This window comes from Kiritimatiellia bacterium (genome assembly GCA_026417735.1).
Taxonomy (GTDB): Bacteria; Verrucomicrobiota; Kiritimatiellia; order PWTM01; family PWTM01; genus CAACVY01.
The window spans coordinates 57,672-115,342 of record JAOACR010000018.1 but is presented as its reverse complement, the minus strand read 5'-3'; the positions used below and the strand labels follow the sequence as shown (position 1 = coordinate 115,342).

General features: G+C 68.9%; 44 protein-coding genes and 1 pseudogene (2 of these 45 cut by a window edge). 23 read left to right on the top strand and 22 right to left on the bottom strand.

Annotated elements, in window-relative coordinates; genetic code table 11:
• A protein-coding gene (locus tag N2652_09610; GenBank protein ID MCX7819444.1) for a TIGR03663 family protein crosses the window boundary here: on the top strand, positions 1–961 show its 3' portion. The gene continues 596 nt to the left of window position 1, outside the view; only the last 961 of its 1,557 coding nucleotides appear in the window; the start codon falls outside the window, past its left edge; it ends in the stop codon at positions 959–961.
• Positions 958–1,863, top strand: a complete 906-nt coding sequence (locus tag N2652_09605; GenBank protein ID MCX7819443.1) for an FAD:protein FMN transferase — start codon at positions 958–960, stop codon at positions 1,861–1,863. Before N2652_09610 ends, N2652_09605 begins: the two co-directional genes overlap by 4 nt.
• Here N2652_09605 and N2652_09600 read toward each other — a convergent pair.
• The 6 genes from N2652_09600 to pyrH form a co-directional block, all read right to left on the bottom strand.
• Positions 1,840–3,285 (bottom strand): hypothetical protein, encoded by a 1,446-nt coding sequence (locus N2652_09600; protein MCX7819442.1) that lies wholly within the window; start codon positions 3,283–3,285, stop codon positions 1,840–1,842. The genes N2652_09605 and N2652_09600 overlap by 24 nt on opposite strands.
• Positions 3,286–3,325: 40 nt before the next feature.
• Positions 3,326–3,973: a hypothetical protein gene (locus N2652_09595; protein MCX7819441.1), complete on the bottom strand. Its 648-nt coding sequence runs from the start codon at positions 3,971–3,973 to the stop codon at positions 3,326–3,328.
• An 86-nt stretch (positions 3,974–4,059) separates the two neighbouring features.
• Positions 4,060–4,770 (bottom strand): hypothetical protein, encoded by a 711-nt coding sequence (locus tag N2652_09590; GenBank protein ID MCX7819440.1) that lies wholly within the window; start codon positions 4,768–4,770, stop codon positions 4,060–4,062.
• Positions 4,767–5,576, bottom strand: a complete 810-nt coding sequence (locus N2652_09585; GenBank protein ID MCX7819439.1) for an AAA family ATPase — start codon at positions 5,574–5,576, stop codon at positions 4,767–4,769. The genes N2652_09590 and N2652_09585 overlap by 4 nt, the downstream gene beginning before the upstream one ends.
• Positions 5,577–5,604: 28 nt before the next feature.
• Entirely contained in the window at positions 5,605–6,159 is a 555-nt protein-coding gene (gene frr / locus N2652_09580) for a ribosome recycling factor (GenBank protein MCX7819438.1), read from the bottom strand.
• A gap of 51 nt (positions 6,160–6,210) precedes the next feature.
• Positions 6,211–6,948: a UMP kinase gene (gene pyrH, locus N2652_09575; GenBank protein ID MCX7819437.1), complete on the bottom strand. Its 738-nt coding sequence runs from the start codon at positions 6,946–6,948 to the stop codon at positions 6,211–6,213.
• Between the two features lie 162 nt (positions 6,949–7,110).
• On the opposite strand from pyrH, the pseudogene N2652_09570 reads away from it, so the two are divergent.
• Positions 7,111–7,254, top strand: a pseudogene (locus N2652_09570) (zinc ribbon domain-containing protein).
• A gap of 41 nt (positions 7,255–7,295) precedes the next feature.
• Here the strand turns inward: N2652_09570 and N2652_09565 are convergent.
• On the bottom strand, positions 7,296–7,427 hold the full coding sequence (locus tag N2652_09565) for a hypothetical protein (GenBank protein MCX7819436.1): 132 nt from the start codon (positions 7,425–7,427) through the stop codon (positions 7,296–7,298).
• Positions 7,428–7,506: 79 nt separating this feature from the next.
• On the opposite strand from N2652_09565, the gene N2652_09560 reads away from it, so the two are divergent.
• From N2652_09560 to N2652_09530, 7 genes are all read left to right on the top strand, one after another.
• On the top strand, positions 7,507–8,130 hold the full coding sequence (locus tag N2652_09560; GenBank protein ID MCX7819435.1) for a hypothetical protein: 624 nt from the start codon (positions 7,507–7,509) through the stop codon (positions 8,128–8,130).
• A 31-nt stretch (positions 8,131–8,161) separates the two neighbouring features.
• Positions 8,162–9,847 carry an ABC-ATPase domain-containing protein gene (locus N2652_09555; protein MCX7819434.1) on the top strand — a complete coding sequence of 562 codons (1,686 nt, stop codon included), beginning with the start codon at positions 8,162–8,164 and terminating at the stop codon, positions 9,845–9,847.
• Positions 9,847–10,296: a D-aminoacyl-tRNA deacylase gene (dtd, locus tag N2652_09550; GenBank protein ID MCX7819433.1), complete on the top strand. Its 450-nt coding sequence runs from the start codon at positions 9,847–9,849 to the stop codon at positions 10,294–10,296. Before N2652_09555 ends, dtd begins: the two co-directional genes overlap by 1 nt.
• Positions 10,253–11,545: a hypothetical protein gene (locus tag N2652_09545; GenBank protein ID MCX7819432.1), complete on the top strand. Its 1,293-nt coding sequence runs from the start codon at positions 10,253–10,255 to the stop codon at positions 11,543–11,545. Before dtd ends, N2652_09545 begins: the two co-directional genes overlap by 44 nt.
• A 225-nt stretch (positions 11,546–11,770) precedes the next feature.
• Positions 11,771–13,132: a DegT/DnrJ/EryC1/StrS family aminotransferase gene (locus tag N2652_09540; protein ID MCX7819431.1), complete on the top strand. Its 1,362-nt coding sequence runs from the start codon at positions 11,771–11,773 to the stop codon at positions 13,130–13,132.
• Complete coding sequence (locus N2652_09535) at positions 13,129–14,466, top strand: hypothetical protein (protein ID MCX7819430.1); 1,338 nt, start codon at positions 13,129–13,131, stop codon at positions 14,464–14,466. The genes N2652_09540 and N2652_09535 overlap by 4 nt, the downstream gene beginning before the upstream one ends.
• 52 nt (positions 14,467–14,518) lie before the next feature.
• Positions 14,519–15,889, top strand: coding sequence for a hypothetical protein (locus N2652_09530; GenBank protein MCX7819429.1), 1,371 nt, complete (start codon positions 14,519–14,521; stop codon positions 15,887–15,889).
• On the opposite strand, the gene N2652_09525 is transcribed toward N2652_09530, so the two are convergent.
• A complete protein-coding gene (locus tag N2652_09525) occupies positions 15,886–17,229 on the bottom strand; it encodes a CCA tRNA nucleotidyltransferase (GenBank protein MCX7819428.1) in 1,344 nt (447 codons plus the stop codon). The genes N2652_09530 and N2652_09525 overlap by 4 nt on opposite strands.
• A gap of 29 nt (positions 17,230–17,258) precedes the next feature.
• Here N2652_09525 and N2652_09520 point away from each other — a divergent pair, with 29 nt between their 5' ends.
• From N2652_09520 to N2652_09495, 6 genes are all read left to right on the top strand, one after another.
• On the top strand, positions 17,259–18,851 hold the full coding sequence (locus tag N2652_09520) for a thioredoxin family protein (GenBank protein ID MCX7819427.1): 1,593 nt from the start codon (positions 17,259–17,261) through the stop codon (positions 18,849–18,851).
• A gap of 58 nt (positions 18,852–18,909) precedes the next feature.
• Positions 18,910–20,037, top strand: a complete 1,128-nt coding sequence (locus tag N2652_09515) for a hypothetical protein (GenBank protein ID MCX7819426.1) — start codon at positions 18,910–18,912, stop codon at positions 20,035–20,037.
• 29 nt (positions 20,038–20,066) lie between these two features.
• Positions 20,067–22,007: a metallophosphoesterase gene (locus N2652_09510; protein ID MCX7819425.1), complete on the top strand. Its 1,941-nt coding sequence runs from the start codon at positions 20,067–20,069 to the stop codon at positions 22,005–22,007.
• Positions 22,008–22,086: 79 nt separating this feature from the next.
• Positions 22,087–23,451 carry a saccharopine dehydrogenase NADP-binding domain-containing protein gene (locus N2652_09505; protein MCX7819424.1) on the top strand — a complete coding sequence of 455 codons (1,365 nt, stop codon included), beginning with the start codon at positions 22,087–22,089 and terminating at the stop codon, positions 23,449–23,451.
• Positions 23,432–24,115 carry a hypothetical protein gene (locus N2652_09500; GenBank protein ID MCX7819423.1) on the top strand — a complete coding sequence of 228 codons (684 nt, stop codon included), beginning with the start codon at positions 23,432–23,434 and terminating at the stop codon, positions 24,113–24,115. The genes N2652_09505 and N2652_09500 overlap by 20 nt, the downstream gene beginning before the upstream one ends.
• A gap of 19 nt (positions 24,116–24,134) precedes the next feature.
• Positions 24,135–25,664 (top strand): DUF4159 domain-containing protein, encoded by a 1,530-nt coding sequence (locus N2652_09495; protein ID MCX7819422.1) that lies wholly within the window; start codon positions 24,135–24,137, stop codon positions 25,662–25,664.
• Positions 25,665–25,680: 16 nt separating this feature from the next.
• Here N2652_09495 and N2652_09490 read toward each other — a convergent pair whose 3' ends face one another.
• From N2652_09490 to N2652_09445, 10 genes are all read right to left on the bottom strand, one after another.
• Positions 25,681–26,931 carry a type II secretion system F family protein gene (locus tag N2652_09490; protein ID MCX7819421.1) on the bottom strand — a complete coding sequence of 417 codons (1,251 nt, stop codon included), beginning with the start codon at positions 26,929–26,931 and terminating at the stop codon, positions 25,681–25,683.
• 1 nt (position 26,932) lies between these two features.
• Positions 26,933–28,681, bottom strand: coding sequence for a GspE/PulE family protein (locus N2652_09485; GenBank protein MCX7819420.1), 1,749 nt, complete (start codon positions 28,679–28,681; stop codon positions 26,933–26,935).
• A 28-nt stretch (positions 28,682–28,709) separates the two neighbouring features.
• Positions 28,710–30,188 (bottom strand): secretin and TonB N-terminal domain-containing protein, encoded by a 1,479-nt coding sequence (locus N2652_09480; GenBank protein ID MCX7819419.1) that lies wholly within the window; start codon positions 30,186–30,188, stop codon positions 28,710–28,712.
• Positions 30,185–31,279 carry a PilT/PilU family type 4a pilus ATPase gene (locus N2652_09475; GenBank protein ID MCX7819418.1) on the bottom strand — a complete coding sequence of 365 codons (1,095 nt, stop codon included), beginning with the start codon at positions 31,277–31,279 and terminating at the stop codon, positions 30,185–30,187. The genes N2652_09480 and N2652_09475 overlap by 4 nt, the downstream gene beginning before the upstream one ends.
• A gap of 92 nt (positions 31,280–31,371) precedes the next feature.
• A complete protein-coding gene (locus tag N2652_09470) occupies positions 31,372–33,249 on the bottom strand; it encodes a heparinase II/III-family protein (GenBank protein ID MCX7819417.1) in 1,878 nt (625 codons plus the stop codon).
• Positions 33,246–36,020, bottom strand: coding sequence for a CehA/McbA family metallohydrolase (locus tag N2652_09465; GenBank protein ID MCX7819416.1), 2,775 nt, complete (start codon positions 36,018–36,020; stop codon positions 33,246–33,248). Before N2652_09465 ends, N2652_09470 begins: the two co-directional genes overlap by 4 nt.
• A gap of 108 nt (positions 36,021–36,128) precedes the next feature.
• On the bottom strand, positions 36,129–37,562 hold the full coding sequence (locus N2652_09460; GenBank protein ID MCX7819415.1) for a Gfo/Idh/MocA family oxidoreductase: 1,434 nt from the start codon (positions 37,560–37,562) through the stop codon (positions 36,129–36,131).
• 101 nt (positions 37,563–37,663) lie between these two features.
• Positions 37,664–38,716 carry a glycoside hydrolase family 99-like domain-containing protein gene (locus tag N2652_09455; protein ID MCX7819414.1) on the bottom strand — a complete coding sequence of 351 codons (1,053 nt, stop codon included), beginning with the start codon at positions 38,714–38,716 and terminating at the stop codon, positions 37,664–37,666.
• Positions 38,717–40,261 carry a hypothetical protein gene (locus tag N2652_09450; GenBank protein MCX7819413.1) on the bottom strand — a complete coding sequence of 515 codons (1,545 nt, stop codon included), beginning with the start codon at positions 40,259–40,261 and terminating at the stop codon, positions 38,717–38,719. It abuts the gene before it with no gap.
• A gap of 26 nt (positions 40,262–40,287) precedes the next feature.
• On the bottom strand, positions 40,288–41,751 hold the full coding sequence (locus N2652_09445; GenBank protein ID MCX7819412.1) for a sulfatase: 1,464 nt from the start codon (positions 41,749–41,751) through the stop codon (positions 40,288–40,290).
• Between the two features lie 484 nt (positions 41,752–42,235).
• Here N2652_09445 and N2652_09440 point away from each other — a divergent pair, with 484 nt between their 5' ends.
• Positions 42,236–42,406, top strand: a complete 171-nt coding sequence (locus tag N2652_09440) for a hypothetical protein (GenBank protein ID MCX7819411.1) — start codon at positions 42,236–42,238, stop codon at positions 42,404–42,406.
• A gap of 26 nt (positions 42,407–42,432) precedes the next feature.
• On the opposite strand, the gene N2652_09435 is transcribed toward N2652_09440, so the two are convergent.
• The 3 genes from N2652_09435 to N2652_09425 are packed head-to-tail and all read right to left on the bottom strand — an operon-like array spanning position 42,433 to position 52,154.
• A complete protein-coding gene (locus N2652_09435) occupies positions 42,433–44,766 on the bottom strand; it encodes a DPP IV N-terminal domain-containing protein (protein ID MCX7819410.1) in 2,334 nt (777 codons plus the stop codon).
• A gap of 53 nt (positions 44,767–44,819) precedes the next feature.
• On the bottom strand, positions 44,820–47,729 hold the full coding sequence (locus tag N2652_09430; GenBank protein MCX7819409.1) for a discoidin domain-containing protein: 2,910 nt from the start codon (positions 47,727–47,729) through the stop codon (positions 44,820–44,822).
• Between the two features lie 54 nt (positions 47,730–47,783).
• Positions 47,784–52,154, bottom strand: coding sequence for a hypothetical protein (locus tag N2652_09425; protein ID MCX7819408.1), 4,371 nt, complete (start codon positions 52,152–52,154; stop codon positions 47,784–47,786).
• Positions 52,155–52,243: 89 nt separating this feature from the next.
• Between N2652_09425 and N2652_09420 the strand changes: the two genes are divergently transcribed.
• A complete protein-coding gene (locus N2652_09420) occupies positions 52,244–53,332 on the top strand; it encodes a cytochrome c biogenesis protein ResB (GenBank protein ID MCX7819407.1) in 1,089 nt (362 codons plus the stop codon).
• Positions 53,329–55,023, top strand: coding sequence for a cytochrome c biogenesis protein CcsA (gene ccsA / locus N2652_09415; GenBank protein MCX7819406.1), 1,695 nt, complete (start codon positions 53,329–53,331; stop codon positions 55,021–55,023). The genes N2652_09420 and ccsA overlap by 4 nt, the downstream gene beginning before the upstream one ends.
• 144 nt (positions 55,024–55,167) lie before the next feature.
• Here the strand turns inward: ccsA and N2652_09410 are convergent, their stop codons facing one another.
• Positions 55,168–55,320: a hypothetical protein gene (locus N2652_09410; GenBank protein MCX7819405.1), complete on the bottom strand. Its 153-nt coding sequence runs from the start codon at positions 55,318–55,320 to the stop codon at positions 55,168–55,170.
• A gap of 17 nt (positions 55,321–55,337) precedes the next feature.
• On the opposite strand from N2652_09410, the gene N2652_09405 reads away from it, so the two are divergent.
• From N2652_09405 to N2652_09390, 4 genes are all read left to right on the top strand, one after another.
• Positions 55,338–55,787 carry a hypothetical protein gene (locus N2652_09405; protein MCX7819404.1) on the top strand — a complete coding sequence of 150 codons (450 nt, stop codon included), beginning with the start codon at positions 55,338–55,340 and terminating at the stop codon, positions 55,785–55,787.
• A complete protein-coding gene (locus N2652_09400) occupies positions 55,784–56,188 on the top strand; it encodes a response regulator (protein MCX7819403.1) in 405 nt (134 codons plus the stop codon). The genes N2652_09405 and N2652_09400 overlap by 4 nt, the downstream gene beginning before the upstream one ends.
• 194 nt (positions 56,189–56,382) lie before the next feature.
• Positions 56,383–57,069 carry a 6-phosphogluconolactonase gene (locus N2652_09395; GenBank protein ID MCX7819402.1) on the top strand — a complete coding sequence of 229 codons (687 nt, stop codon included), beginning with the start codon at positions 56,383–56,385 and terminating at the stop codon, positions 57,067–57,069.
• Positions 57,070–57,190: 121 nt separating this feature from the next.
• On the top strand, positions 57,191–57,671 hold the beginning of the coding sequence (locus tag N2652_09390; GenBank protein MCX7819401.1) for an FAD-dependent oxidoreductase. The gene runs 887 nt beyond the window's last position; only the first 481 of its 1,368 coding nucleotides appear in the window; the start codon lies at positions 57,191–57,193; its stop codon lies beyond the right edge, outside the window.

Genomic DNA, 57,671 nt, shown 5'->3' with positions numbered 1-57,671 from the left:
TCTGCCGGGCGGGACAGAGCCTCGCGCGGTGGCCCGCCACGCGGCGGTCGCCGCCGCAGTGGCGCTGGCCGTCGCGGCGGCGTGGTTCTCTTCGTGGTTCACGCATCCGGCCGGCGTCGCGGACGCGGTGCGCGCGTTCGCGCACTTCGCGGAACGCGCGGGCGGCCAGGGTCACGAGAAGCCGTGGTGGTATCACCTGCGGCTGCTGTTCGCGCATCGGGCGGGTCCGCTCGGCATCTGGAGCCAGTGGCCGCCCGTCGTGCTCGCGGTGGCCGGTGGTCTGCTTGCGCTGCGGCCGCGGTTTCGTGCGGAGCCGGTGCGTCCGTTCCTGGTCTTTGGGACGGTGTTCAACGCGTCACTGCTGGGCATCTACTCCGCGATCCCCTACAAGACGCCGTGGTTGACGCTGACCGCGGTGTGGGGGCTCTGCGTGCTGGGTGGCGCCGCCGCTCAGCTGATCTGGAATCTCGGCGTGACACGGCGCTGGCCCCGCTGGACAGTGGCGCTGCTACTGGCGGCCGGCCTCGCCGACGCGGGGCGTCAGCTGCGCTGGATGAAGACGACGCTCGCCGCCGATCCGCGGAATCCGTGCGTGTACGAACACACCTCGACCGACCTCCTCAACGGCGTGCGGCTCGTGCACGAGGCCGCGGAAGTGGTGCCGGCCGGCCACGACTTGCTCATCGCGGTGGTCGCGGAGGAGTACTGGCCGCTGCCGTGGTATCTGCGCCGGTTCCCGAATGTCGGCTACTGGTCCGCGCCGCCGGCCGACCTGCCCCGCCCGCCCGACGTGGTGATCGCGACCCCGGCGACCGCCGCTGCGGTGGATGCCTGGCTCGACGGTCCTCAGGTCAAGTCCACGTTCGGCCTCCGGCCGACGACCGCAATTCTGATCTATCTGCCCCAACCGATCTGGACCGCAGTGCTCGAGCGCCGGAACGCCGCAGCGGCCCCGCGATGACCCCGAGCCCCGCCGACCTCGATCGCCTTCGCCGGCGCCGCCACGCGACGCAAGCGATGGCGACGCACTGGACGATCTGGTTCGATCCGGGGATCCCCGATTCGGTCGCGGCCGGCGCCGCGGAGGACGCGTTCCGACTGCTCGAACGGCTCGAGGCGTTGTGGTCCCGTTTCCGCGGCTCGAGCGATATCGCGCGGCTCAACGCCGCAGCCGGCCAGATGGTGGTGATTGCGCCGGAAACCCGCGCGCTGCTCGAGTTCGCCGAACGGATGCGCGCCCAGACCGGTGGCGCGTTCGACATCGCATGGTCGGCTCCGCCGGAGGTCCCGCGCGGCATCGAGTTCGACCCGCAGCTGCCCCGTGCGCGCCTTCGCGACGCGCGATTGCGCCTTGATCTGGGGGGCATCGGGAAGGGCGCTGCACTGGATGTGCTCGCGGACCATCTCCATCGCAACTGGGCGCTGGACTCCGCGCTGCTCGAGGCGGGGGGCAGTACCGCGCTGGCGCTGAAGCCGCCGCGCGACACGCCAGGGTGGCCGGTCTCGATGACCACAGCGCAGCAGGTGGAGGTGATCTGGCTCGGCGAACGTGCGCTCAGCGCCAGCGGGCCGGAAGTGCGCGGCGCGCATATTGTGGACCCGCGCACCGGACGCCCGCGGACCGGCTACCGACGGGTGTGGGCGCTGGCGCCTACCGCCGCAGAGGCGGACGCGCTCTCCACTGCCTTTGCCGCGATGGCACCGGAGGAGGTCAGCCACTGGTTTCGCACCGCCCGCCCCGGCCGCGCGGCGCGACTCTGGCTGGAGGGTCCGGGCGGCGGAGAGCTCCGCTCGTTCGGCCAGTGGCCGCCGGCCACGCCGGCGCCCATCCCGGAAGGGTCAGCCGCTTCCCGGCCGGACTGATCCGGACGCGGTGCACCCCCGTCGAAGCCACGCCGCGGCGCGCGGCACTATCCAGCACACCGCCAGACCAAGCGGAAAGAGGTAGATCTCGTTGCACACACGGCCGGCGCGAAACGCCACACCCAGCGCAACGCTGACGATCGCCGACGCTCCCCACCACCCCACCGAAATTGCCCGCCGAGACATCGCGTGGATGAACAACGCGAGCAGCGGCCCGCCGAACAGACCAGTGAACGTCAGATACGCGCGCACCAATCCGCCGAGTCGACCCACTGCCAGCGCGGCCGCGGTCGCGCACAGCCCCAGTCCGATCGTCGCTGCGCGCGCGATCCGCAACCACTGCAGCTCACTACACCGCCAGTGCGGTCGCAGGAAATCGTGGATCAGCACCGTCACCACCGAGTTCAGCCCCGAGTCCATGCTCGACATCGCCGCCGCGAAGATCGCCGCCAGCAGCACGCCGCCGGCCAGCGGCGGCAGCGCGCGGACCGCGAACGCGGCCAGGCGCGCGTCGGCCGGGACCGTCTCGGCACCCGGCCACGGCAGACGGCCCAGCCCCACGCCCACCGCCAGCAGCAACGTCACGAGCACCGTGTCGGCCACCGCGTTCCAAAAAATCGCGCGCCGCACGCCGCGCGCCTCCGGCACCGCCAGCAGACGCTGCGCGGTGACCTGGTCGGCGCCGTACTCATGCAACAGCAGCCACGGATAGGTCAGCACCACCGCCAGCGCGTTCAGCCGCACCGGGTCGGGCCGCCAGTCCGCCACCGATAGCGGCAGCGCGCGCGCGAACTCGCCGGCCAGCGTCGCGAGGCCGCCGGGCAGCCGCGCGGCCACCGCCGCAGCCACCCACACCAACCCGCCGACCATCACCAAAAACTGCACGACATCCGTCCACACCACCGCCGCAAGCCCGCCCATCGCGGTATAGGCGGTCGCAATCGCCCCCATCCCCGCGACGGCCCACCACAGCGGAATGCCCGCGGCGCTGGCCACCGCCAGCGCCGGCGCGTACACCACCAGCCCCAGCCAGCCCACCCGCGCGGCCAGAAACATCGCCGCCGCGCCGCGCCGAGCCGAGCGCCCCAGCCGCCGCTCGAGAAACTCGTACGTCGTCGTCACGCCCGCCTCGCAGTAGAGCGGATACCACCGCAGAGCCAGCCAGGGCGCGACCAGCAGACTCACTGGGCCGACCATCACAAACGCGAGATCCCCCGTCGCCCCCAGCGCCGGCACGCCCATGAACGTCACCGCGCTGGTGACGGAGGCATACATGCTCATCGCGACCGCGGGCCACGCCAGACGGCGCCCGGCCAGGAAGAACTCGTGCGTGTCCCGCTGCCGCCCCGCCAGCCGTAGCCCGATCGCCAGCAGCAGCAGCAGATAGCCCGCGACCGCACCCCAGTGCGCGGGCGTCAGCATCGTGTCGGCCTCCGGCCCGCCCCCACCGCGGCCGGCATCATCAGAACGCGAGCTGCAGACCCAGCGAGAAGAAAAACGACTGCAGATCCGCATCCATCAGCGGACCCGCGGCCGTCGACGCGTCGGACTTCACGATCGGAAACTGGTGGCCCGCACCGAAGGAGATGGACAGGTCGGGCGTCAGCGGCACCGCGAGCTCCAGCCCCAGCCTCAGGTCCCACGGGTTGTCAATGTCCACATCCTGGACGACCCCGTCGGTCTCGATCGTCACGTCCGAATTGACGAACCCATACTCCACCGCGATGAACCCGATCAGCTCGGCCCACCGGAAGTTCACCGCGCGCACATAACCGCCCAGGCTCAACGGCACCACCTGCAGATCGCCATCCGCGCGGCCGGGCCAGTTGCGGCTGGTACCGTCCGCGGACCATCTCTCGAAACCGACGCCAATCCCCGCGCCCAGCACATCCGTGAACCAGTACCGATAGCCGAGCTCGACGCCGTAAGCGATCTCGAAAACATCGAAATCGCCCCCGCCCGGCGCGTGCAGCACGAGGTCGCTGGTGAGCTCATGCGTGCGCATCCACACCGGCCGGTCGTTCAAGCGCCCCTGTCCCATCGCCGCGACCCCTGTGACGGCGACGATCACTGCCGCTACTCCGATTCGCCATGCGTTCCTGCTCATCATCGGCTAGCTCCTCGTGTTGATACTGCTCCGGTCTTCTACACCGTTCCGCCACGCGCCGCCAGGCGCGTTCGCACCACCCGCCGCCGCTACGGCGAACCGGTGCCGATCCGGAACCGGCGTTCCTCGCCCTGAAACTCCATCACCGCGATTTCCCCCTCAACGCGCACCACCCGCACCCCGTCGAGGGTGGTCTGGCCGACCTCCACGATCCCGCGATCCAAAATCACGCTGCCGGCACCCGCTCGGCCGACCACGACACCTTTCACCTGGAACTTTGGCCAGGCCGGCGGGGGCGGAACCATCGCCTCCGCCTTCTCCACGGCCGCCGTCGTCGCCTCGCCCTCCGCCGTTGCGCTGGCCGCGGTTGGGGCGGCGGCGGCGACCGCAGTGGTCACGACGGACGTCGGCGACGGGGACGAAGGGCTGCCGATCGCCGCCCCAGACGGCTCGGCCGGCCGCGGCCCGGCGACAGCGGCCGCAGCTTGGGTGCCTGCGGCCGCCATCGCTCGCGTCGCCAAAGGATCCCTGCCGGCCGGCTCACCGGTGCCGGATTCGAGCTCGCCGAACCGGGCAGGCGCGGCCGACAGCGCCGCATCGCGCGCGACCGTGGCCGCCGGGCGCCGCAGTCGCGGGTACCAGAAGGCGCCCCCCAACAGGAGCACCACCACCATCACCACCAGCAGCGCGGGCGAAACCGCCCGCTTTTTCTGCGTCTGCGCGTCCGCAGGCGCGGCGGCCTGCGAGGCAGCGCGCAACTCTTCCTCCCGGCGCCGCAACGCGTCCTGTATGATGCTCACAGCACCGACTCCAGCTCCGTCACCGCCCCCCGCACGTCCCTGTCGGACACCGTGCGGCTGCCGCGCGAATATGCCGCCAGCATCGCGCGGTCGCAAATCTTGTTGATCAGGCGCGGAATTCCGCCCGAGCGCTCGTGCACCACCGCCGCCGCGGCCGGCTCGAAGCCCACCCCGGGCGGCGCGCCAGCGACGGCCAGCCGATGCGCGATGTACGCGGCGGTGTCCGCGGCGGCCAGCGGCCGCAGCTCCGCCTTCACCATGATCCGCTGTCGCAGCTGGCGCAGTGGCGCCTCCGCGAGCCGCCGATCCAGCTCCGGCTGCCCGACCAGCACGATCTGCATCAGCTTGCGCTCGTCCGTCTCGAGGTTCGAGAGCAGCCGCACCTGTTCCATCACCTCCGGCGCCAGCGTCTGCGCCTCGTCAATCACAATCGCAACGTTCACATTGCGCGACGCCCGGTCGAGCAGAAACGCGTTGAGCTGCTCGATCAGGTCCAGCCGTCGCTGCGCGGCCGGCGTCACGCCGAGATCGGTCAGGATCGCCCGAATGAGCTGCGTCGCGGAGATGGAAGGGTTCAGCACCATCGCGGTCTGCGTCGGCGGGCCGAGCCGTCGCAACGCGGCGCGGCACAGCGTCGTCTTGCCGCAGCCGACCTCGCCGATCACTTCGATGAAGCCCTTCCGCTCGCTGACGCCGTAGAGCATCGCGTCCATCGCCTCGCGGTGGCTGGGCGAGAGAAACAAAAACCGCGGATCCGGGGTGATGTTGAACGGCGGTTCGCAGAGGCCGAAATGCTCGAGGTACATGTGGCGTCCGCGCTCCCGGCGCGGCGGCCTAGACGGCCATGATCTCCTGCTCCTTCGCGGCCACCATGCGGTCGACCTTCTCGATGTGCGCGTCGGTGAACTTCTGGATCTCCTCGAGCGCCGCGTCGCGGTCATCCTCGGCGACCTGGCTGGTCTTCGCGAGCTGCTTCACCGCCTCGTTCGCGTCGCGCCGAACGTTGCGAATCGCGATTCGCGCGTCCTCCGCCAGCTTCCGGGCCACCTTCACCAGCTCGCGGCGCCGCTCCTCGCTGAGCTCCGGAATCGGAATCCGCACGATGCGGCCGTCGCTGACCGGCGTGATGCCGATGTTGGCGGCGAGGATCGCCTTCTCGATCGCGCCCAGCGAGGTCGGATCGTAGGGGTTGATCACCAGCAACCGCGGCTCGGGCGCGGTGATGTTCGCGATCTCGCGCAGCCGGGTTTGTGCGCCGTAGTAGTCAACCTGGATGTTCTCCACCATCGCGGGGGAGGCCTTCCCGCTGCGCAGTCCCGCCAGCTCACGCTGAAGGAACTCCACGGCCTTCGTCATCTTGTCGTCCGCCTCCAACAGGATGTCGTCCAGACTGGTCGCGTCCATCGTCCTTGCTCCTTGCGGCTCGGATCCGGCGGCACGTTACTCCGTGACCAGCGTGCCGACGCGCTCACCGCGCAGCACGCGGAGGATCTCGTTCCGCCGGAAAAAATCAAACACGATGATCGGGATTCGGTTTTCCTGACACAACGAGAACGCCGCCGAGTCCATCACCGCCAGCCGTCGCTCGATCGCTTCGCGGTACGTCAGCCGGTCATAGCGCCGTGCCCGCGGGTCCTTCGCCGGATCCGCACTGTAGATCCCGTCCACCTTCGTCGCCTTCAGCAGCACGTCGGCCTGGATCTCGCTGGCGCGCAACGCCGCGGCGGTGTCGGTGGTGAAAAACGGATGACCGGTGCCGGCGCCGAAGATCACGATGCGCCCCTTCTCCAGATGCCGCACCGCGCGACGGCGGATGAACGGTTCAGCGACTGCCGGCATCTGAATCGCCGACATCACCCGCGTCGGAATGCCCTCCCGCTCCAGCGCCGACTGCAGCGCGAGGCTGTTGATCACCGTCGCCAGCATGCCCATCGCGTCGCCGGTGGCCCGGTCAATGCCGCAACCTTCCCCCGGCAGCCCTCGAAAGATGTTGCCGCCGCCCACCACCACCGCGATCTGCACGCCGAGCCGGTGGACCTGCTTCAGGCGCTTCGCCATGTCGGTGAACACGTCGAAATCCAGACTGCTACCATCCCGGCGGTTCTGAAACGCCTCGCCGCTCAGCTTGAGCAGAACCCGCCGGTACTTCAACCGACCCACCCGCGCTCGTGATTTCATGCCGCGCTCCAGCCTATCGCCGCTGGCTGCCCCTGACAACCCGCCGTCCCCCCCACGCCGTCGGCATACCAGCGCGGCGGCCGCATTTGACAGCCGCCCCCCGCGAAGTAACATCTGTGAGGTCTTTGCATCGCATTGCGTTGAAAGCAACCAGTGGATCAAATGCCAACGTACGAGTATCTTTGTGACGACTGTGGGCGTGCAACGGAAGTGTTTCAACGCATTTCCGAGCGGCCCAAACGCAAGTGCCCCGACTGCGGGGGGCGCCTGCGACGGCTCATCAGCGGTGGCGCCGGCCTGCTGTTCAAGGGGTCTGGTTTCTACATTACCGATTACCGGAGCGAAAGCTACAAGAAGGCGGCGAAGGCGGAATCGTCCGGCGCGACCACCTCCGGCGGCGGCGATGGCGCCACGAAGAAGACCGCTGGGGCGACGACCTCCGGCGGATCGAGCACTTCCGGCGGGAACGACTGATCCATGCCAACCTCCCTCGTTTGCCCGCAGTGCGGCCATGAGAACCCGACCGTCGGGATGTTCTGCGTACGGTGTGGAGCGCGAATGGTCACCCCCGAGGTCCGGCGCCGGCGGGAGCCCCTGCCGATCGGCCGCTGGCTGATGGCGCTGCTGCGCGCCGCGGTAATCGTCGCCATTTTCGGCGCGATCGGCCTGATCTGCTGGCCCCTTCCCGTCCCCGAGGTGCCCGTGAACGCCGCGCACGCGGAAAAGTTCGGGGAGCGCGTGATCGAAGTCGAACGCACGCTGCGACAGCGCGGCACAGTGGTCGAAACCATCGCGGACGAGGCGCTGAACAACTATCTGGCATGGAGAATCCGCGAGTCGGCCAGCGCCGCGGGTGGCGGCTTTGTGATCTCGCTGAAGTCGCTGGTGGTGGAGACCCGGCCGGAAAGGATGCGGGCGGTGCTGGCCGGCAACTGGGGACCGATCCGCCTGACGTTTGAAGTGAAGGGCATACCGTCCGCGGACGAGTCGGGCGCCAGCTTCGGGCTCTATTACGCGCGCCTCGGGCACCTCACGTTGCCGACGGCGGGTGCGCGCAACTGGGCGGCGGAGAAGTTCCGGCAGGTGCTGAGCGGACTGGAGCGCGAGATGGGGCTGCTGCGCGCGGTCCGGCGGCTGGATTTGGGTGAGGGCAAAGTTCGGGTCGCACTTTCGGCCCGTTGAGCAATCCGCGAGGAGGGCACATCGCACCGTCATGAAGGACAAACGCGAGTTTTTGAGCGTGTTGCGCGCGATTCATGGGCTGCCGGCCGCCGAGTACGGACGGCTCGTCGGGGACTACGATTTCGCCCGCTTTGTGATCCACCTCCGGCGGGCGCCGACGGTGCTGCGCGGCGAGGTGGAGGGCGTAGTCGTCGTCCATGTGCCCCAGATCATTGCCGGTTTCCCCCCGCACCTGATTTCCACGCCAATGCGGCGGACCGCGCTGGAGGACTACCTCGGACGGCGGCTCGGCGACGCGGTCGCGCGGCGCCGGCTGTCGGGGGCCGGCTCTGCGGTGCCGGAGATCCGGCTGCCCGCGATGGGCTGTCAGGTGCTGCCGCGCTCGTTGATCGTCGCGGCGGCAGACTTCGTCGAGGCACGGCTCACCGTCCGGCTGCCGCTGCGCGACGGCATGGTCGACTCCGACGTCGCCGAGCGGGTGTTTTTCCACGACTTGCCGCAGATCGTGAACGACGCGCTGATCCACTGCTACCTGGACGGCGACGACCTGGACGCGTTCGTGAACCTCATGGAGGACGCGGAGCAAGCCCGACGGCAACTCACCCGCCGCGGCCTCGTCGCGCTGATCGGCGAGGGCGCGCGCCCCGATTCCGCCGCGCCGCCGCTGGTGCTGCCGGAGACCGGCCTGACCGAGCTGGATGTCCCCAACGCCGGCACGCTGCGCGGGCTCGGCGTGCCGACCGGCATCACGCTGATCATCGGCGATCCGCATTCCGGCCGGCAGGCGCTGATCGCCGCCATCGCGCAGGGCGCCTACAACCACATCCCCGGCGACGGTCGCGAACGCATCATCGCGATCCCGGACATCGTGCGGGTGGATGCCGATCCCGGCCGGCCGGTGCGCGACGTGGACCTCTCCGCGTTCGGCACCGCCGGCGGTGCGCCGGCACGCCCGTTCAGCTCCAACCATGCGCCGCCGGCGGAGTCCCAGATGGCAGGCGTGATCGAGGCGATCCTCGCCGGTGCGCAGGCGTTGGTGGTGGACGAAGCCACCAGCGACCCGGCGTTCCTCGCCGGCGACGTGCGGCTCGGCGGGCTGCGGCCGGCCGCCGCGCCCACCTTCCTCTCCCTGGCCAACCGCGCACGAGAGATCGCAAACGACTTGAGGGTGTCGCTGGTGATCGGTGCGTTCGCCCACGCGCGGGAGTTCCTCGGCATTGCGGACACCGTGCTGTTCATCGAACAGGGCGCCATTCGCGACGTCACCGCGGACGCGCGCGCGCTCGCCCGCGACAACGCGATGGCCGGTCCGCTGCCGCCGCTGCCGTCGGTGACGCAAAAGAGCCGCTGGATCATTCCCAGCAGCATTGATCCCTCCCTCGGAGCGGAGGAGGCGGTGATCTCCGCGCCGGATCCGCACACGCTGCAGTTCGGCCGCTACCGAGTGGACCTCGGCGGCGTGCCGCAGCTGGTGGACATCGCGCAGGTGAACGCAATTGGCCTGCTGCTCTACCACGCGCGCATGCGCCACCTCGACGAGCCGCGCACGGTCGCCGAGCTGCTGGACCTGCTCGACGAAGATCTCGCGACCGAGGGGCTGGACATGCTCTCGCGCGATCTGCGCGGTGACCTCGCCCGACCGCGCCGCTACGAGATTGCCGCCGCGCTGAACCGGCTGCCGAGCCTCCGGCTCCTCCGCCAGCCGCCCTCGCCCTGATGCGGGCCGTCGTGCAGCGCGTCCGCCGCGCCGCGGTCGAGGCAGACGGTCGGACCGTCGCCGAGATCGGCGCAGGAGGACTGGTGCTGCTCGGCATTGGCCGGGACGATACCGCCGCAGAGGCCGACTGGCTCGCCCGCAAAATCGCCCGATTGCGGATCTTCGATGACAGCGACGGCCGCATGAACCTCGACATTCGAGCCGTCGGCGGCCAGTGGCTGGTCGTCAGCCAGTTCACATTGTTGGCCGACTGCGCCGGGGGGCACCGCCCCTCGTTCATCGCCGCCGCCCCCGCCGAGGTCGCTGAGCAGTTGTACCTCAGGTTTGTGGACGCGCTGCGCGACGAGGGCACGGAGGTCCGCACCGGCATCTTTCGCGCGCGCATGCTGGTGCATCTGGTGAACGATGGTCCGGTCACACTGGTGGTGGATACGCCGACGCGGCGCTGAACTGGCGCTGGCGGCCGCCACGCTCGCACACACCGCGCCGCCCGCGCCTCCGCCCGTCACCGAGGTCGTCTTCAGTTCCACCCGCCGCGTCGCGCTACGCACCGCCGACCGCGCCCGCGACGTGCCGCTGCTGGCCCTGGTCGAAGACCTCCTCGCGCGCCTTGAGGAGTCGCTCGGCGAACCTTTCCCCGCGCCGCCCGGCCATCCCTGGCTGGTCATCGTGGAGCGCGAGCCGGCCACCAACTCGCCCCGAGCGATTCGCGTCGCCGACCTCAACACGCGGGGCATGGGTCGGACTCTCCGCCTGATCCGGCCCGAGGAGCTGCCGCCCTCCGCGATTCTCGTCAGCCTCGTCGCCACAATGGTTGCCCGCCACGTCGCCAGCCGCCAACCGCCCGCCGAGGCCGACGCCGCCCCCCGCTGGCCTCCCGAATGGTTCGCCGCCGGCCTCGCCGGTACCCTTTACCCCGCGCCGCGGCAGGCGTGGCTACGGCGCGCCGCCGAAGAGTGGTCCACCGCCCGCGACCCCCCGCTGGAGGAGCTGCTTACGGTCCCGCCGGGCCATGCCGACGAGCGCACCCTCCCGTTCCACACGGCGCTGGTCAACTGGCTTCGGCGCCGACCGGATTTCCCGCGCATTGCCGACCAGCTGCTGCGCGCCGCCGCCGCGGGCAGACCGATCGGCCCGGTCGAGCTCGCCACCGCGATCGACGCCTCCTGGACCGCACGCGATCTCGCGCAAGCCTGGGACCTTGCGCTGGGCGGCCTCCGGCGCCTCGAGACGCCCTGGGGGGAGTCCACCCTGCGCCGGATCGCCCGGTTGAGAGAAACGCTCCGGCTCGATCACGGCGAGATTCCGGTCGCGCTGCCGCCGGAGACGCCGGTGCCGCTCTCCGCCGCCGACCTGCTTCGGGCGGCCGACCAGCCCTGGGTTCCGCCGTTGGCCGCACAAATGCTCGCCGCGCTCAACCACCTACCGCTCGGCGCCGAACCGGAGCTCAACGAGATTGCGGCCGACCATCGGCGTGTGCTGGAAGCGCTCACGGTCGACAGTGCAGGCCAGCTCGATCGGCTCTTCCGCGCTGTGCACCGCAGCGCAATGCTCCGCCGCCTCGCCAGCGCGGAACAGCGCCTGGACGACCTCGAAGCCCTCGCCGCAGCGGAGGAGCCGACCACGACCCCCGAGCAGGAGGTTGAGGCGCTGATTCGCCGGGACGCAGCGCTCTTCCCGGCGGCGCCGGCCCGCTGACGCGGCACCATCGCCAGCTCGTGCACGCGCCGGCGACCAGCCACGAGCCGCCGCTCCCCCGCGCGACAATCTTCCGAGCCTTGGACAGGGTGTCCCGCCAGCGTTCCAAGGATTGGACGTGGCGCCCACCCGCCGCCGACGGTGTTGACGGGTCCGCCCCGATGGACCAGCATCGGCCTAGCCGGCTGGCGGCCGCCCGCCGGCGTCGCAAGGAGGGGAACGGAAATGAAGCGTCGCCCGTTCATTCGGACCGCGGCTGCCGCTGCCGGAACGTCCTGGCTGCGTCGCGCCGTTCCAATCACCGCCGCCAGCCTCACGCCGGCCGCACACGCCACGAACGCGGACCGCCCCGCGCTGCTCGGCGGCAAACCGGTGCACCGGGGCGCGTGGGCGCGCTGGCCGGTGTGGCAGGAGGAATGGACACAGCGGATCCTCGACGTCTACCGCAGCGGCAAGTGGTTCCGCGGGCCGGGCGACGGCGTCATCGCCGAGTTCGAGGAGGCGTACGCCCGGCTGCTCGGTGCAGCGAAGTGTCTGGCGACGGCCAGCGGCACCACCGCGCTGATGACCAGCCTGCACGTGCTGGGCGTCGACGCGGGCGACGAAGTGATCGTCTCGCCGTTCACCTTCATCGCGTCCTACAACGCGATCCTCAGCGCCCGCGCGCTGCCGGTCTTCGCGGACACCGATCCCGCCACGCTCAACCTCGATCCCGCGACGATCGAGTCCCGCATCAACGACCGCACGCGTGCGATCATGCCGGTGCACATTTTCGGGATGCCGTGCGACATGGACCCGATTCTGGAGATCGCGCGCCGGCGCGGCTTGGCCGTCGTGGAGGACGCCTGCCAGGCGTGGCTGGCGGAGTATCGTGGCCGGATGTGCGGCACGCTCGGCGATCTCGGCTGCTTCAGTTTCCAGGAGTCAAAGCATCTGCCCGCCGGTGAGGGCGGCGCGATCGTCAGCCAGCGGCCGGAGCTCATTGACCGGTGCAATTCCTACCACAACTGCGGCCGCGCGGCGGGTTCGAACCAGGGCCGTGGATTTTTCACGCGCGGGCTCAACTTCCGCATGACTCGCATGCAAGCGGCGCTGCTGTTATGCCAGTTCGACAAGCTCCGCCGCGAGACGGAGCTTCGCCGCGCCGCCGCCGACCACCTCACCGCGCAGCTCCGACACATCCCGGGCATCACCACCGTGCGCCTGCCGGAGGGCGCCCGCCCCGTGTGGCACCTCTACGCATTCCGCTACAACGCGGAGGAGTTCGGCGGCCTCAGCCGCGATCAGTTCCTGAAGGCGCTCTCCGCAGAGGGCGTGCCCGCGTCGGCGGTTTACGCGGAACAGTACTTCGACGGCCTGCTCGATGAAGCGATCCACTCGCGCGGTTTCCGCCGCCTCTGGAGCGAACAGCGCCTGCGCGAGTACCGCGACCACCTCCACACGTTGAAGGGAAACCGCCAGACCTGCGCGACAGTCGTCGCCCTGCCGCAGACCGTCCTGCTGGCCGATCGCGCGCAGCTCGACCACGTCCCCGCCGCGATCGAAAAGCTGCGCCGGTTTGGTGCCGAGCTCGCCAAAGCCGGATGAGCGCATCGGTGCACGAAGAGGGCCGCGGCGCGCCGTGCACAACGGCGGACGATCCGTTTCAGCCGCGCCGGCGGCTGGTGGCGGAGCGGTTCGATTCGGGTTTCACGGTCGCGCACGACACCTACAACGGCATCGGGGCGGCGTCGGATGGGCGGATCTACTACGTGCTGTGCTCGCCGCTGCCCGACGTTGGCGGCCGCGTGTACGCGTTCGATCCGGTCCGCGAGCGCATCGACCTGCTGGGCGATCTCAACGCGGTCTGCGGCGAAGACCGCGCCGGCGCCGTCGCGCAGGGCAAGAGCCACGTCCCCTTCCTCGAATGCGGAGGCCGTCTGTTCTTTGCGACACACGTTGGCTGGTATGCGCAAGTGGACGGACGCGAGAGGCTCGGAGCCCCGCCCGGCCTGCGCCCCTATCCTGGCGGCCACCTCCTCGCCCTCGACATCACCGGCGGCCGCTTTGAGGACCTCGGCATCCCCGTGGCGGGTGAAGGCGTGCTCGCGCTGGCGATGGAGACCACCCGCGGGCTCCTGTACGGCCTGAGCTGGCCTCGGGGGATCTTCTTCGAGTTCGAACTTCCCACACGGCGCGCCCGCCAGCTGGGTCCCGTCTCCGGGGGGGGTGAGGCCGGCGACGGCGCCGACTACCGCACCATCTGCCGAGCGATCGCGGTGGATCCCCGCGACGGTTGCGCCTACTTCACCACCGCGGACGGAGCGATCCTCCGACACCGGCCGGGCGCGCGAAGCCCCCCCGCGCCGATTGCCGGCGATGACCTGCGCAAGGACTACTTCGGCCAGTACGACCCCGCCAGCCCCGGCCACATGGGCTACCACTGGCGACAGACCGTTTGGCGCGCCGCCGATGGGCGGATCTACGCGGTCCACGGCAACTCCGGCTACCTTTTCCGGTTCGATCCGCGCCGCGAACGCGTCGAAGTGCTCGACCGCATCACCTCGGAGGTGTCGCGCCGCAGCGGCATGTTTGACCAGTTCAGCTACGGCTACCTCGGTTTCGCGCTCGGCCCCGACGGCGACACCCTCCACTACCTCACCGGCGGCCCAATTTACCAGAACGGCCGGCGGCTGAAGGGCGTGGACCGGATCGCCATGGGCGCGGCGAGGGGACTGGAGAACCTGCACGTGATCACCTACCACATTCCGACCGAACGCTGCCGCGACCACGGCGCAGTCTTCTACCCCGACGGCTCCCGCCCGACCTACGTGAACTCGATCGCGATCGCGCGAGACGGCGACATTTACACGTTGGCCCGCGGACCGAGCGGGTCGGCAACCCGCACCGACCTGATCCGGATTCGCGGACCGTTTGACTGAAGGACCACCACCGACAAACCCGATCAACTCGCAGGGCCCGACGGCAATGACCATGACGCGGCGAACGGCGACGGTCGCCATCGCGTTGGCGGCCGGTGCTGCTTTGGGCGGGGCGCAGTTCCGCGCCGGCGCCGCGCGATGTGACATCACGCCGACGCCACCGATCCGGCTCTCGGGCTACGCGGCGCGGACCGCTGAGGCTGTCACGGTGCGTGCGCCACTCGAAGCTGCCGCGCTCGCGCTCGACGATGGCGCGGGCGGACGGCTGCTCATCGTCACCGCCGACCTGATCGCGGTGCCGCAGGGCCTGGCCGAGCGCATCGCGGCGGCCGCCGCCTCGTACGGACTTCGGCCAGACCAAGTGCTCGTGAACGCCTCCCACACCCACTACGGGCCGGTCGTCGACGACACGCTCGCCGGTATGTTCGCGTTCACCGAGGAGGAGCGCGCGCGATTGACGTGGTACGCCGAGCGGCTGGCGTCGAACCTCACCGCACTGGTCGGCGCGGCGGTGGCGGCAAGCCGGCCCGCGCGGCTCGGCCTTGGTTGGGGTCGGGTGAAGTTTCCGATGAACCGGCGCGAGCCGACGCCGCACGGCATCCGGCTCGGCGTCAACCCGACCGGCCCGGTCGACCACGCGGTACCGGTGCTGAGCGTCTGCGGGCCGGAGGGCGGCCTGCGCGCGGTGGTGTTCGGCTGCGCGTGTCACGCGACGACCATGGCCTCGACGTTCAACGAGGTGGACCCCGATTTCCCCGGGCACGCGCGGCGCGAGCTCGGGATGCGGCACCCCGGTGTGAGTGCGCTGTTCGTGTCGTTGTGCGCGGGCGACCAGAATCCCCACCCGCGGGGCGAGTATGCGCTGTCGCTGCGGTACGGCAGCGAGCTCGCCGACGCGGTGTCGGCCGCGCTGGCGGCGGGCACGATCGAACTGACCCCGCCGATCCGCACCGCCCGGCGCACCGTCAGGCTGCCGCTGGCGCCGTGGTCGCCGGAGGAACTGGCACGGGACCTCGCAATCACCAACTCCGACGCTCTGTCCCTCGCGAGGCGGCGCCGCGCGGAGCTGGTACTGGCGGCGGCCAACCGCGGCCCGCCGCCGCGCGCGATTGAGCTGCCGGTGCAGGTGATCCGGGTGGGCGACGAGCTCGCCTGGGTGGCGCTCGGTGGCGAGGTGGTGGTGGACTACGCACTGCGGCTCCGACGCGAAATCGCGCTGCCCCATGTGATCGTCGCCGGCTACTGCAACGCGGTGCCGGCGTATCTGCCGTCGCTGCGGGTCTTGTTGGAAGGCGGCTACGAGGCGGTAGACAGCATGGTTTACTATGGCCATCCCGCGCCGCTGGCGACGAACGTGGAGGAGACGGTGATCGCGACGGTGCGGGAGGCCGCCATGTCGCTGGGCGTTCCGTTGCGCCGCTAGCCCGTCGGTCCGGCGCGCGGCAGCTGCGCGCGCAGCCACTCGAGGAGTTCCTCACGGGTGATGCCGGGCGTGTCGAGCTGGTGATCCGTCGCGCGCCGCAACCAGAGGCCGACCTCTCGCCCCGGTCGCACGCCGAGCGCCAGCACGTCCTCACCGCGGATGAGCGGCGGCGGCACCGCCGCCTCCGCCGCCAGCGCGCGCCGCACCTCCTCCACGCGCCGGCACGCCGCACAGTCCGCGCCGCGCGCCGCCATGTCGAGCCGGTGGAGCTCCAGCCCGGTCGCGAACGCGGGATCCGCCATCCACCGTCGCAGCCGCGCCAGCCGCATCGTCGGAATCTGCCGGTACCGCATGTGGGTGCGCACGCAGCTGACGACTTCCGCCGCCAGCCGCTTCGGAAAGCGCAACCGCGCCACCACCGCGGCGGCGATGTCCGCCCCGACCACCTCATGTCCCGGATACGCGGTGGCCCCGCCCACACCCCGCACCGCCGGTTTGCCGACATCGTGCAGCACCACCGCCCACGCGAGCGCGGCGGAGCGACGTTCCATCCGCTCCAACACCGCCGCGGTGTGATCGAGTACGTCGCCCTCCGGATGATGCTCCGGCGCGTGCGGCACGCCCCGCATCGCGGCCACCTCCGGCAGCAGCGCCGCCAACAGCCCGAGCCGCTCCAGCTCCAACAGCGCGCGGCCGGGCCGCACCGCCTCCAGCCACAGCCGCGTCAGCTCCTCCCGCAGGCGCTCCGGCGCCACCTCCAGGATCGTCGGCGCCAGCTCGCGAATCGCCGCCGCGGTGGCAACCTCGATCGCAAACTCCAGCGTTGCCGCAAATCGCACCGCGCGCAGCATGCGCAGCCGGTCCTCACCGAAGCGCTGATGTGGATCGCCGATCGCGCGCACCAGCCGCGCCGCGAGGTCCGCACGTCCGCCAACGTGGTCGAGCACCCGGCCGCTCAGCGGATCATAAAACATGCCGTTGATGGTGAAGTCGCGCCGACGCGCGTCCGCGAGTTCGTCCGCAAACCGCACCCCCACCGGCCGACGGCCATCCCGGTATTCCAGGTCCTCCCGGAACGTCGCCACCTCAAACCAGTGCCCCCCCTCCTCGACCAGCACCACCCCGAAGGAGCGCCCCACCTGCCGAGTCCGCTCGAACAGCGCGATCACCTCCTCCGGCCGCGCGCTCGTCGCCACGTCGATGTCGTGAAACGGCCGCCCGAGCAGCAGGTCGCGCACGCAGCCACCCGCCCACAGCGCGCGGTGACCGGCCGCGACCAGCCGCTGGCAGATCGCCCGAGCACCCGCCTCCAGTCCACTGCGGTCCGGCTGGTTGGCCATGCGGCGACTATAGCGTAGTGTCTGGTTCGATGACGACGACGTTCCGATTGCGCACTCCGGTGCGCCACGTGCTCGGCGCGCTGGCGCTCGCCGCGGCCGCGCGCGGCGAAGGGCTGTTCCGTGTCGTGCCAATGCTGGAGGTCGCCGGCGGGACGACCTCGCTGGTGGTCACAGTCGACGTGCCGGCGGGTCACCGGCTGTACGCGGAGGAGTTCCGCGTGCAGGGACGGGACGGCACCGAGCTAGGCCCCCTCATCGTTCCCCCGCCGGTGCGACAGCCGGACCCGGTCACCGGTGAAGTTCATCCTTTCCACGGCGCCAGCTTCACCGCGCGGTGCGAGGTGGTTCGCAGCGGCCCGCAAGGTGTCACGGTCGAGATCGAGTGGCTCGGCTGTGACCAGACCCAGTGTTTCCTTCCCGAGCGGCTCGAGTGGCGCGCGGGCGCCGGCGGCATCGCCGCGACGCAGGACGCCGCCGCGGTCGCGGGCGGCTTCGCGCTTCCGCCCGATTTCCGGCTCGTGCGCACCCACGCGGGTTATGCGGGGGAACGGCAGTTCCTCGATTTTCTCGCCGGCCGCCTTCCGGTCGACGACCCCGCCCGATCGCTGCTGCGGCGCGGGTGGCTGTTCGCGGTGATGCTGATCCTCGGCGGCGGCGTGGCGCTGAACTTGACGCCGTGCGTACTGCCGATGATTCCGATCAACCTGGCGCTGATCGGTGCGGGCGCGCAGCGCAGCGGCTCACGCGCGCGCGGCGCGCTGCTCGGTGCCGCCTATGGCGCCGGCATGTGCGCGGCGTACGGCCTGCTCGGGGTTGTGGTGGTGCTCGGTGGCGCACCGTTCGGCGCGATCAACGCCTCGCCGTGGTTCAACGCGACGATCGCACTGCTCTTCACTGCGCTGGCCGCCGCGATGGCCGGACGGCTCAACCTCGACTTCTCCCGTTGGCAGAGCCGCGTGGACGCCGCCGCGCTCGCGCGACGGCGCGTGTTGGGCGTCTTCGCGCTCGGAGGCCTCTCCGCGGTGCTGGCCGGCGCCTGCGTCGCGCCAGTGCTGGTCAGCGTGCTGCTGCTGGCCGCGGCCCTCTACCAGCAGGGCCATACGCTGGCGCTCGGCCTGCCGTTCCTGCTGGGGCTGGGCATGGCGCTGCCATGGCCGCTGGCTGGCGCAGGCCTCGCGCGGCTGCCGAAGCCCGGCCCCTGGATGGACCGCGTGAAGTACGGCTTCGCGGTGTTCATCGCCGCCGTCGCGCTGTACTACGCCCGGCTCGCGTGGATCGGTTTCGCCGGCCCGGGACCGGCGTCCACCCGTTCGGAAAGCTGGGCGGAGTTCAACCTGGACGAGAATTCCGACGCGGCGCGCTGGGCGGAGGTGTTCTCGCGGGCCCGCGCCTCAGGGCGGCCGGTGCTGGTGGACCTCTGGGCGACATGGTGCAAGAACTGTGCCGCAATGGAGCGCACCACACTGCGCCGACCCGCGGTGCGCAGCGCGCTGCGGCGATTCGTCACCGTGAAGTACGCGGCAGAGCGCCCCGCCCGCGAGCCCGCGCGTTCTGTGCTGGCCGTGCTGGGGGCGCGCGGTCTGCCCACCTACGCGGTGCTGGAGCCCACCCCGCCCCGCTGAGGGGCGACACGAACCGGCGTGGGTTGGCGATTCGCACCCCGGTCACTATCATGCGCGCATGAGCCGGCGAACCGCACTTTCGGCGCTCGCGACCGCGGCGGTGCTCGCGCTGGGCGCGACCGCGCCGGAGGAGGCGCTGCCGCCGGAGGTGCGCGCGTACCGCAACGACTACGAGTCCGCGCTCCGCGCGGCGGAGGAGAACCTGCAGCGGACCCAGCGCGGCCTCGAGCTCACCTACGCGGACAAGCTCCGGCAGCTGATGTACGCGATGCAGTACGCGGGCCGCATCCGCGACCTGCTGAACATCTACGACGAGTACGTGCGGTTTCAGACGAAGCGGGCGCTGCCGACGCCCACGCCGGCGATGGAGCCCGCAGAGCTGCGAATCCTTGCGGAGGAGCACGTGAAGGCGGTCCGCACTGCGGAGTATAGCAATCACGTCGCGATCGCGCGGGCGGCCGCCACCTATCTGCAGAACCTCGCCATGCTCCGCCGTACCCTCGCCGAGCGCGCGGAACCGGACGTGCTGCTGCAGATTGACGCAGAACGCGACCGGCTGCTCACCAACGCGCGCGTCCGGACCGCGGTCGTCTCCGCGGCGGCCGGCATCGTGATTCCGACGAACTTCGTCGTCGCCGCAGAGGGGCCCGGCAGCAGCACGGAGGGCGAGCGGGTGCTGCGACTCTACCGCCTCGGCTCCGAGGACGCCGCAACGCTGATGGCCTACTCGCTCGAGGTTGGCATGGTCGAGGACCTCAGCCGGCTGCGCGAAGTCAAAACCGAAACCACACGTTCCCGCAGCGAAAGTCGCTCGGGCACCGTCGTCTATCGCTTCCGCGTGACCATCACCGCACGCAACGCGGAGGTCCCCGCGGGCAGCCGACTGATCGTCGAGTACTTCGCCCGTTCGCTCACCGACGGATCCAAACGCTACCACAGCAGCGAACAAACCCTGGTGCCCTGGATCGGACGCGGCGAATCCCACACCGCGGAATTCAACGGCATCTCGCTCTACCGCTCGGAAAGCCAGACCATCCAGAGCCGTGGCAGCGGCCGTTCGTTCAGCGGCGAAGAGTTTCACGGCATCATCGTGAGCCTACTGGACCCCGAAGGGCGGGTGATCCTGCAGCGATTCCACCCGCAGTCGCTGTCGAAAGACGTCATCGCCACGCCGGGCATGCGGTAGGCGGCGAACGCGCAGAGGAGGTTCACACGATGAGGGCAACCCTCGGGCGGGCGCTCGCAGCGCTAACGATCGCGGCGGCGTCGCGCGCGGCGCCCTCCCCTTTCCCCGGCCCCCGCGGCGAGAAGCTCGAGCTCTGCGCACGGGAGGACCTCTGGAGCCGCCCGCCGCGCGGGTTCCTCGACCAGTTCGTGCGCGTGCCGCGGGACCAGGTGGTCGCCTTCGCGCTCTACACCCATGACCGCGGCGTACTGAAACTCACCGCGCAGTTTTTCCCGCTGAAGCCGGATGAGCCGCGAGAGGCGCGATTGGAGTTGCAGCGCGACGGCGAGTGGCGGGAAGCCGCCCGCGCACCCATCCTGTATCCCGGGTGGTCCGCGCACTTCCGCGTGGAACCGTGGGACGGCTCCTGCACCGTGCCCTACCGGGTACGCCACGGCGCTGCCGCGATGTTCGAAGGGCTGATCCGGGCCGATCCGATCGCGAAGGATGTGATCGTCGTTGCCTCCCTCAATTGCGACTCCAACGCGGACCGCGGTGACCGCGCCGAAATCGTCCGAAATCTCCGGCGGCTGGATCCCGACCTGTTGTTCTTCGCCGGCGACCAGAGCTACGACCACACCGAACACACCGCCGGCTGGCTGCTGTGGGGGACCCGGCTGCGGGAGGTGCTGAAGGACCGGCCGGTCGTCACGATCCCGGACGACCACGACATTGGCCAGGGGAACCTCTGGGGTGAAGGAGGGATCGTCGCGGACTCGCCGAATGGCGACTCGGGCGGTTACTACTACCCCGCCGAGTACGTGCGCATGGTGGAGCGATGCCAGACCTGGCATCTGCCGGATCCCTGGGATCCGACGCCGGTGGCCCAAAACATCGGGGTCTACTTCACCCGGCTGCGGGTGGGCGGGATCGACTTCGCGATTCTCGAAGACCGCAAGTTCAAGAGCGGTCCCAAGGGCAAGGTACCCCAGCGGGGGCCCCGCCCGGACCACATCCTGGACCCGTCGTACGATCCGGCGTCGGTGGACCTGCCGGGACTACAGCTGCTGGGCGAACGGCAGCTGAAGTTTCTGAATGAGTGGGCCGAGGACTGGACCGGCGCGGACATGAAGGCCGTGCTCTCTCAGACAGCCTTTGCGGGCGCGGTGCATCTGCACGGCTCGAGGGAAAACCGGCTGCACGCGGACCTCGATTGCAACGGCTGGCCGCAGTCACAGCGGAACGCCGCGCTGCGGGCGATCCGGCGAGCGCTCGCCTGCCACCTCTGCGGCGACCAGCACCTCGCCGTCGTCATTCAGCATGGCATCGAGGAGTTCCGTGACGGCCCGTTCGGCTTCACCGCCCCCGCAATGGTGAACAGCTACTACGGACGCTGGTGGGCGCCGCTGGACGGCCGGCCGGGCGCACGGCCAATCCCGAACAGTCCGCTGCCATTCACCGGCGACTATCGGGACGGCCTCGGCAACCGCATCACGATGCACGCGTACGCGAACCCGGCGTTCCACACGATCCAGGACATGCGCCAACATCAGCGCGATCCCTCCGCGATGCTGGGCGACGGCTTTGGCATCGTCCGGTTCGACAAGCGAACCGGTCGGATCACGTTCGAATGCTGGCCCCGATATGCGGATCTCGACCGGGGCGACGCTGCACAGTACCCCGGGTGGCCGATCACCATCCGGATGGAAGACAATGACGGCCGCATTCCGTCCGGCTGGCTGCCGCCGCTGGAGGTTGACGGCGTGGATCGCCCGGTCATCCAGGTGGTGCGCGAGCCGGACGGCGAAGTGCTCTACACCCGTCGCGTTCGCGAACCGGGTTTCCGCGCCCCGGTGTACGGCGGGGGTCCCTTCACGCTTCGCGTCGGTCGCGACCGCCCCGTCGAATGGATCGCAAAGGGCCTGCGCGCCTCGCCGGCGGACGCCCGCCCACTGCCGATCTCCGTGCGTCTGCCTGCGCCCGGTCGCTGAGGCCCGCCGGCACCGGTTGCCCCGCCGTCCCGCCGGCCCTACACTCGCCGGGTCGAGTCACAACCCACAGGCCACCGTTATGTCTCCATCTCGTTCCACCCCGCGCCGCGCCGCCGCCCGCGGCAGTCCGCCGCTCCACATTGTCTTCATCGGCATGGGTGCAGTCGGTTCCGGCATGCTGATCTGTCTGAGCGAGCTGGCCGATCGCGATTCGGTGCCGGTGCGCTTCACGGTGTTCACTACCCATCCGGAGCGCGCCCGCGATGCGCTGTTCAACGCGGAATCGCTCTTCGACCGCATCGAGTTCGTTGCGGTGCCAGACTTCGCGCCACTGTTCGACACCGCCCCGCCCTACGACCGGATGCTGCGGGGAGCCACCGTCGTCATCAACGCCGCGCTTCCGGCCTTCAACAGCCCCACCATTGAGCTGGCGCTGCGGCTCGGCGCACACTCGGTGGACCTCGCCTCCGACATGTACAACGAGGAAACCGAGCGGACGCTCACCTTTCCCCAGTACCGCCACGACGCCGCGCTGCGCGCGCGCGGCACCACCGCGTTCATCAACCTCGGCGTTGCGCCGGGCATGACGGACTTTCTGATCGGCGAACGCATGCACGACCTGCTGGCGGTGGACCGCAAGGATCTGGAGGTCGAGAGCATTGACCTGTTCCTGTTGGAGGACATCGACTCCGACTCGGTGATCTTCTCCTGGTCGCCCGTGGTCGCGCTGGAGGAGCTCGCCCAGCGGCCGCGGGTGATCCGGGACGGCGCGCTCGTCGCGCTGGAGCCGTTCGCGTCGTCGCGCGAGTACCTCTTCCCGCACGAGCCGGAACCCACACGCCAATACCCGCTCTACCAGGAAGAACTACTCTCGCTGCACCGTGCGTTCCCGGAGGTGGAGGCGATCAGCGTGTACACCGGCGGCTCGGAGGTCGAACTGGTGAAGGCGCTCTTTCAGTTGAACCTGCTGTCGAAACGAACGCTGCCGGACCGGCCGGACCTCACCGTCGAGGCGCTGGTGCGCTCGCTGCTGCCGGGCATGAAGAACCCCCGCCGCATCGAGGCATACCTGCGCGACGGCAGCATTCGCCGGGCGCACTTTGCGGCGGCCGCGGAGATCCGGGTGAGCGAGCGCATTCGCACCGAACGGCGGACCGTGATCGAGACGATCGGCCTCAGCTATCAGCGCTACCGCGGTCTGATCGGCTCGCCCTATGCGGGCGCCACCTACATCTCCTACCCGACCGCGGTGTGCGCGGCGATCCTGCTGTGGCATGCGCTCGAACACCTGCGGACTGGCCGCGGCGCGCGGCTGGCCGGTGTCGTCAGCGGGGAGGACCTTGCACGATTGCTGCCGCGTTCCCGCGCCCACGCGATCCGCCGCGACCTGGTCGCGTGGGATATCGAGTTGTTCGGTGGCGTCCGTGACGCGACGGAAAGCTGAGCGCGTGCGGCGCGCAGGGGCCGCCGGCCGCTGCGGCGATCGGGCCGGCGCGCTTGACAGCCTCGCGCTGCGGGTGTGGGGTATCGCATGGATCAGACCCCAACTCTTCGAGCGCGCGATGCAGGCCATCCGCCACACCCCGGCGACGATCGCCCAACGGCGGGGGGAGCTCTCCCATTGCCGCTGCGCAGCCACCCCCGCCGCGCGCCACGCGTCGCGGCTGGGTCCGGTCGCGCTGCTGGCCGGCACTCTGCTCGAGTGCGCCGCCGAGCCGGTGCGCAATGGCAACGACTTCGCGCTGGAATGGAGCCAGCAGACGAACACGACCCAGCGCGCCCGTCTCCTGGCCGCACACACGAACCGGCTGCACACCTTCCGCCATCTGCGGGTGGAGCGGATCGAGCCGGCGGGCGCGGCCGTCCGGCTGTGCGCGCGCGAACCGGCCTCTGGCGCCGCGTTCGAACTGGTGGTCGAGAGTCGGCAATCGCTGGACCTCGCCCGCTCACTTGCGCCGGGGGAGGCGATCGCCGCGCGCGGTCGGCTGCATTGGTCCCCCCGTCGCGAGGAATTTTTGCTGCAGCCCGCGCTGCTCGACTTTCGGGATCGCTCATCGCCGAAAGCGGGCAAGGAGCTGCTGCGGGAGGTGGATCCGAAGGCCCGCTAAGGCCATGTGGAGGTGCGCGATGACAGCGCTCACGTTCGCGAGAACATTCGCCGCCGCCGCGATCGCGCTGGCGTGTGCGTCCAAGAGCGACGCCCAGATGCTGTTTCCGGGCGACGGCTCCGACGAGCCGGGGTTCGTCCCGCCCGTCGTCGGCGACCTGCCACCACCCCCGCCGGCGCGAATGTCGTCCGGCGAATCCTACATCCCGTATCCGCCGCCGCCCGTGGTGCCGCAGGCGCGGTCCGAAAAAAAGAATCCGCCCACCCCCCCCGTGATGTTCACGAAACTGCGGTCGCCCCACGGCATGCTCGACTGGGCCACCCGCCCCGACGATCTGAACAACCTGTTGCGGGAGATGAAGTCGAGCATGGACGTGCATCTGGCCTGCGAGGTGAAGTCGCTCGAGGAGGTGGATCCCAATCCGGAACGCAATCCGATTCTGTTCCGCTCCGGCCACTTTCGGATCCGTCACACCCCCGCCGAGCGGGCGCGCCTGCGCCAGTACCTGCTGGCCGGCGGAATGATCATCTACGATGCGGCGGCCGGCTCGAAGCCGTTTTACGACTCGGCAGTCGCGGAGTTGCGCGAAACGTTCCCCGAGGTGCCGGTGCAGCGACTGGGACCGGATCACCCGATCTTCCACGCCTACTACGACCTCGACCGGGTGGACTACCGTGCCGGCGTCCGCGCCGCGGGCTACCATGACCAGACGCCGTGGTTCGATGGCGTGACGATCAACTGCCGGGTGGTCGCCGTAGTGTCCCGGTGGGGACTCGGCATTGGCTGGGACGGCAACACCGACGACAGCCTGCGCGCCTACACGGTCGACTCGGCGCGGAAGCTCGGCGTCAATCTGATGGCCTATGCGACCGCGCAGCGGGCGTGGGCCCGGCAGTTCGCGCACGCGCTGCAGTTTGTGGACCGGGAGCCCTCTTCCGTGGGGCGCATCTCCATCGCGCAGATCGTGTATGACGGCGAATGGAAAACGCGCCACAAGGGGCTGAGCGTCTTGCTGCAACAGTTCCATCAGAAAACGGGCGTGCCGGTGAAGTTCGCGGTGAGGGAAATCCGGCTCTCCGATCCCTCCCTGTTCGACTCACCGCTGCTGTATCTGACCGGCCACGAGGAGTTCCGCCTCTCGGAGGTGGAGGTGCGGAACTTGCGAGAGTACCTGCGGCGCGGCGGGTTCCTCTTCTCGGAAGCGTGCTGCGGCCGCGCCGCCTTCGATCAGGCGCTTCGCCGTGAGCTGCGCCGGGCACTGCCGGAAAGCACGTTGACGACGATCCCGACCGGCGACCCGTTGTTGACGCTGCCGAACCGGATCGAAACGGTGGGCCTCACTCCCGCGCTCGCGCAGCGGCTGAGCCGCTCCCGTGCGGAACCCCGCCTAGAAGGAATCATCCTGGACGGCCACCTCGCGGTGGTCCATTCGCCGTGGGGGCTGGCGGGAGGGTGGGAGCTGTCGCCCAACCCCTACGCGCTGGCGCTGGACGAATCCTCCTCGCTCGCCGTTGGAATCAACGTACTGATGGCCGCGCTGACGCAGTAAGGCGCGGCGGCGCCCTTCAGTGCACCGTCTGCGAAACGGTGAAGATCGGCAGATAGATCGCCATCACCAGCACCAGCACGACGCCGCCAAACAGGCAGATCACGATCGGTTCGAAGAGTGACGTCGCGGTGACGATCCGGTTCTCCACGTATTCCTCATACATGCCGGCGATCTTTTCGAGCACCTCCGGCAGCCGGCCGGACTCTTCCCCCACGCCGACCATCCGGATCACCAACCGCGGGATCTCGGGGTCTCGCGCAAGGCTGGCGGCGATCCGCTCGCCATTCACAATCCGCTCCTTCGCCCGCTGCAGCGATTCGACGATCACGCTGTTGCCGCTGACCGCCGACGTGATGTCCATTGCGGTGGTGACGCCGACACCGCCGCGCAGCATGATCGAGAGATTGCGGCAGAAGCGGGCCAGCGCGAACTCGCGAATGCAGATGCCAAACAGCGGCAGTTTCAACACCAGCGCGTCCAGCCGGCGGCGGCCGGCCGGCGAGCGGCGCATGACCGCCACAGTCACCACCGGCACCAGTAGTGCGCCCACCAGCCAGGGCCAGTGGTCAATCAGGAACTGGTTCACGCCGAACACCACGCGCGTCAGCTTCGGCAGCGGCACATTGAATCCCCGGAAGCTTTCCATGAACTTTGGCAGCACGAACGTGGTCATCACAACGCACACGAGGATAAAAAAGATGAAGATGAATAGCGGATAGGAGGTGACCGCCCGGATCTTTTTCACCAGCTTCTCGTTCCGTTCCATGTACGCGGCAAGTTGCTCGAGGGTCTCCGGCAGGCTTCCTGACTCCTCCGCGGCGCGGATCAACGCAACGAACAGCGTATTGAAATGGTCCGGGTGGCGCGCGACGGCCTGTGAAAATGTCTCACCCTCGTGCAGCCGCCGCACGATGTCCTGCAGCACCTTTCGGAACGTGGGATGGTCCATGTCGTTCGCGATGGAGTCCAGGGCGTCGCGCAGCGGCATGCCCGCGTTCACGGTAATCGCAAGTTGCCGGCAGAAGACCGCCTTGTCCGAAATTGTGATTGGACGGCCGGTCTGGATCCAGCGCCGTCTCGGTGCGGCGGCGACCGCGGTCGCACCGCCGCCCCCCCCCTCTCCCTTGGCGACCAGTTCCACCACCAGATATCCCTGCGCGCGCAGACGCGCGAGTGCGTCCGCCCGGTCCGCCGCTTCGATCGAAGACCTCACCACCAGCCCCGCGGAGTTGCGGGCGGTGAACTGAAACGTCGTCAACGCGGGCACGTCAGTCCTCCGTCGGCCAGATCGCCATCGCCTCCTCGACAGTGGTCAGCCCGCGCTCGAGCTTGCGGAGGCTGTTGCGGACCAGCGTCTCCATGCCGAGCCGGATCGCCGCCTCGCGCATCTCGACGTCGCTGGCTCGCCGCACGATCAGCTCTCGGATCGGCGTGGTCACCTCAAGAAACTCAAACACCGCCTGCCGGCCTCGATAGCCGGTGCGGCCGCAAGCCTCGCACCCCTCCCCACGGTAGAACGTCCAGTGGCGCGACTCCGGCCAGACCGCCTCCAACGCGGCCCGTTGTTCGTCGGTGGGCGTGGTCTCGCGCCGACAGCGCGGGCAGATCAGCCGGATCAACCGCTGTGCAATCACCAGCCGCAGCGTCGCCGCGATCAGATATGGCTCGATGCCGATGTCCCGGAGCCGGCTGAATGCGGAGGGCGCATCGTTCGTGTGCAGCGTACTGAGCACCAGGTGACCGGTCAGCGACGCCTGCATCGCGATGCGAGCGGTCTCCTCGTCGCGAATCTCCCCGATCAGGCAGATGTCCGGATCCTGCCGCAGAATCGCGCGCAGTGCGTTCGCGAATGTCATGCCGACCTTCGCGTGCACGTGGGTCTGGTTGATGCCCTTCAGCACATACTCGACCGGGTCCTCTACCGTTTGGATGTTCACCTCGGGGCTGTTCAGATAGCTGAGCGCGCTGTACAGCGTCGTCGTCTTGCCGCTGCCGGTCGGACCGGTCAGCAGGATGATACCGTTCGGCGACTCGAGGATCTTCTTGAAACGGTGCAGCATTTCCGGCGGATCGAAACCGATCTTGTCCAGGTCGACCACCAGCGAGGCACGGTCCAAAATCCGCATCACGATTTTTTCGCCGAACACCAAGGGCAGCGACGAGACGCGCACGTCAATTTCGCGCCCCTGGAGCCGGAACTTCAGCCGGCCGTCGAGCGGGATCCGACGCTCAGAGATGTCCATCTCCGCGAGGATCTTGATCCGGGTGACGATCGCCGGATAGAGCCGGCGGGGGGGCGGGGTCACCTCGCGCAGCACCCCGTCCACCCGGAAGCGGATCCGCACGTCCGTTTCTCCGGGCTCCAGGTGAATGTCGCTGGCGCGGTCGCGCACCGCCTGCATCAGCAACAGGTTCACGAATTTCACCACCGGCGCGTCGTTCGCGAGAATGCGCAGTTGGTCCTCGTCCAGCGCGGCTTCGGCCGGTTCGAGGGGGCCGCTTTCCACTTGTTCGGTCTGAACGATGTCCTGCAGGTTCCGCTCGATGTGCGCGTCGGGCCGGTACTCGCGCTCGATCACCCGCCGGATGCGCTCCGCGGTGCTCACCGCCCGGCGGATTTCCATTGAGGTGAGCGAGCGCACCGCGTCGACCGCTGCCAGGTCGAGCGGGTCCTTCATCACCAGCGTCAGAAATGTTTCCCCGGCTCTCCGGAACGCGCACACAAGGTGCCGCCGGGCGACCCGTTCCGGCACTAACGCGACATCTTCGGGCTGAAGCTTGAAGTCGGGGCCGAGCTCCAGAAACGGCAGCCCGTAGATCTCCGCGAGCGCGCGGCCGACGTCGTCCTCGCTCGCGAGGCCGAGGTCAACAATCACATCCCCCGCGGGCCGGCCGCTCTGTACAACGACCTCGAACACGCGCTCCACCTGCTCCGCGGTCAACCGCCCGAGCCCGCGCAGACGGTCGCAGAGTCGCCGCGCTGCAGCGGGCACCCGCGCCGCGTTCGCGGACGGCACCGTGGCGTCTCCCGCCGTCATTGCAACGCTACGGCGCCGGCGTCGCCGTTGCGGCGCCCGGCTCGAGGATTGTCGCGGTCAGGAAGATCAACAGGTCGACCTTGTCCTTCACCTTGGTCTCCCGCCGGAACAGTGCGCCAAGCAGCGGAATTTCCCCCAGCAGCGGCACCCGGAACGTTTCGCTGCGCTCGCGCTCACGCACGAGCCCACCGATCACAATGGTCTCGCCGCTGCGCAGCATGATCTGCGTCTCCGCTTCGCGCGTCGAGAGCACCGGATAGGTCTCCACCAGCGAAATGCGGTCCGACACCGACGGCCGCACGATCATGCTGATTCGGCCTCCGTCGCAAATCTGCGGCACAACCGCCAGCTGGATCCCGATTTTTTCGTAATACTCGAGCGTCACCTGCGTCTGCACGCTGCCGCCCCCCACCGGGGTGTTCTGGTAGGTCAAAATCGGAAACTTCTCGCCCACCAGGATCCGCGCCTCCTGGTTGTTCAGCGTTACGATGCGGGGTGAGGAGAGCACGTTCGCGCCCAGAATGTCTTCCAGCGCATGCAACAGAATGGAGTATTGCACGTCGGTGAGCTGCTGGAAGAAGAGCTGGCCTCCGGTTGTGAACGGCCGCATCGCGGTGAAGGGCGCGTCGGTCGGCAGCACCCTCGGACGAGCGTCGAGCGTAAGCGACTCTCCCAGCACCCGCTGAACGTTCCGGCCGTTCAGAAACACCCGCTCCACATCCAACTGAATCCCCAGGTCGCGCGCCGCATCGGAGCTCACCTCGACGAACCGGGCCTCGATCAGCACCTGCGGCGAGGGCACGTCCAACTGTTCGACGAGCTGCTCGACCACTTTCAGCACCGCTGCGGTGTCGCGCACGATGAACCGCTTGCTGCGCACCACCGCCTTGGACTCCAGCGTACGGCGGCCGCGCGCCAGCGCGGTGTCCGGCCCGGAGCCCGCTCCGCGCGACCCTCCCCCCGAGGCGGTCTCCGGCTCCCAGTACTGCCCCAGCGGCCGCAGCACCACCATCGAGCCCCCCGAGCTCAGATGCGGCCGAATCACGTCCTCCAGGTCCGAGGCGTCGAGGTACTTCAGCTGGAACACCTTCACCAACACCGGCTCCGCCGCGGCGGAAGCAGCCTTCGAAGGATCTGCCTTCGTCACGATGATCACGCCGTCGGCCAGCTCATACGTGAACCCGTAGGGCCGCAGGATTACGTCCAGCGCCCGGTCCCACGCCAGGTTGTCCACGCGGACGTTCACGGTTCCGCGCACCTCGGGACCGATCACGATGTTGCGGCCGGTCTGACGCCGAAACGCTTCGAGCACCTGCTGAATGTCCGCGTCCTGAATGTTGAGGGTGACGAGATCCGTCTCGATGGAAGGCGGGATCACCGCGGCAGGCGGCGCAGCCGTCGCGGGCGCCTGCGAGGCCGCGGGCTCCCACCCCCTTCCCAGCAGCAGCGCGACTCCCCCCAGCAGCCCCGACCACCGGCACCTCATCGCGTTGTGCCCTCCCGCCCGCCGGACCGCCCCCGCGTCTGCAGCAGTCTCTGCATCTCCTTCGGTCGCCCCGACCGGCTCATCGCCTGCTCCTCCGTGATCAGTCCCAGCGCGTGCAGTTGCCACAGCGAGTCCTCCATCGTCTGCATGCCTTCGCCTCGGCCGATCTGCAGCACCGAGTAAATCTGCTGGATCGCCCCCTCCCGGATCAGATTGCGGATCGCGCTGTTCGCTTTCAACACCTCGCAGGCCAACACGCGGCGGCGGTGGTCGGTCGCGATGAGCAGCTGCTGCGAACAGATGCCCACCAGCGTCATCGACAGCTGCATCAAAATCTGCTGCTGCTGGTCGGCCGGAAAGGTGTCCACCACCCGGTTGATCGCGTTCGCGGTGTCCTGTGTGTGCAGTGTCGCAAGGATGAGATGGCCCGTCTCCGCGAGCGTCAGCGCCAGCGCAATGGTCTCCCGGTCGCGCATTTCGCCGACCATGATCACGTCCGGCGTCTGACGGAACACGTTGCGCAGCGCCTCCGCGAACGTCGGAGCGTCCTCTCCGATCTCGATCTGTTCGATGGTGCAGCGCCGGTGGCGGTGAACGTACTCGATCGGGTCTTCGAGGCAGATCACATGTCCCTGACGATGATGATTGATGTGGTCAATCAGCGCGGCCAGCGTGGTGGACTTACCACTGCCGGCGGGCCCCGTGATCAGCACCAACCCAAACGGCGCCATCGCGAAGTCGCGCACGGACGCGGGCAGCCCCAACGCCTCGAACGGCGGAATCTGCGTCGCGATCTGGCGGATCGCCAGCGCCACCGCGCCCTGCTGTTTGAACACATGCACGCGAAACCGCGCGGTGTCGTCGAGCGATGCGGCCAGATCCGCGCTGCCGCGCTCGTCAAACGAAACCCAGTGGCGGTCCTGCATGAACGACTGCGCCAGTTGACGGGTGTCGTCCCGCGAGAGCGGCCGGTCGCCCCACGGTGTGAGCAAGCCATGAACGCGCATTTGAGGCGGCGCGCCCACCGTCAACACCAGGTCCGACGCGCCGAGTCGCACCATCTCGGCAAGCAGCTCGCGAGCATCGAACATGGTCTTTCTCTAACCTTTTTCACGACGCAGAGCCAGCCGATTGCGGGCGAGCGCAACCGGGGCAACTCCGGCGCCGACACCGCCCTCCGAGGTCAGCGCGCTTCGCCGTTGGACAAAAGCAACGGCCCGCCGTCGAGCGGCGGCGCGACGGCGTCGTCGCGTGCCCCGTCCGGCCACACCGGCGCGAACACCACCACGATCCGATGGGCGGCGGCCGGCGCACAGACCAGATCCAACCGCACCAGACCCCGGTTGCGCTCCTCCGGTGAGGGCCGCTCCGCGCTGCTCACACGCCACGACGCGGTCTCCGGCCCCAGCGCGCGCAGCACCACCTCCGCACCGCCGGCGCGAAGAGTGACGCGGCGGTCACCGTCCGTTCGAATCTCCGCGCCGGTGACAAATCCCCACCGCACCTCCGCGGCCTCCTCCAACTCGAGCTCGTCCCGCACGGTCACCGCCCGGCGCGCGGCGACGAGCGCGACGCCGCGCCGGAACCGCCGCACCGGCGGCCCGTACGCCCGCGTCAGATCCAGCACCACCGCGGCGGCCTCGGGCGTGCTATCGAACCGCTCTACCGTCGAGACGCCCTCCGGCGACTGCCCTCGCCCGCGGATCAGCGGGACCGCGTGGCTTTCGCTGCCGTTGCGGAAGTATCGCCACCGATTCCGACCAAAGTAGCCGGGAAGACTGTAGCTGTCCTTGCCGAGGTCCAGCACCCATCGTCGGCCGAGCGCGTCCAGCACGAACGTGCCGAGGTCGAGATGTCCGTGGTTGATTCGGTTGTGACCTGCCTTCACCGCCACCCACAGCGCATTGGAATCCCCCAGGTTCCCGCCCATCGTGACCACCGGAATCTCGCCGCGCACACACAGATCGAGCGGACGCGGCGCCCGCTGCCGCGGCGCGGGCACATACCAGACCACATGCCACGGTGAGGGCGCGCCGCCGGCAGCGATCTGCGCGTGCTCGTCCGCCGCCGCCGCACGGTCATTGAACGCGCGCGCCAGCCACATCACGCAGCCGGCCGGGCGGCGACGCGCCCGTTCGCTCGCGTCGGCGAAATTGAAGTAGAGGCCCGTGGGGCCGACCCACGGAAGGGGGACGACCGCCGCGCTGGACAGCCCCGGCGACCGCGAGAGGCCGAAGTCGGTCCCCAGCGCCGTCCGCAGCGCGTCCAAGCCCAACGCGACATAAGTGGTCGCGTAGTTCCAGTAACTGGGGCCCTCCCCCCACCCGCCGTCTGGCGCGTAGCTCGCCAGCGCGCGGGGCATCGAGGTGACGGCGGACCGAACGATCGTATTGAGCCAGAGCGGGTGAACGTCGCCGATCGCGAGCGCGCCGGCCAGCAGTCCTCCGTTGCAGACAAGGTTCCAGTTGTGGCTGACGCGCGTCCACCACCCGTAGCGGGCCTCGCCCGCGTAGGCGCGGCGGCCCGGCTCGAGGCCGTGGCGGATGAGCGCCTCTTCGATCCGCCGCCGCGTGTCGCGGTCGAGCGCCCCGTACAGCCAGTCATAACCAAGCGCGACCGCGCAGGTCATTTCCGCGGTGTCAAGAAAGTGATCGGGATGCCAGTCCGGAAACTCGCACGCGTTCAGCAGAAAGCGTCGCGCGGCCGCCTCGAACGCGGCTTCGTTGGTCCAGCGCCACGCAAATGCGAGCGTCGCGATCGCGTCCAGATGCCGGCGGCTGATCTCGAGCAGCAGCCCCCGCGAACTGCTGAGCTGGTAGGGGGGCGGCCGCGCGCCCGTGAGCCTCCGGGCCGACTCCACCACCCTCGCGGCCCAGCCCGCCAGCGTCGGATCGGTTACCGCCGCCCGCTGCAATTCCGTGAGCCGTTCGTCGGTGAGCCACAGCCGCGGATGCGCCGGCCGAAGGTTTTCGGCCAGCCCGGCCGGCGGTTCCGGCGCCGCTCCGCCAGCGGCTGCCACCAATGCCAGCGCCGCGGCCGCCCATGCTCCACGCCCGCTCATCGCGCCCCCCACCATACCGGGCTGGTCCAGGCCAGCTCGCCGTCCGTCTGTTGCACCCGCACGTAGTACCACACCGGGCCGGCGGGCACCTCACGGTCCACATAAGTGAACTCAGATTGCCGCGCGCCGACCTCGCGCGAGTAGATGAACACGTTGTTGCGACAGACGTCCACACGTGCAATTTCCGCCGGCGCCAGCACGCGAACCTCCACCGGCACCGTCGGTGGCGGCCGGCTGCGCGAGGCTTCGCCCATGAAACACCCCCCGACCCGCACATCGAGCAGAATTTTCGCGCCGGTGGTACCGTAGCAGCGGCGCGCCCGCAGCGCCTCCAGGATCGCAGCCCGGCTCAGCTCGGTCGCGTACACGCAGGCTTTTCCGTACCCGCCACCGTGGTCAGGGCTCGCGATCACCCCGATCACGATCCCCCGCGCCCACGCATCCTGCAGAAACCAGCCCCTCGGCGTCGTCGCCCGAGCCTGTCGCGGCGCGCCCTCATGCTCGTAGGAACCGCGCGTCTGAAAAATCTCCGCAACCGGTTGCGCGGTTTCGTCCACGAACGACCAGTCCGTCGGCACGTTGCCGGTGTCGGCGAGCTGATGCGGGATGGTGACAAAGTCGGCGTTCATTCGCCGCAGGTCCTCCCAGAGCTGTGCCGGCGTCTGCCGGTTCTTCTCGTTCCACCAGCGCGGAAAGCGCGGGTCGCCCAGGATCAGGTTCCGGTGCCCGTAAAAACCATACGGATGGTTCGCGCTGTACTCTTCGAACGATGAGGTCCACTCCTGCCCGAGAAACGTGAGGAACCGACCGCGGTCTTCGTTCGCGCGCGCGAGCTTCGCGAGGTAGCGCCACAGATACGAGTTGATCGCATACCCGTGGTCCGTCACGCAGGCGAAATCGTGGACGGCGAGGTCGCGCATGTGCTGGTAGCTCTCGTCGACGCTCTGATCCCGGGTGCGACCGCACGGGGACACGTCGCTGTGCTCGTGCAGGTCTCCGAAAAACAATCGCCATCGGTGTCCGCGATGTTCCACCCACCATCCCGGCGTCTCCTCACCGCGCGCCTCGCGCAGGTCAGCTGGCGGAAACGCCTCGGCCGATTCGGTCGCGCATTGCCACGTCGGCGGCGCCGCGGGCGGCGCATCCGCCGGGACGCCCGCCAGACGCACGTCGCTGCGCGCGAGATCCGCGGCGGCTTCGTTCGGCCAGTTCGCCGGCATGTTGTCGTACTGATGAAGTACCCACACCGTCCCGCCGACGACCGCCAAACCCGGGCGGCGGTCCATGCCCTTCAGCGAAGAAACCTCCCGCGCGGCCGACCAGCGGTCCCCCGCGAACGCGGCGAGCTTCACGTTCCAGTCGCGCGGTTTCGGCCCGGCCACCGCCGCCAACCACGCGACCCAGAGCCGTCCCGACTCATCAAACGCCGCCGCGGGCCCCTCACTGCCCTCGGCGAGCGGCCCGTCGCCCGCCGCCGGCTCCTCCACCCCCTGCGGCGTGATCCGCACCAGCCGGAGGCGGCGACCAATCGTCGCTCCGACGCGGTACTCGCTCACCTGCGCGGTCTCGTACAGCATCCAGACCTCGTCGCCGCGCGCCAGAAGCAGCGGATGCCGGTCAATCGCCGGAGCAGTGGTGAGCCGCCGCGCCGGCGACCAGCCGCCAGTTCGCGCCTCGCGCGACCGTGCCCAGATGTCCACGCGTCCGTTCCGGAAGTCGTGCCACGCCACCACCACTTCGCCGGCCGCGGTCACCGCAATCGCCGGGTCGCACGCGTTCACCGAGGGGTCGCTCAGCCACTCGATCGGCCCGGCCCGCCCTCCCACAACGGCTCTGACGCCGATCCGTCGCCGGCCGTCCCGGCTACCCTCCCAGGCAACCCACACCAGGTCACGATGCGACGCGACCGCCGGATCCACATCCGTTCCACCATCCTCCAGCAGCTGGCGGAATTCCGGACCGCGAGCGCTCAGTTTCACCACCGCGATGTCCCACTCGTCACGCTGTTCCCGCGCATAGACCAGCACAGCGCCGTCGCCCGCCGCCACGAGCCGAGGGCCAAGCAGCGCGACGTCACCGCCCCCGTCGTCCACCGTCCAGCGATGTGTCACGCGCGCATCGTCACCGGCCGCAACTTCGATGCGCGCCCCCTGCAGCGTGTCCCGGCCATCCCGAAAACTGATCCACGCCGCGTACAGCGCTCCGTCCGCTCCGCGCGTGAGCGCCGGCTCATCGTTGACCCCCTGTGCGGCGGAAAGCTCGACCCCGCGGGGGGGCACCTCCTCGATCAGCTCCACGTCGTCCACCCACAATCGTCCTGGTTTCCCTGCAAATGACGACGGCGAGATCAGCTCGAGCACCAGCCGTCCGTCCGCCGAGGGCGTGAACGGTGGCGTCTCGAAGGTCCGCCACTGCGGCGAGATGGAATCCCATGCGGCGATCCGTTCGCGAGCCGTGCGCCGGGGGAACGTCGCGAACAGCGCCATGAACACGCCGGGTGTCCCCCGCGCACGCACCCGGAAGCGATAGACGCGGTTGCTGCGCACCTCGACCGTCTGGATCAGCCGGGCAGCCTGGCGGGGAGCGGTCGTCTCACCCCGCAAACACACCCGACCGGAGGCGGCGGCCGCGGAGTTCGTCACTAGGACATGAAGCGCGTCGAGCGACCACCCCGTCCCGCCCTCCTCAAAGCCAGGGTCGCGCAGTACATTTTCCGCCGCCGAGCCGGCGAGAGCCGCCCCCAGCATCCCCATCACCACGCTTCGGGGCATCCCCATGGCCATCGCCGACCTTCTGCGCGCGTGATCTGAACGCGCAGAACGCGCGGCGCATCGCCACGCGTTCCGGACCTCAGATCAGCCGCTCCACTTGTGCAGCACTCATACCTGCTCGGGCACCACGTACGGCGGCCGATACTCTCCCTTCAGCATCCGGTTCGCTTCGTCGTCACCGATCACTTGCTGCGTCGCCGGATCATACCGGAGCGAACGGCCGAGCCGGTACGAAATATTGCCGAGGTGCAGCAACGTGCAGGAGATGTGGCCCTCCTCGATCGGCGCCTCGATGTCCTCCGTTTTGCGGCTCCGCACGCACGCAATGAAGTTCGCGAACGCATCTCCACCCTGCCGGCCCTCCGGCCCCGGCTCGTGGAACTCGCCGAGCCATGTCTTGTAGGAGGTATAGCCGTTGACCGCGACGTAGCCCTCCGAACCGTAGAACAGGTTGCCGATCACGTTCGTCCATGGGGCGACTTTCTTCTTTTCCTCCGCGGGCTTCGTCTGACCCGCTGCCGCGATCGCGCCGACCACCGCAGGAATATCGTCCTCGCCGAACAGCCGCGTCCCAATGCCGGCCTCGTGGTTCGTCAGCCAGTGCCGTACTTCGAACACGAGCAGTCGTGGTTTGCCATCGGGCATGGTGAACTCATAGGCCACATTCAGTACGTTCGGCGTCTCCTGATCGTCGTCGAACATCACTTTCGCGCCGAGCGCCGTCACCCGAGTCGGATACGTCACGCCAAGACCCCAGCGCGCGATGTCCAGCTCGTGCACGCCCTGGTTCCCGAAGTCGCCATCCCCGTAGTCCCAGAACCAGTGCCAGTTGTAATGGAACCGGTTCTGCGTAAACGGTTTCAGGGGTGCCGGCCCGGTCCACAGATCGTAGTTGACCCCTTTCGGCACCTCCGAGGGCGGAGTCTTCCCGATGCTCTTGCGCCGCTTGAAGCACAACCCGCGCGCCATGTAGACTTCGCCGATCAGGCCCTCACGGAGCTTCTTCACCATTTCGCGCAACGCGGGGCTGCACCGCGCCTGCGAGCCATGCATCACGATCCGCTTGTACTTGCGCGCCGCCTCGACCAGCTGCTTGCCCTCGAACCACCGATGCGACATCGGCTTTTCAACGTAGGCGTCCTTGCCGGCCTGGCAGGCCCAAATGCCCTGGAGCGAGTGCCAATGGTTAGGCGTTGCGATCGAGATCGCGTCAATGTCTGGCCGCTCGAGCAGCTTGCGCAGATCCTCAAACGCCATCGGCTCCTTGAGGTTGCGATCGCGAAACTGCTTCAGCCGCTTCGCAATCTCGTTCTGGTCCACATCGCAGATCGCCGCAACTTCAACGTTCGGAAGTTTCTGGTAGCCCTGGATATGATCTCCGCCCCGCCCGCGAATGCCCACCACCGCGACCCGCACCCTCTCGTTTGCACCAAATACCCGCTCGGGATTCGCGACCATCTGAATGCCCGCCCATGCGGTCGCGGTGGTTTGCAGGAAACGCCGGCGGGAGACCGTCGAAGTCACCGTTTGATCGCCCTTCATCATCATGCACCTCCTGGGTCTGAGCGTACTATGCCGACCGGCGGCAAACCGGTCAAGCAGCGGGTGAACAAATGGGGGCCGATACCACGGCCGCGGGCGGCTCACTGCATCAGGTTGTCGCGGATCGCCCGAAGCCACAAACCTTGTGGGTCCCCGCGGGTGGGCACCAGCCATCCGCCCTCTCCCAGTTCGTTCCACGCAAAGACCACCGCATACCGTTCGGCCGTACACTGTTCCGGGTGCGCGTCCATCCACGCGATCAACTCCCGAAGGTGTGCAGCGAACTTGTCCGGCATGCCCCCCGTGTAGTACCAGCTTCCCTTCGCGGCGGTCTCCCAGGGCCGGCGGTCCCACCCAACGCTCACGCACGGGATGTGCGGCTGAGCGGGTGTACCTGCCCACGACTCGCGGTGCAGCTGGTAGAGCCGTTCGATCGGCATCTCCTGCCATCCCTTCATCCACCCGCCATTCACATTGTAGCGCGTGCTCGCTGCAAACACGGGCGGCAAGCGCGGCGCACATCCCACCCACGCAACACCGGGCAGACCTGCTGCGCGCGCCGCCTGCTCCACCGCCGCCAGTCCCTCCGGCAGCGCGTCGGACGGATTGAACACAATGACCATCGGCCGTCCCCCTAACGTGACGTGACCGGGCTCGCGGAACAGCGGCACCCAGTGCGCTGCCGCCGACCTCCAGTTCTCCAGCGTCCTCAACTGATAGGAGTCATGGTTCGCCACCAACAGGCAGAAGCCCATGCGGGCGCGATTGGGTGCCGCCAGGTACAGTCGCAGCCCGGTGTGTTTGGGGTCGGCCGCCACCGCTGAGGGCTCGGGATGGAAGTACCAGCAAAACGCCCAAAAACTCAGCCCGTGATCTGCGGCCAAGTCGATCTGCCGCTGCATGATCGCCGCGGTGTCGCTTCGCCAACCCCACACCGGCTCACGGTCACTGTAGTCGGTCGCAAGCGAACGAGTGAGATGCGTTGGTGCATTGGACGCCCACGGTTCCCCCGGCTGCCCAGCCAGCCGGTTCGTGCCCGACCATCCATCAAAGTAGTACGCACCCAGCCGAATCCGGGGAGCTCGCTCCCCCGCCACCCCCCCCGCCGCCGCGACCACGACGGCCAGTGCCAGAGCTCCCGCCCGCCCATTCACTCAGGCCTCGAGTACCCGCTCGAACTTCCAGCGCGCACACAGCTCGTCCACCAGCGGCATCAGGTCTCCATAAAAGGTCACCCGATGCCAGCCGTGGCTCCACCCTTCCGTCAGTTTCTCGATATCGCCCCGCACGCGCGCGACAAGCTTCGTGCGACAAGCCATGTCGCTGTCACAGCATCCGATCGCCACCGCCTGATGCACCGTCATCTTTCGCAGCTCCGGATGGATCTCGATGGTGGTTGTCAGGTAGCCCGCCGGCAGCAGCGACTCAAGCGACGCCCCCTTCCGGTCCTCCGAATGCGACCGGATCCGGTAGGGATTGGCAGCCCCCTGGGGCCCGAACGGCCGGGTCATCGCCACACAGTGCGCGTAGATGATCGCATTCCGCGCGGTGTCAATCACCGGATCCGAAATGTAACCCGGCCGACCGGTCAGCGCTCCCATCACCATCATCGTCAGCGCCGAGCGCACATCTCCCTCGCAGCCGCCCACCAGCCCGTCATTGTTGAACTGGCAGAAGCCGAGGCACGGATAAGCGGCCAGGTGTCCGCCGTAGAAGCCGCCCAGACAGTTGATCGTGATGCCGGTGGCGCCATGCTGGCGCATCAACGCGTTCATCGCCCCGTACATGCGGCCGGCCTTGGTGATGTCATCCCGCGAGGGCTCCACCACGGCCTGCGCGCCGGCGATCCAGCGCTCCGCGAATGCCTCCGCGTCCTTCACGTCGGCCGCTTCGTACGCCGCCGCAAGCTCGGGAAAGCCGATCGGCACCAGCGTCACCCCTAACGTCTCGGCGACCGCCTTGTGCATCTCCGGCGCGATCGGCCGGCCGACCACCAACAGCTTCATCCGCTTTAGCTCGGCAAGCGCTTCCTCCACCGGTCGCACCACCAGCCGATCCTCCGCGACCGGGTCCGGTGCCCCTCGCCACGTGCGCTCCCGCCGCGTCCGCCGAAACGCCGCGGCCACCTCCTCCGCGCTGCGCCCCTCAGCGAGCAGCGCGAACTGCCGCGCGGAGGCGGCGATGTCCTCGTCGCGGGAGGAGCTGACCCAGTCCACCGGCTTCTTCAGCGCCTGGATCGCAGGTTGTTTCGTCAGAAACAACCCGGAGCCGCCATAGAGATTGTCAACGACCAGCGTCGGTTTGCCGGTCGCGCACAGCTTCAGCACATCATTGCGCCAGCCCAGACCCTGCAGGCAGATCATGTAGCCCTGCACGTCTGCATCCGAGGCCAGCACCGCGTCCGCATCCTCCGGCTTGTCCATCAGCCGGGCGACCAGAAACTCGACTCCCGGGCACTCGCGTTCGAGCAACGAAATGATCTGCCGGCGCCGCGCATCAAAGTCATAGCCGAGGTTCGGCCAGATCGGCGCGTCGTTGCGAGTCTCTGCGAACACGAGCCGAACGCGCGGCCGCGCGCCCGCCGCCGTCACCGCCGAGGCCGGTCGGGCCAGCGCCGTGCAGCCGGCGCAGGCGGCACATCCGCCGAGAAACTCCCGGCGAGAAAGCAAACGGTTGTTTCGACTTGTGCGGTTCTTCATCGCGTGGTCCTCCGTGCACACATCCGTCATAGCGCTTCGACTTCCCGCGGCTGCGCTCGGCGGCCTTCGGGGGCAGATCGGCGCCCTCCCGCGCGCGGCCGCACGTTACCCTCGCTTTCGGCCACCGGCGCCTCCTCTGCCTCCACGCCGGGCAGACGCGCCCGCAGACTTGCGAGGATCGCGACCGACTCCGCCCGCGCGGCGAGGTTGGTCCATTCGTGGGGATCCGACCGGTGATCGTAGAGCTCCTCCGACCCGTCCGCGTACCGGATGTACCGCCAGTGCCGATCCCGAACGCCGTGATTGCCGCGCCCGTGCGTGGTGATGCCCACACCATCCCAGGATGCGGACGGATCGCGCAGCAGCGGCAGGAGCGAACGCCCCTGCACGTGGGGCGGTATCGGAAGGCCCAGCAGATCGCAGACGGTGGGATAAATGGAGAGAAAATCCACCGGTGCGGCGCAGCGGCGACCCGGCTTCGCGATCCCCGGCGCCACCACGATCAACGGCGCGCGCGCGGACTCCTCCCAAAGCGTGAACTTCCGCCAATGCTGTTTCTCGCCAAGATGCCAACCATGATCGGACCAGAGCACGATCACGAGCCGGTTTGACCGCCAGCTCCGGTCCGCAGCCTCGATCAGTCGGCCGACTTGGGCATCAAGAAACGTGATCGTGGCCAGATAGGCTCGCACGCCGGACGCCCACAAACCGGCCTTTGTCACCGCGGCGTGATCGCCCTCCGGCCGTGCGAACTTCACGCCCGCCGGCGGCACGTCGTCAAGGTCGTTCGGGATCGTCTCCGGCAGGCGGATCGCCTCCGCTGGAAACATCTCGAAGTACTTTCGGGGCACATACCACGGCAGGTGAGGTTTGATGAAACCCACCGCCAGAAAGAGCGGGCGATCGTGCCGGCGCTGAAGCTGCTCCGCAGCCCAGCTCGCGAGGCGGTAGTCCTGCATCTCCTCGTCGGCGACGTCGAGCGGTCCCCAGTCGAACTGCGCGCGGTTCAGACCGGTCATGCTGGCCCGCGGAGGCGCGGGATCCCCCGGGGCCGCATAGTAGTCATCCCAGTGGTCCTCTTGTCCCTTCGGCGGGCTATGGCTGTGGTAGATCTTGCCGGCGCCGAGCACCAAGTACCCTTGCTCCCGGAGATAGCGGTTCAGCGTGAGCACGTCCCTCAACGGAACCGCGTAAGAGTGATGATTATGGTAGATGCCGGTCGTGTAGGGTCGCAGCCCGCTCATCAACGCCGATCGGGACGGGTTGCACGCGGGCGCGGCACATTGCGCGTTTTCAAAAAGCACGCCGCGAGCGGCCAGCGCATCCAGGTGGGGCGTGCGCGCCTGCAGATGGCCGCCCAGACAACCGATCCAGTCGTTGAGGTCGTCCACCGCAATGAACAGCATGTCAGGCTTCTCGCCACGTTCGCCGGCGAAGGCCACCAGCGCCCACGCCACCGCGGCCAACACCACCCACTGCCGGAAGCTCATCTGCGCCTTCCCGACAACCACGGCCTGGAATTTAGCAGACCTGCTAGGCATGTAAACCTCCGCCGCGCTTCGGTGGCGGGTTGCGGTCAACGAGCATCGGTGCGAAGATCGTCGCAGGATGTTTGCCCCTGACCAGCCCCGGGCGGGCCACCGGAGTGCCTGGCTTCAGCGGGTCTTTGCGATGTCGCTGTACCTGCTGGGCTGCGGGGGTGCGTACGCCCAACACTGGCCGGATCGCTCGCAAACACATTCGAAACGCGTCACGCGGGACGAGTGCCCGCCCCGTGACTGGTCGGCGGCCGGCCGCCCCGGGCGTTCGCTGTACCTTCTAGAGCGGATGCCGACCGCCGGGCGATCGAGCTGGCCAGCCCTCTGGGAGAGCGAGTCGGTCACCGCTGAGCTCCGCGAACCTCTTTCACGCCCGAGCCGCCGCGGCCGCACCCTTGGGTCGGAACCGCCGCCGCGAAATCGGGACCCTTTTGCCGTGTGGAACAGCCCCATCTACCGCAACCATCCCTTTGCGCCCCACAATCGAGCCATCGACCGCGATTCGCCGTTCAAACCGTGGAACTCTCCGTTCGGGCGGGAAGCCGACCTCACGGCGGAGGAACGCCGCGACTACGGACTGCCCCCGCTCGAGCCACGAAAACGCTGAGCCAGCGTCCTCCGCGCCTGCCCGTGCTACCGCGTCGACGGGGCGGCCGGCCGCAATAGGTGGCGAGAGAGAAACGCTGCCCGAAGCTCGGCGCCATACGGTGTCTCGGCCGCCCCATGGCCGGCGCCGATGATCGGCATGAACTCAAACGGTCGCGCCGCCCGCTGGAGCGCGCCGACCAACTGATACGTGCTGGCGGGATCCACGTTTCGATCCAGCTCGCCGACGATCAGCAGCAGATGACCGCGCAACCGGTGCGCATCGGCGATGTTCGAACTGCGCTCGTAGCTCTCATCCACCGGCCAACCCATCCACTGTTCGTTCCACCATCGTTTGTCCATGCGGTTGTCGTGGCAGCCGCAGTCGGCGACCGCAACGCTGTACACGTCCGCATGGTCGAGCAGCGCCCGAACGGCGTTCTGCCCGCCCGCACTGCCCCCATAAATGCCCACCCGCCGCAAATCCATCCAGGGGCGGGTCGCACCGACGGACCGCAACCACGCGATGCGGTCCGGAAACCCCCCGTCGCGCAGATTCTTCCAGCACACATCGTGGAATCGTTTGCCGCGGTGATTGGTGCCCATGCCGTCGGCGAGCACCACCACGAAACCGAGATTGGCGATCTCGTGTTCGCGTTCGAGCAGTTCAAACCGTGCGGGCGCATGATGGCCGTGTGGGCCCGCGTAGACGTGTTCGACCACCGGATAGGTGGCCTGGGGGTCGAAGCGCGCGGGGCGGATCACGACACCCCAGATCTCCGTGCGGCCATCGCGGCCGGGCGCACGGACACGCTCCGGCAACGTCCATCCGGCCGCCAGCAGCGCGGAGATGTCCGCCCGTTCTAACACGGCCACCAGCCGGCCATCCCGCGCCCTCCGCAGTTCGCAGACCGGCGGGTTGTCAGGGCGGGACCACCGCGCAACAAACCACTCCCCACCCGGTGAGAACTCGATTTCATGATCACCGTCAGCCTCCGTCAGCCGCACGACCTCGCCACCATCCAAGTCCACTCGACATAGGTGCCGGTGATAGGGGTCCTCGCCCGCTCGCAGACCGCTGGCCAGAAACCACACCTCCCTCGCCGCCTCGTCCACCCGCAGCACCTCGCGCACCACCCATTCTCCACGGGTCAGCTGACGAATCGGCCGGCCGGCGCGCACATCGTAGAGCCACAGGTGGCACCAGCCGTCCCGCTCGCTCATCCAGATCAGCTCGTTGCTGCGGTCCAACCAGTGCCGCCAGGTCTTGTGCGCGACGTCGATGAAGGTGGGGCTGGTTTCCTCCACCACACAGCGGACCGCCGCATCGCGCGCACCGACCGCCAGAACGCGGTACACTTGATGGCCCCGTTGATCGTGGTCGAAGTAGAACTCGCGTCCGTCCGCCGCCCAGCGGACGGGAATGTGAAGGGTTTCCCGCGCGGCGTTGGTCGCCAGCGGCGTCTCGATCGCGACCCACTGGTGCGCCCCCGTCTGCGTGATCCGAAACAATACCGGCACCGCCTGCGGCAGTGGATCCCCGGGTTTGCGATAGGGCACGCGAATCACGCGCGGAGGGCGTGCACCGGCCGGCGTCGTTTCCATCAACGGGATCGTCCGAGCCGGTACCGGCCGACCGTGCGAAACCACGAACGCGGTCGAATCGGGCGACCATTGCACCAGGGGGTCCCACGCGGGCTCGCCGTCGCGACCGGTGGCCAACTGACGGACCGATCCGTCCCGAAGGTCGCGCAGCCACACCCGGTGCCGATCCACCCACGCCTGCCAGCGGCCGTCCGGCGACCCCCCCTGCAGTGCACCCCCCACCTGCGGCGAGGGCGCGCGGCCCGGGCCGTCAACCGCGATTACCGTCTCCTCCGTCGCGGCCTCCACCACTGCGAGGTCCTCGCGCTGTTCCGCGTCGCGAACGAGCCATACGTGCCCTTCGAAGCTCTGCAGCACCATTTCGCCGCCAGAGGCCACACCGCCGTAACTCACCGGCTCTCCATCCGCATTGAGCCAGAACAGCTCAACCCGTCGCGGTGTGGCGTTGGAAAATCGAATCGTGGTTTCCGGTCCGGTGTGGCGCGTCGGTCGGCGGACACGATCGAGCTCGGAGGATTTCCGCGGCGGAGGCGGCCAGAGACCGAGCGACGCCAGGTCGGGGCCGGTTCGACGCTCGCCGGTGACCGCGCACACTCGCACATACTCCCACGCCTCCGGCCCCGTGCGAACGCGGTACCAGAACGAGCTGCCATCTGCGGACCAACGGGGACGCACATCCGCGCGAAACACCAACCGATTCCATCGCGGCGACTGGGCGCTCGATTCGGAGAGCAGCAGCAGAAGCAGCGCGACTCCGCCGGCTCGTCGCCGCCCCACGCGCCCTCCGGACCCGCTGATCACGGACATTTCTGAGCGGCGCCCACCCCGGCTCAATGCCCATCCTCGCGTGCGCCTCTCCCGGCGACCGGCAGCGGACGGTAGCTGACTGCCTCCCAGTAGCGCCGATCCAGTTCGTATGGGTTCACCGGGTCGGCGCCCGACGGATTCCCGTCCCAGACACCATAGCGTTTCATTTCGCGCAGATATTCCGGACGCGGCCGGAACTGCGGCATGTCGAACCGCCCGATGCGCTCGAGCTCCGCGCGACCTGCCTCCACCATCGCCAGCAGGGTGCGGTAGTCGGCGTCCTCCCGCGATGCAAACACCGCGCGACCCTCCGAGTTCGTGCACAGCCCCCATCCGCCGGCCTCCTTTGCGAGAGGCGCCAGCAGTACCAAAGATTTCTCCGGCCGGGAAAGGTTGAACACAATGTGGCGACTGGTCAGCAGGCGCGGATCGTTCCAGTCGGGCCGCCAGAACGAGACACCTCGCTCGTCAGAAAGCGCGCGCGGAATCGAGCGGTGCGGCTCCGCATGGCACACCGCGCACCGGCGGTCGATCACCTTCGCGGCGGCCTTCGTCGTTGGCCAGTCCCAATCCGTGTGCACCGGCTGGTTCTCGTGGTATCCGCCGATCATGCCGGTTCCCAGTGCCGCGTAGGTGCCGGGATACGGAGCACCGCACTCGATCCACATGCGGACGATGCGCTCCTGTGCGGGCGTCGCGCGCACGCCATGATGTGAGCCATCCATCTTCGCGAGCAGACGGCTGGCGGACGAGCCGAGCGCGCGCGGCGGGTAGTTGCTGCGCGGATTGTTGCGACCGTCCGCAACGAGGCCCGCGACGGTGATCATGTAGTACGCGTGGCTGTACATCGGGCCGCGGTCTCCGGTCAGAATGAGGCGGCCCGCCCGCGGCCCTCCCACCGTGCTCTCCTCGTAGCCGTGGCAGCTCACGCACAGCGCATCGAGAATCGGCTGCACGTCACGCGGAAAGTCCGGCACCTCCGGCACTCCCTCGACCGGCCGCGGCCGGGCCGCGGGCTTCGTCAGCGCCAGCGGCATCGCGCGCCCCTCCCGGTTCGGTGCCGCCTGGGTGCGCGGCTCGTGACAGCCCACGCAGCCCAGTCGCTCGCCCGGCATCACCGTCGTAAAGCTCTGCATTCGCTTCACCGACCGCCCTTGCGCGTCCAGCGCGACAAACAGGTACGACCGCAACGCCGGCAGCTCGAACCGGGCCGAGCCGTCCGCCTCGACGGGCACGGTGCCAACGATCCGCTCGAGCGTGAAGGTGCCGCCGTAGCTCAAAGGCTCCATGCCGCCGGTGTAGTTGATCGGCTTCGGCAGGCTCTCGAGCACCAGCAGCTCGCGGATCTCGCCGCGTTGCACGCCCGCCATGTTGCGGCCTTCGTAGACGTCGCTCAGCACAAACTCGCCGGTTGCCACGCTCCAGTCCGCCCGATCCGCGACCCGTCGCTCGCGCGTGCGCGGCGCGAGCGGGCGCGGCTCGTGCAGCCAGGCCGGGCCGAACTCGGGTCCCAGTTCGTACAGCGGCACGGTCTGACCATCCGCATAGACGGCGACCAGCAACCGCCCCCGCGCGGCGAGCATCAACCCGTCATCCACCGGCCAGGGATCGCGGTAGTCCGCGCCCCGGGTCCACGTGCGCAGCCGCGGCAGGTCGTCCGGCCCTGCGCGGGGGTCCACCGTCGCCACATGACCCGCGTGTTCCGCCTGACCGTGACCCGGTGAGAGAATCATCGCGATGCGGCGGCCATCGGGCATCGGCCGCGCGTCAATGTATACCCCGCCGGGATGCAGGTTGCCGAACACCACCTGCTGGCCGGTGCCGTCAGGGTTCATCGCCCACAGGTGATGATAATGCACCTGCGACCGGTCAATGTATTCCCAGCGCATGTACATCACCCGTCCGTCGGGGAGCGGCCACGGCGTGTTGTCGTGCTCGATGTTCGCGGACAGCGGCACCACTCCGCTGCCGTCGCGCTCGCACCGGTGCAAGATCGCCACCTGCGTGAGCCAGCAGTTCACCCACCGCCGGCAGCGGCTGGACACGAACACGATCCGGTCGTCCGGCAACCAGCAAGGTTCAATGTCATCATACGGTCCGCCGCCGTCGGTCAGCCGTCGCAGCCCGGAGCCGTCCGATTGAATCTCGTACAGGTGGAACGACGAAGTGCCCGCCCGCCGCCAGGAGAACACAATCGTGCGTCCGTCATAGTGCACCGCCGGATCGCGAATCGTCCCCTCCGGGTCTTCCAGAATCATCCGGATTCGGCCCGTCTCCAGGTCCAGCGCCGCGAGCCGTCCGTGGTTCCGATAGGTGACGCGCCGCTCGCTCTCCGCGTAATACGAAAAGTTGGCGTACCAGTGGCCGTCGGGTCCCCGCTCGCGCGCTGCGAACACCACTTCGCGGATGCCCGCAGCTCGGCACCGATCGAGCGCCTCCGCCCGCAGCCGCCGCTCGCGCTCCGCTCGCGCCGCCGCCAGCCGCGCGCCGCCCTCCCCATCCGGAAACTCAAGTTCCCAGATCGAAACATGTGGGTGCGGCCCGGCCCGATGCGCGATCACCCGCATCTGGCGCGCCGTGACGACAACGGGGGCCTTCAACGTTTCCGTCTTTCCCTGGCCGTCCGCCCGACGCGCCAGTTCCCGCCAGGTCGTCCCCTCCTCGGAGACCTCCAGGGCGTACTCGACCGCAAAGGCCGCTTCCCATCGAATCCGCACACTTCGAATCGCGGTGGGCGCCCCGAAGTCCACCGCGATCCACTGCGGCGCCCCGCGCAGCGGCCCGCTCGCCCAGCGGGTATCGGGCCGGCCGTCCACCGCAAGCTCGGGGGCGAAGTCGGCGTTGAACGTCGAGGATGCGGTGACGATAGGCTCCCTCGCCGCCGCGCCGGCGGTCCACACGGCCGCCACGAGCACACGCAGGTTCCGTCGCATCAACGGCAGTCTAGAAATCGATTCGAAAACCAACAAGCAACTTCGGGCGTTCGCTCATTCTACTGCATCGAACCACAGATCGAGCTCAATCGCTCGACCGGCCGGCACACGTAGGCCCTCGGCGTGGGGCCACTCCGGAGGCTGCGACCATGTCGCCGCCGCGGTGTCAGAGGCCGCGCGCGACCCGTCAGACCACTCGAGCTCGATCCGGAAACGCCGCAGGCTGAACCAATCACCGCCGGGACTCCACACACGCAGCCGATTGCGCACGCCGAGGGTCGCGATCGCGGCTGGCGGTAGCGGTAGCCGCACTGGCGCTGAAAAGCTCCCCGCCAGTTCGTTGCCATGCGCAGGGCGCATCGGCCCCAGATCCACGCCGTTCAGCTCCGCGCGGCTCTCGTAGCGCCCCGTTCCCTCGAAGCCTTTGCCCTCATACACCAGCCACCCGGCCGCGGCGGTCCGCAATAACGCCACCGGCTTCCCGAGAGGCGTCGCTGGTTCCCGCTCCATCTGGTCCGGTCGCGTCGCCAGCCGGCGGACGAGCTCCGGCTCGCGAGTCTCGATCCGTAGATCCGCCCAGCAGGCCCAGTCCCCCGCCGAGTTGTCGCGAGGCCCCACATCGGCGACCAGATTCAACCTCACCCGCCGTCCCGCCCAGCCCGAGAGGTCGGCCTCGAACGAGCGCCACTCGTGGCGGTCAACCCACAGTTCCGCAACGCCGCTCGGGCTGCCATCTTCGTTCTCGACTTCAACTCGAAACAGTATCCCGTCACCGGGATCGCTGCCATCGCGCTTGCCGACCAGGCCGCGCAGCGATGCCGCCGGCCGCACCGGCAGCTCGATCGGAGCGAACCGCGCGACCACCGCACCAACCCCGCCACGATAGGGTGGATGCATGAACAGGCCGTCCAACACCTGGCCGCCACAGCTCAACTCCTCCGCCCATTCCGCCCGCGCGCCGCTGTCCATCTCCACGGCCATTTCCGGCCGTCCACGCAGCCGCATCGCTGTGGTCATTCGCGGTGGCAGTGCCGCAAGGCGCCGATGAACGCGCTCCGCGATCCAGACCGCGTTCGTCCGGAACCGCCACGCACCGCTCGCGATCTCGATCGGCACGGCTTTCCACCCCTGTTGCCGAGGCTCGCCGAGATCGAATCGGGCCTCGCCGGTATGCTCCGGCCTCAGCCGAAGCCTGCGGTGTTCCTCGCCGAGCCCGAGCACCGCATCGATCGCCCCCGGCCCCTGGTATGCGACCTGAACCAGCAGCGTGCGGGCATCCTCCAGGCGCACGGCCAACTCGAACGGTGCCACCACCAGAAACTCAAGCCACCCACGGTCCACGGGATACCACAGATGAGCGCCGGGCGCCGCATCCGATGGAATCGCGATCTCGAGGTCCCGACCACCGCAACGGGCGCGCACCCGTTCGCCCGGAACGACCTCGGTGCGATCCGCCGACGGCTCCTCCACCTCCGGGGACTCCCCCGGGTCGTGCTCGAGGCGATAGCTTACTGCTCCGGCGACCGGGACGATCCAGGCCAGGCCCCGTGCTCGTCGCACCTCCGCCGGTCCCAGAGGCCGGCGCTCTGCGTCGAGAGCCACCGCCCGCGTTGCGGAAACCGCGAAACCTGCCTCGCCGCCGAATGGCATCACCGCCTCCCATTCGCCCTCGCCCACTCGCCGACACAGCGCCGGACCGGTGCCGGCTACTCGCGGAAAGCGCACGAAACCACCGCGGCCATCGAGGTAGAGCAAGTCCGGATCGGCGGCGTAGTCACACCGGACTCCCCGCTGTTCGCCGGCAAATACTTCCACCGATCCATCTTCAGTCCACCCCACCCACCCGTTCGGCGGCAGATCCACCTGTCGGCCGAACACCACGCCGCGGAGACGTTCCGACCGGTGGCCGTTGACCACCACGCAAGTGCCGTCTGAATAGCGCACCGCCACTTGAGAACGCCGATATCCGCCCGATGCGATCGCCCGCGAGGTCGGTTCAAAACGGCCAGCGGCATCCGCGTACAAGATATCCACCGCGTCGGCGGTGCAGTAGCGCCGGTGCAGCGGCAGCGTCATGCAGTAGCTGCGCAACGCTGCGCGCTCCCCGCCCTCTGTAACGAGAAAACCGGAGTGGCCGAACGCAACCGTCGCGGCAAGGAAACGGTCCAACCACGCTGGGTCCTCCCGCGTGCGGGCGCCGCGCTGCGCGTAAAACATCTCCGGATTGCCCATCCCAAAGTCGCATTGGAGCGGGTGAATCCGCCGCAGATCGAAGTCCACCAACCAGGGGTTTTCGGCCGGCCGGTAGTGCTGGTCCTGCGCGTAGTTGCCGTCGGTGAGGCCGGCGTAGAAGGCATGATAACCGCCTTCTGAATACACCGGACCGTTCCACGCGGCTTTCTGCTGCAACATGATCTCGCCATAGGCGTAGAACGTCGCCGCCATCGTGCCAGCGCCGGGCACGCGGGCGTCATAGTCCACGCGGTCCCACGGCGCCACCGCGGTGTGCACATCGCAGTAGGCTGTGTTGAACCGGAACTTCCGCTGAATTTCCGGCGCGAGTCGCTCGCAGAACTCGACGGCGCGGGCGGGCTTCGGCGCGTAACAGCGGAACCACGCCCTTTGCCAGTCAAGGTCCGGTCCCCGCGCGACCATGTCCGGCGAAAAATATTCGTTCACAGGCGCCAGGTCGGTGAAGTTGTTGTAGGGACCGTACCGATACCCGAGCTCATCAATCATAAACCGGGTGTAGGCGGCTTGCGCCTCGTCGCCCCCTTTGCCGGGCGCCGTCCGCGTCCGAAACGTGAAGCTTTCGCCGCCATCGCGCCACATCGTCTCATGATCCGTCACCACCATCTCGGTGATGCCCAACCGGTGCATCCGTGCCCAGAACGCCCGGTCGCGCGAGCGGTCCGCCGAGGCCCCGTGCGCGCGCCAGACCCGCGAACCGGTGACCGCCTTCCATGGCGACGGCGGATTGGGAATCGTCGGCAACACCTCCTCGAACTGCGGCGAGACCGCCAGCACAAACCGCTCGACCACATCGTTGCGTCGCCCGTCAGTGCGCGGCCGGTAGCGGACGCCGCCATGCAGCGCGCGGCCATCGCTCTCTGCCGGCGGGGCGGGCGCCCACATCTGACTGGCGTTTGAGCGGTACCAGTCTACGTGAACTGCCGCAAACACCCTCGCGTCCGCTCGGCCGAACACCGCAATCGCCGGCCGGCCGCCCGCAGCCGGGTAGTACGGCAACGTCACCAGACGCGCTCCAGGAGGCCCCTCCACCTCGCCCGCGACGACCTCCGCAACGCCACCCCCCGGCGCCAGCACGTCCACGGCCAGCGACTTCGCCAGCAGCGTGAACGCATACACCACCTCCTGCGTGTGGCTCCGGCCGCACAGCTGCCACCGCTGCGTCCACACACCACCCGCCAGATCACCGCTCAACCACACCACCGAGTCGGGCACCTCCGCGGTGGAGGCCGAGACCAGCCGAACACCGCCGCCCACGCACGGCCGCACCCGCACCGGATCGCCCGCCGCTCCGTCCGCCCGTCGCCCCTGCCACGTCGCGATGATGCCGCTCCATGTGCCCTCCGCCGGTTCCACGCGCCAAACCAGGCGACCGTCGGCACCCTCATACGTGAACACGGCCGTTCGATCCTCCGCCACGACCCGGACCGAAAATTCCGGCGTGAGATTCGTCGGCGCAATCGTAGTCGGCGTGGTCGGGAAGGGCAGCCGACCTGGCCCCGTGTTCAAGCCGAGATTCTGGCCCGGCCATGGCGAAAGGTTGCGAGCCGGCCGCGTCGCGAACTTGAGCGGTGGAAACGCCTCGCGATGCACCCCCAGATGGTCAAATGCCAACCAGCGATCCGCCGTGTTGGTGCCGCCCGCGATGCGCAGCCCGAGCATGACGCCGCCGTCTCGCAGCGCGTTGAGTTGAGCCGCATTCAAACGCCGGTGGAGCAGATGCCACTCCTGCCAGTTCACGATCCCCAGCGGCACCTCGTGCGCGCGGCCCTCAAGATCCCGCAGCATCGCAAATATCGAAACGTTTGGTGTTGTCGGATCGCGGCGCCACCCCCATGTGTTGCCGTAACACCACACCGTCACCGCGTCGAACCCGCCGGTCAGCACCAGCGGCGGATCGGCCACCACTCGCACCTCCGCCCCCGGACCGGTGCCCCGGTAGGTCAAACGCCCCACCCGCGCCCCCCACAAGCCGGGTTCCTCCACCCGTTCGAAGCGCGCCAGCGCATCGCGGCATTCTACCTGCCAAGTGCGGCCGGTCGCCTCAAAATCCTCCAGTGGTGGCCAGAAATCATTCGTCCGGCCCGCCCAATCCAGCTCATAGGGGCGCCCCCCGCCCTCCGCCGCCGCCACCAGCGCGCACAGCCCCACGGCCCCGACCCGGCACAAACCCATCGCCCGGCCTCGCATCCGCACTGCCTTTCCGTCAGCCCCGATCCCCAATTCGCTCACGACCGTTTTGTGCGGTACTGTAGACCCATACTATGGGTGAATACAGCCGCGACACCCCTCCGTGGCTCCGCCGCCTCGCCGACCCGCGCATCACCGTTGCGGGCCTCCTCTGGTTGGCCGCGCTAACCGTGTGGGGCACCCTCGCGCAGGCGAACCCGGCGGTCGGCCTCCACGGCGCAACTCAGCGCTTTTTCCACTCGTGGGTGTTCCGCGGTCCGTTTGGCCTGCCGCTGCCGGGCATGATGGGATCGTGTGCACTGCTGACGATCCATTTGCTGGCCTCGATGGCCGTGCGATTGCGGCGCCGCGGCGCCGGGCTCTGGCTGACACATCTGGGGCTATTGCTGATGATGCTCGGCGCGTTTTTCACCCGCCAGTCCGCGCGTGAGACCGTCGTCGTGCTCGCGGAGGGCGAACAAACCGCGGTCTCGGTATCGGAAACAGAGTGGGAACTGGCTGTGATCCGCCCCTTGCCCGACGGTTCCCGCCAAATCACCGCACATCCGTTCCGCGGCCTGCGACCGGATCTCGTGATCGCGCTTCCCGCGGCCCTCGGCACGGTGGCGATCGAGCAGGCCTGGCGCTCCGTGGACACCACACACCTGCCCGCGCGCCCCGCCCCCGAGAACCTGCGGCCCGCGCCCGTGCCCGCCGATCCGCGGCGCGCCCTGCCGGCCATCGTTCTGCGCGTCGCCGATCAGCGGATCGCGCTGCTGGGCGAGGGCGAAGCCCTGGCGCTGGGGCCACCAGCCGGCACCGAACCGGCGACCGTCTACGTCCAGCTCCGCCGCGCACGCCATCCTCTGCCCTTCACGATCCGACTGCTCGACTTCGAAAAGGCCTTCCATCCCAACACCCGGCTCCCCCGCAGCTTCCGCAGCCGGGTGGAGCTCTTGGAGGACAACCGCGCCCGGGAGGTCGTGATTTCGATGAACCGCCCCTTGCTACATGGTCCGTTTGCGTTCTATCAATCATCGTACATGGACACGCCGAACGGGCGGGAAATCTCGGTGCTGGCGGTGAGCGAAAACCGCTTCCGCCCGGCCCCCTATCTGGCCACCGCGCTAATGGCCATCGGCATGGTGATGCACTATCTGCGGCCGGGGAGGCAGGCTCGGTGAGGATCCCTTCCCAGCGCGCGATCTGGCTCGCAAGGCTCCTGCTCGCAACCATGCTGGCTCCGTGGTGGCCATCGGCAGATGCGTCGGCCGCGCCACCCGAACTTCGGGAGTGGACGCTGCTGCCAGTGCTGGAAGGCGGCCGGCCGATGCCCCTCAGCGCGTTCGCGCGCCTCGTGCTGCTTCAGATGTCCGGCCGCGGAAGCGTACCGCAGCACCGCAGCGCCTCGGCCTGGCTCGGTGACGTCCTCTTCCGGGGCGAGGCGACCGAGGACGACCCGGTCTTCCTGATCGGTCATCCCGACCTGGCCGACGCGCTGGGCCTCACGGCCGAGCGACCCAGGTTCCGCACGTCCTACCGGGCGCTGGCGCCAGCGCTCGATCGCTTGCAGCGACTTGCCGCGTCGGCCGCCGCGCGACCGGCAGCAGAACGTTCCGCTCTGGACCGTGAAGCGCTACGACTGGCTTCGGCAGCGGAGCTGTATGCATCGCTGCGCCGCGGGCTCGCGCCCCACATCGTCCCCGGAGGCCAAGGCCCACATGCGCACTGGCTGGCACCCGCTGATCTGTCCGAAGCGGCGGCCAGCCGGCCGATCGCTCGCGAAGCGCTCGCCACATGGAACGAGATCGCAGCCGCCTGGCGCTCCGGCGACGCCGCAAGCCTCGCGGCCCATGTGCGGCGGTTGCGAGATTTGGTCATCGCTGAGGCCGCGATTCCGCATTTCCGTGCGCACCTCGAAGCCGAGGGGTGGCTGGTGCGGGTGCGCCCGTTCTGGTGGGCGTGCCTGATCTGGATCGCCGCCGCGCTCTGGCCACGACGCGCTGGAACCGACCGCACCCGACGCCTGTTGCGTACCGGCGGTGCCGCCCTACTCGCCATCGCGCTCGGGCTGCACACCGCAGGGCTCGGACTCCGTGCATTCATCATGGGCCGGCCTCCCGTCACGAACTTGTACTCGACCTTCATTTTTGCGGCGTGGGCGTCAGGTGTGGCCGCCGGGATCGGGCTCGTACGGCGCTCCGACCCGCTGCGCCGCGGCGGTGCTGCAGTCGCCGCGGTGCTCCTTCTTGCCGCCGGCCGCTACGAGGCCGATGGCGACACGATGGCCCGGGTCGTCGCGGTGCTGGATTCGAACCTCTGGCTCACCGCACACGTGATGACGATCATGCTGGGCTACGCCGGTTGCCTGCTCGCCGGCGCGATCGGCCACGCCGCTCTCTGGACCGCGGCGCGACACGGCCCCGACGCCGCCGCAGAACAGTTCCGCGCGATCCGCGCATGCCTTGCCTTTGGCCTCGTCTTCACGTTCCTCGGCACCACACTGGGCGGGGTCTGGGCCGACCTGTCGTGGGGACGGTTCTGGGGATGGGATCCAAAGGAGAACGGCGCGCTGCTCATCATCCTCTGGACCTCTGCGGTGCTCCATGCACGGGCCTCCGGCCTGATCCGCGACGCCGGGCTGGCCGCAGGAGCGGTGGTGACCGTCGCGGTGGTGCTCACCGCCTGGCTGGGCGTCAACCTCCTGGGGATCGGGCTTCACGCTTACGGCTTCACATCGGGCACTGCGCGCGGCTGGATGGCCGCAACCTTGTTCGAGCTGGCGTTCGCCACGCTCGGACTTCTCGCCGTCCGCCACAGAATCGCGCGCGAACTGTCGAAGCATCCCCCAGCCTCATCCGTACAGCAGGCCTGAAGCCCATCCGGCAGGGCGGAACTCGGCTTTCCAAGTGCGTTCGCCACACCGCCAAACGCCGTGAACTCGACATGCGTGGAGGGCGCCGTTCCACCGGCAACACCCGGCAAGGCCCTCCCCGCCGCAGTTTCGCGTGAGCGCGTGTCAGCCGCCCTGGCTGACCGTCGCCGGCGAGCATGGTCCCGTCTTGCCCGTTTCCCCTTCGCGAACGCCCGCCGGAGAGGTCGCGTCCTCCTCCTCGCCCCAGCCGGTGCCTCCCCGTCCGACGTGCAGTAGCTTCGGACGACCCCTCTGCATCGGTGCAGTGTCCCTCGATGGGGAACATCCACCTGAGCGACCATCACACCCCCCTCAATGTGAAGAACGCATGTGAGAGCGACGCAACCCGGCTTGACCCTCCGTCCGGATTGACGGCGCAGGGTCGCAAAGGCACGATCATAGCCATGGGACAGCAACTCCGCATTCGGGTCAAACGAAAGGCCCGCAAACGCTATTGGAAACGGCTCGCCGAGCGTCGCCGTCAGGAAGCTGCGGCAGCGGCGAAGACCAAAAAAAGCCCGCCGACGCCCGCAAAGACGGCACGCGCCGCCGAGCCGGCGCCGGAACCGCCCCCCCGGGAGGCCTCCGAGACCATCACCTCCGCTGCGCCGCTCGAGAACGCGCCGGAGCCAGCGCCGACCGCTTCAAGCACACCGAACGAACCTGTCGGCGAGCCCATTGAGCTGCACGGCTCTGAATCGGAGAAATCGGACGGTGCGGAATGATCCTTGTCGTCGATGACGACCGAACGCTGACCGCGCTGCTGGCCGAACTTCTCACAAGCGAGGGCTACGAGGTGCGGATCGCCCACGACGGCGCCTCCGCGTACCGCCACCTCCGTGACCCCAAGTGCAAGGGGGTGCTGCTCGACTTTCACATGCCCGGCGTCAACGGCGCGGAACTTCTGATGGTGATGGAGGCCGAGGGTATCCGCCGGCCGGTCATCGTGATGACGGCCGACCCGGACTTCGACGAAGAAGAAATGAAGCAGTTCGCAAATGTCCGGCGGCTGTTTCACAAGCCGTTGTATCCGGAGGAAATCCTTGCCGCAGTGCGCCACCATTTCGAACGGCCAGGTGGCGCGCGCGCCGCAGGCTCCGCGAGTTCCGCCGCTAACCCCGGCTGAGCTGGCCGGCGCACCACTCCTCCGCCGCCCCCCCGGGCCGCCGGCTGCTCATTCTGCGTTGACCCCTCGGAAACCTCTGCTGCGGCGGCCCGCGGAACCACAACGGACACCCGCTGCGCGCCGCCGCCCGAACCTCTCGGCCGAATGAGGCCCAGGCTGGCGGCGGCCGCCGGCGGCGGTATAGTAGCCGCACGATGCAAATTCGAATCTTTTCCGATTCCCAGACCCTGGCGGAGGCGCTCGCGCAGCGGCTGCGGGAAGCGTTCCGGGAGGGCCCGGACACCGCGGTGATGCTCGCGGGCGGCCGGACACCGTTAGCCGCATACTCCAAACTGGCGGAGGACGGTGGTCTCGGGCCGGACCCCGCAATCGCATTTCTGAGCGATGAGCGTGTCGTGCCGACCGACTCTCCGGAGTCGAATCAGGGCGCGATCCTCCCGCGACTTCGGGCCGCAGGCCTGCCGCCGGAGCGGTTCATTCCGGTGCTCACCGACCGCTCCGCCGACGAGGCGGCGGCGAGGTTCTCCGCCGACCTGGACTCACTTCGGACGCGGGGGACGACGATCCGCTTGGGGCTCCTCGGGCTCGGCGCGGACGGGCACACCGCGTCCCTGTTCTCATTGGAGGACGTCGCCCGAGCGACCGGCTCGGGCCGGTGGGCCGTGGCGGTACGACGCGCCTCGCCGCCGGACCGCGTGAGCACCACCCCCCCATTCTTCCAGCTCATCGCCGAGTTGCTCTTCGTCGTCACCGGCGCGGACAAGGCGCAGATCGTTTCACGGCTGGTTCGTTCGCCCGAGCAGCTGCCGGCCGGTGCAGCAACCGCGGGCCATCCCTCGGTCGGCCTCTGGCTCGACCGCGCCGCCGCGAGCGGCATCTGATCCGCTGCGGCCCCGCCGCGCCGGCTGAGGACTTCAGCGGTTTCCCGCGCCGACGACAGTTCTGGTTGCATCGAGTCGCCTCTCGTCTTAGGGTGCGGCGCATCAGCCACGGGAGGTCCTCATGAATCCGTTGAGGCGCGTGTCGCGCCGAGAGATTCTCTGTTCGATGGCGCTGGCGGGTCTCGGAGCGCCATTCGCACGCCGCACCATCGCCGAAGAACGGCCTGCGAGCGAAAGCGCCCGCGAACTGCAACTGGTCCCCCGGGAGCACCGGCCGCAATATCCCGCCCGGCGGACCGCTGAGGGCGTGATCCAGCCGGCCCGTCCACTGCCGATTCTCGAGGAGACCGACGTGTTGGTCGTCGGTGGCGGCGCGGCCGGCGTGGCGGCGGCGGTCGCCGCCGCGCGGGCGGGCGTGCGTACTGCGCTGATCGAACGCTACGGCTTTTTCGGTGGCCTCTGGAGCGGTGGCATGGTGCTGTACGTGATGGGCACGCACGCCGTGGTTGGGGGACAACTGCGCCGAACCCTTCGAGGAATCGGCGGCGAGCTGCTCGACCGCCTCGCCCGAATGGACGGCGCGATCATCCACCACCGCGACG

Excerpts from the sequence above, each read along its gene's own strand:
- N2652_09605 (MCX7819443.1), top strand. The coding sequence starts at position 958 with ATGACCCCGAGCCCCGCCGACCTCGATCGCCTTCGCCGGCGCCGCCAC.
- N2652_09600 (MCX7819442.1), bottom strand. The coding sequence starts at position 3,285 with ATGCTGACGCCCGCGCACTGGGGTGCGGTCGCGGGCTATCTGCTGCTG.
- N2652_09595 (MCX7819441.1), bottom strand. The coding sequence starts at position 3,973 with ATGATGAGCAGGAACGCATGGCGAATCGGAGTAGCGGCAGTGATCGTC.
- N2652_09585 (MCX7819439.1), bottom strand. The coding sequence starts at position 5,576 with ATGTACCTCGAGCATTTCGGCCTCTGCGAACCGCCGTTCAACATCACC.
- pyrH (MCX7819437.1), bottom strand. The coding sequence starts at position 6,948 with ATGAAATCACGAGCGCGGGTGGGTCGGTTGAAGTACCGGCGGGTTCTG.
- N2652_09565 (MCX7819436.1), bottom strand. The coding sequence starts at position 7,427 with ATGGATCAGTCGTTCCCGCCGGAAGTGCTCGATCCGCCGGAGGTCGTC.
- N2652_09560 (MCX7819435.1), top strand. The coding sequence starts at position 7,507 with ATGGTCACCCCCGAGGTCCGGCGCCGGCGGGAGCCCCTGCCGATCGGC.
- N2652_09555 (MCX7819434.1), top strand. The coding sequence starts at position 8,162 with ATGAAGGACAAACGCGAGTTTTTGAGCGTGTTGCGCGCGATTCATGGG.
- dtd (MCX7819433.1), top strand. The coding sequence starts at position 9,847 with ATGCGGGCCGTCGTGCAGCGCGTCCGCCGCGCCGCGGTCGAGGCAGAC.
- N2652_09545 (MCX7819432.1), top strand. The coding sequence starts at position 10,253 with ATGGTCCGGTCACACTGGTGGTGGATACGCCGACGCGGCGCTGAACTG.
- N2652_09540 (MCX7819431.1), top strand. The coding sequence starts at position 11,771 with ATGAAGCGTCGCCCGTTCATTCGGACCGCGGCTGCCGCTGCCGGAACG.
- N2652_09535 (MCX7819430.1), top strand. The coding sequence starts at position 13,129 with ATGAGCGCATCGGTGCACGAAGAGGGCCGCGGCGCGCCGTGCACAACG.
- N2652_09530 (MCX7819429.1), top strand. The coding sequence starts at position 14,519 with ATGACGCGGCGAACGGCGACGGTCGCCATCGCGTTGGCGGCCGGTGCT.
- N2652_09525 (MCX7819428.1), bottom strand. The coding sequence starts at position 17,229 with ATGGCCAACCAGCCGGACCGCAGTGGACTGGAGGCGGGTGCTCGGGCG.
- N2652_09520 (MCX7819427.1), top strand. The coding sequence starts at position 17,259 with ATGACGACGACGTTCCGATTGCGCACTCCGGTGCGCCACGTGCTCGGC.
- N2652_09515 (MCX7819426.1), top strand. The coding sequence starts at position 18,910 with ATGAGCCGGCGAACCGCACTTTCGGCGCTCGCGACCGCGGCGGTGCTC.
- N2652_09510 (MCX7819425.1), top strand. The coding sequence starts at position 20,067 with ATGAGGGCAACCCTCGGGCGGGCGCTCGCAGCGCTAACGATCGCGGCG.
- N2652_09505 (MCX7819424.1), top strand. The coding sequence starts at position 22,087 with ATGTCTCCATCTCGTTCCACCCCGCGCCGCGCCGCCGCCCGCGGCAGT.
- N2652_09495 (MCX7819422.1), top strand. The coding sequence starts at position 24,135 with ATGACAGCGCTCACGTTCGCGAGAACATTCGCCGCCGCCGCGATCGCG.
- N2652_09480 (MCX7819419.1), bottom strand. The coding sequence starts at position 30,188 with ATGAGGTGCCGGTGGTCGGGGCTGCTGGGGGGAGTCGCGCTGCTGCTG.
- N2652_09475 (MCX7819418.1), bottom strand. The coding sequence starts at position 31,279 with ATGTTCGATGCTCGCGAGCTGCTTGCCGAGATGGTGCGACTCGGCGCG.
- N2652_09470 (MCX7819417.1), bottom strand. The coding sequence starts at position 33,249 with ATGAGCGGGCGTGGAGCATGGGCGGCCGCGGCGCTGGCATTGGTGGCA.
- N2652_09465 (MCX7819416.1), bottom strand. The coding sequence starts at position 36,020 with ATGCCCCGAAGCGTGGTGATGGGGATGCTGGGGGCGGCTCTCGCCGGC.
- N2652_09460 (MCX7819415.1), bottom strand. The coding sequence starts at position 37,562 with ATGAAGGGCGATCAAACGGTGACTTCGACGGTCTCCCGCCGGCGTTTC.
- N2652_09450 (MCX7819413.1), bottom strand. The coding sequence starts at position 40,261 with ATGAAGAACCGCACAAGTCGAAACAACCGTTTGCTTTCTCGCCGGGAG.
- N2652_09445 (MCX7819412.1), bottom strand. The coding sequence starts at position 41,751 with ATGAGCTTCCGGCAGTGGGTGGTGTTGGCCGCGGTGGCGTGGGCGCTG.
- N2652_09430 (MCX7819409.1), bottom strand. The coding sequence starts at position 47,729 with ATGCGACGGAACCTGCGTGTGCTCGTGGCGGCCGTGTGGACCGCCGGC.
- N2652_09425 (MCX7819408.1), bottom strand. The coding sequence starts at position 52,154 with ATGGGTTTGTGCCGGGTCGGGGCCGTGGGGCTGTGCGCGCTGGTGGCG.
- N2652_09420 (MCX7819407.1), top strand. The coding sequence starts at position 52,244 with ATGGGTGAATACAGCCGCGACACCCCTCCGTGGCTCCGCCGCCTCGCC.
- N2652_09410 (MCX7819405.1), bottom strand. The coding sequence starts at position 55,320 with ATGCAGAGGGGTCGTCCGAAGCTACTGCACGTCGGACGGGGAGGCACC.
- N2652_09405 (MCX7819404.1), top strand. The coding sequence starts at position 55,338 with ATGGGGAACATCCACCTGAGCGACCATCACACCCCCCTCAATGTGAAG.
- N2652_09400 (MCX7819403.1), top strand. The coding sequence starts at position 55,784 with ATGATCCTTGTCGTCGATGACGACCGAACGCTGACCGCGCTGCTGGCC.
- N2652_09395 (MCX7819402.1), top strand. The coding sequence starts at position 56,383 with ATGCAAATTCGAATCTTTTCCGATTCCCAGACCCTGGCGGAGGCGCTC.